Source organism: Streptomyces deccanensis (assembly GCF_022385335.1).
In the GTDB taxonomy this organism is placed as follows: Bacteria; Actinomycetota; Actinomycetes; order Streptomycetales; family Streptomycetaceae; genus Streptomyces; species Streptomyces deccanensis.
The window spans coordinates 7,673,007-7,729,972 of record NZ_CP092431.1 but is presented as its reverse complement, the minus strand read 5'-3'; the positions used below and the strand labels follow the sequence as shown (position 1 = coordinate 7,729,972).

The 56,966-nt window shown below is 70.6% G+C and carries 69 protein-coding genes (1 of these 69 only partly in view); 47 read left to right on the top strand and 22 right to left on the bottom strand.

From position 1 onward, the window contains the following. The first annotated feature begins 390 nt into the window (after positions 1-390). The 3 genes from L3078_RS34250 (at position 391) to L3078_RS34240 (ending at position 4,243) form a co-directional block, all read left to right on the top strand. Positions 391-1,173 (top strand): hypothetical protein, encoded by a 783-nt coding sequence (locus L3078_RS34250; protein WP_239757798.1) that lies wholly within the window; start codon positions 391-393, stop codon positions 1,171-1,173. Positions 1,174-1,579: 406 nt separating this feature from the next. After that, positions 1,580-2,908 carry a hypothetical protein gene (locus tag L3078_RS34245; RefSeq protein ID WP_239757797.1) on the top strand — a complete coding sequence of 443 codons (1,329 nt, stop codon included), beginning with the start codon at positions 1,580-1,582 and terminating at the stop codon, positions 2,906-2,908. Positions 2,909-3,070: 162 nt separating this feature from the next. Then, positions 3,071-4,243 carry a hypothetical protein gene (locus L3078_RS34240; RefSeq protein WP_239757796.1) on the top strand — a complete coding sequence of 391 codons (1,173 nt, stop codon included), beginning with the start codon at positions 3,071-3,073 and terminating at the stop codon, positions 4,241-4,243. Between the two features lie 251 nt (positions 4,244-4,494). Here L3078_RS34240 and L3078_RS34235 read toward each other — a convergent pair whose 3' ends face one another. The 22 genes from L3078_RS34235 to L3078_RS34130 form a co-directional block, all read right to left on the bottom strand. Beyond that, entirely contained in the window at positions 4,495-5,472 is a 978-nt protein-coding gene (locus L3078_RS34235) for an MSCRAMM family protein (protein ID WP_239757795.1), read from the bottom strand. Positions 5,473-5,591: 119 nt separating this feature from the next. After that, complete coding sequence (locus L3078_RS34230) at positions 5,592-6,101, bottom strand: hypothetical protein (protein WP_239757794.1); 510 nt, start codon at positions 6,099-6,101, stop codon at positions 5,592-5,594. A gap of 24 nt (positions 6,102-6,125) precedes the next feature. Then, on the bottom strand, positions 6,126-6,620 hold the full coding sequence (locus L3078_RS34225) for a hypothetical protein (protein WP_239757793.1): 495 nt from the start codon (positions 6,618-6,620) through the stop codon (positions 6,126-6,128). 40 nt (positions 6,621-6,660) lie between these two features. After that, the gene (locus L3078_RS34220; RefSeq protein WP_239757792.1) at positions 6,661-7,533 is read right to left on the bottom strand and encodes an SPDY domain-containing protein; all 873 of its coding nucleotides are present in this window, start codon (positions 7,531-7,533) and stop codon (positions 6,661-6,663) included. A 45-nt stretch (positions 7,534-7,578) separates the two neighbouring features. Beyond that, complete coding sequence (locus L3078_RS34215; RefSeq protein WP_239757791.1) at positions 7,579-8,259, bottom strand: HAD family hydrolase; 681 nt, start codon at positions 8,257-8,259, stop codon at positions 7,579-7,581. Next, entirely contained in the window at positions 8,256-9,344 is a 1,089-nt protein-coding gene (locus tag L3078_RS34210) for an MFS transporter (RefSeq protein WP_239760572.1), read from the bottom strand. The genes L3078_RS34215 and L3078_RS34210 overlap by 4 nt, the downstream gene beginning before the upstream one ends. 74 nt (positions 9,345-9,418) lie before the next feature. Continuing rightward, a complete protein-coding gene (locus L3078_RS34205; RefSeq protein ID WP_239760571.1) occupies positions 9,419-10,642 on the bottom strand; it encodes an ATP-grasp domain-containing protein in 1,224 nt (407 codons plus the stop codon). Between the two features lie 103 nt (positions 10,643-10,745). Further along, positions 10,746-11,075: a hypothetical protein gene (locus L3078_RS34200; protein WP_420864133.1), complete on the bottom strand. Its 330-nt coding sequence runs from the start codon at positions 11,073-11,075 to the stop codon at positions 10,746-10,748. A 60-nt stretch (positions 11,076-11,135) separates the two neighbouring features. Then, positions 11,136-12,377 (bottom strand): MFS transporter, encoded by a 1,242-nt coding sequence (locus tag L3078_RS34195; protein WP_420864132.1) that lies wholly within the window; start codon positions 12,375-12,377, stop codon positions 11,136-11,138. Then, positions 12,374-12,895, bottom strand: a complete 522-nt coding sequence (locus L3078_RS34190; protein ID WP_239757790.1) for a hypothetical protein — start codon at positions 12,893-12,895, stop codon at positions 12,374-12,376. Before L3078_RS34190 ends, L3078_RS34195 begins: the two co-directional genes overlap by 4 nt. Next, on the bottom strand, positions 12,892-13,779 hold the full coding sequence (locus tag L3078_RS34185; RefSeq protein WP_239757789.1) for a winged helix-turn-helix transcriptional regulator: 888 nt from the start codon (positions 13,777-13,779) through the stop codon (positions 12,892-12,894). The genes L3078_RS34190 and L3078_RS34185 overlap by 4 nt, the downstream gene beginning before the upstream one ends. 29 nt (positions 13,780-13,808) lie before the next feature. Continuing rightward, positions 13,809-14,237, bottom strand: coding sequence for a hypothetical protein (locus L3078_RS34180; protein WP_220645619.1), 429 nt, complete (start codon positions 14,235-14,237; stop codon positions 13,809-13,811). Between the two features lie 9 nt (positions 14,238-14,246). Next, complete coding sequence (locus L3078_RS34175; RefSeq protein ID WP_239757788.1) at positions 14,247-14,690, bottom strand: hypothetical protein; 444 nt, start codon at positions 14,688-14,690, stop codon at positions 14,247-14,249. Continuing rightward, a complete protein-coding gene (locus L3078_RS34170; RefSeq protein WP_220645621.1) occupies positions 14,687-15,163 on the bottom strand; it encodes a hypothetical protein in 477 nt (158 codons plus the stop codon). Before L3078_RS34170 ends, L3078_RS34175 begins: the two co-directional genes overlap by 4 nt. A 112-nt stretch (positions 15,164-15,275) precedes the next feature. Beyond that, entirely contained in the window at positions 15,276-15,635 is a 360-nt protein-coding gene (locus tag L3078_RS34165) for an SH3 domain-containing protein (protein ID WP_239757787.1), read from the bottom strand. Positions 15,636-15,822: 187 nt separating this feature from the next. Beyond that, positions 15,823-16,569: a hypothetical protein gene (locus L3078_RS34160; protein ID WP_239757786.1), complete on the bottom strand. Its 747-nt coding sequence runs from the start codon at positions 16,567-16,569 to the stop codon at positions 15,823-15,825. Positions 16,570-16,597: 28 nt separating this feature from the next. Continuing rightward, complete coding sequence (locus L3078_RS34155; RefSeq protein ID WP_239757785.1) at positions 16,598-17,296, bottom strand: hypothetical protein; 699 nt, start codon at positions 17,294-17,296, stop codon at positions 16,598-16,600. A gap of 29 nt (positions 17,297-17,325) precedes the next feature. Continuing rightward, positions 17,326-17,790 (bottom strand): GNAT family N-acetyltransferase, encoded by a 465-nt coding sequence (locus tag L3078_RS34150; RefSeq protein WP_338059576.1) that lies wholly within the window; start codon positions 17,788-17,790, stop codon positions 17,326-17,328. 23 nt (positions 17,791-17,813) lie between these two features. Further along, positions 17,814-18,401: a hypothetical protein gene (locus tag L3078_RS34145; RefSeq protein ID WP_239757784.1), complete on the bottom strand. Its 588-nt coding sequence runs from the start codon at positions 18,399-18,401 to the stop codon at positions 17,814-17,816. Further along, positions 18,398-18,892: a type II toxin-antitoxin system RelE family toxin gene (locus tag L3078_RS34140; RefSeq protein WP_239757783.1), complete on the bottom strand. Its 495-nt coding sequence runs from the start codon at positions 18,890-18,892 to the stop codon at positions 18,398-18,400. Before L3078_RS34140 ends, L3078_RS34145 begins: the two co-directional genes overlap by 4 nt. Then, positions 18,889-19,500: a DUF4913 domain-containing protein gene (locus L3078_RS34135; RefSeq protein WP_239760567.1), complete on the bottom strand. Its 612-nt coding sequence runs from the start codon at positions 19,498-19,500 to the stop codon at positions 18,889-18,891. Before L3078_RS34135 ends, L3078_RS34140 begins: the two co-directional genes overlap by 4 nt. Before the next feature lie 204 nt (positions 19,501-19,704). After that, positions 19,705-20,460: a DNA-methyltransferase gene (locus tag L3078_RS34130; RefSeq protein ID WP_239757782.1), complete on the bottom strand. Its 756-nt coding sequence runs from the start codon at positions 20,458-20,460 to the stop codon at positions 19,705-19,707. Positions 20,461-20,999: 539 nt separating this feature from the next. On the opposite strand from L3078_RS34130, the gene L3078_RS34125 reads away from it, so the two are divergent. From L3078_RS34125 to L3078_RS33905, 44 genes are all read left to right on the top strand, one after another. Then, positions 21,000-22,115, top strand: a complete 1,116-nt coding sequence (locus L3078_RS34125) for a C40 family peptidase (RefSeq protein WP_239757781.1) — start codon at positions 21,000-21,002, stop codon at positions 22,113-22,115. Positions 22,116-22,311: 196 nt separating this feature from the next. Further along, complete coding sequence (locus L3078_RS34120; protein ID WP_239757780.1) at positions 22,312-22,677, top strand: hypothetical protein; 366 nt, start codon at positions 22,312-22,314, stop codon at positions 22,675-22,677. 254 nt (positions 22,678-22,931) lie between these two features. Then, positions 22,932-23,240 (top strand): DUF6112 family protein, encoded by a 309-nt coding sequence (locus L3078_RS34115; RefSeq protein WP_217570564.1) that lies wholly within the window; start codon positions 22,932-22,934, stop codon positions 23,238-23,240. Further along, positions 23,240-23,923 carry a hypothetical protein gene (locus L3078_RS34110; RefSeq protein WP_239757779.1) on the top strand — a complete coding sequence of 228 codons (684 nt, stop codon included), beginning with the start codon at positions 23,240-23,242 and terminating at the stop codon, positions 23,921-23,923. Before L3078_RS34115 ends, L3078_RS34110 begins: the two co-directional genes overlap by 1 nt. Positions 23,924-23,965: 42 nt before the next feature. Then, a complete protein-coding gene (locus tag L3078_RS34105; RefSeq protein ID WP_239757778.1) occupies positions 23,966-25,330 on the top strand; it encodes an SCO6881 family protein in 1,365 nt (454 codons plus the stop codon). Between the two features lie 87 nt (positions 25,331-25,417). Next, positions 25,418-26,890, top strand: coding sequence for an SCO6880 family protein (locus L3078_RS34100; RefSeq protein WP_239757777.1), 1,473 nt, complete (start codon positions 25,418-25,420; stop codon positions 26,888-26,890). A 255-nt stretch (positions 26,891-27,145) separates the two neighbouring features. Continuing rightward, a complete protein-coding gene (locus L3078_RS34095; protein WP_239757776.1) occupies positions 27,146-27,601 on the top strand; it encodes a DUF6238 family protein in 456 nt (151 codons plus the stop codon). A gap of 29 nt (positions 27,602-27,630) precedes the next feature. After that, positions 27,631-29,145 (top strand): ATP-binding protein, encoded by a 1,515-nt coding sequence (locus L3078_RS34090; protein ID WP_239757775.1) that lies wholly within the window; start codon positions 27,631-27,633, stop codon positions 29,143-29,145. Positions 29,146-29,604: 459 nt separating this feature from the next. Next, the gene (locus tag L3078_RS34085; protein WP_239757774.1) at positions 29,605-29,754 is read left to right on the top strand and encodes a hypothetical protein; all 150 of its coding nucleotides are present in this window, start codon (positions 29,605-29,607) and stop codon (positions 29,752-29,754) included. Positions 29,755-29,796: 42 nt separating this feature from the next. Then, positions 29,797-30,582 carry a hypothetical protein gene (locus L3078_RS34080; protein WP_239757773.1) on the top strand — a complete coding sequence of 262 codons (786 nt, stop codon included), beginning with the start codon at positions 29,797-29,799 and terminating at the stop codon, positions 30,580-30,582. 22 nt (positions 30,583-30,604) lie between these two features. Beyond that, positions 30,605-31,144 (top strand): hypothetical protein, encoded by a 540-nt coding sequence (locus L3078_RS34075; RefSeq protein ID WP_239757772.1) that lies wholly within the window; start codon positions 30,605-30,607, stop codon positions 31,142-31,144. Further along, positions 31,056-32,228, top strand: a complete 1,173-nt coding sequence (locus L3078_RS34070; protein WP_239757771.1) for a DUF8094 domain-containing protein — start codon at positions 31,056-31,058, stop codon at positions 32,226-32,228. The genes L3078_RS34075 and L3078_RS34070 overlap by 89 nt, the downstream gene beginning before the upstream one ends. 40 nt (positions 32,229-32,268) lie before the next feature. Beyond that, positions 32,269-32,964, top strand: a complete 696-nt coding sequence (locus tag L3078_RS34065; RefSeq protein WP_239757770.1) for a hypothetical protein — start codon at positions 32,269-32,271, stop codon at positions 32,962-32,964. Next, positions 32,961-33,506 (top strand): hypothetical protein, encoded by a 546-nt coding sequence (locus L3078_RS34060; protein ID WP_239757769.1) that lies wholly within the window; start codon positions 32,961-32,963, stop codon positions 33,504-33,506. The genes L3078_RS34065 and L3078_RS34060 overlap by 4 nt, the downstream gene beginning before the upstream one ends. A 5-nt stretch (positions 33,507-33,511) precedes the next feature. Further along, on the top strand, positions 33,512-34,138 hold the full coding sequence (locus L3078_RS34055) for a hypothetical protein (RefSeq protein WP_239757768.1): 627 nt from the start codon (positions 33,512-33,514) through the stop codon (positions 34,136-34,138). 54 nt (positions 34,139-34,192) lie between these two features. Next, entirely contained in the window at positions 34,193-34,942 is a 750-nt protein-coding gene (locus tag L3078_RS34050; RefSeq protein WP_275593231.1) for a glycosyltransferase family 2 protein, read from the top strand. Beyond that, a complete protein-coding gene (locus tag L3078_RS34045) occupies positions 34,942-35,469 on the top strand; it encodes a hypothetical protein (protein ID WP_239757766.1) in 528 nt (175 codons plus the stop codon). The genes L3078_RS34050 and L3078_RS34045 overlap by 1 nt, the downstream gene beginning before the upstream one ends. 21 nt (positions 35,470-35,490) lie before the next feature. Further along, positions 35,491-36,135 (top strand): hypothetical protein, encoded by a 645-nt coding sequence (locus L3078_RS34040; RefSeq protein WP_239757765.1) that lies wholly within the window; start codon positions 35,491-35,493, stop codon positions 36,133-36,135. Positions 36,136-36,761: 626 nt separating this feature from the next. Beyond that, positions 36,762-37,100 carry a hypothetical protein gene (locus tag L3078_RS34035; RefSeq protein WP_220645643.1) on the top strand — a complete coding sequence of 113 codons (339 nt, stop codon included), beginning with the start codon at positions 36,762-36,764 and terminating at the stop codon, positions 37,098-37,100. Continuing rightward, positions 37,097-37,453 carry a hypothetical protein gene (locus L3078_RS34030; protein WP_239757764.1) on the top strand — a complete coding sequence of 119 codons (357 nt, stop codon included), beginning with the start codon at positions 37,097-37,099 and terminating at the stop codon, positions 37,451-37,453. Before L3078_RS34035 ends, L3078_RS34030 begins: the two co-directional genes overlap by 4 nt. 28 nt (positions 37,454-37,481) lie before the next feature. Next, positions 37,482-38,696, top strand: coding sequence for an MFS transporter (locus L3078_RS34025; RefSeq protein WP_239757763.1), 1,215 nt, complete (start codon positions 37,482-37,484; stop codon positions 38,694-38,696). 170 nt (positions 38,697-38,866) lie between these two features. After that, complete coding sequence (locus L3078_RS34020) at positions 38,867-39,310, top strand: hypothetical protein (RefSeq protein ID WP_239757762.1); 444 nt, start codon at positions 38,867-38,869, stop codon at positions 39,308-39,310. 286 nt (positions 39,311-39,596) lie between these two features. Further along, positions 39,597-39,818, top strand: a complete 222-nt coding sequence (locus tag L3078_RS34015) for a hypothetical protein (protein ID WP_239760566.1) — start codon at positions 39,597-39,599, stop codon at positions 39,816-39,818. A gap of 193 nt (positions 39,819-40,011) precedes the next feature. Beyond that, positions 40,012-41,154 carry an AAA family ATPase gene (locus L3078_RS34010; protein ID WP_239760565.1) on the top strand — a complete coding sequence of 381 codons (1,143 nt, stop codon included), beginning with the start codon at positions 40,012-40,014 and terminating at the stop codon, positions 41,152-41,154. After that, positions 41,151-42,950: a hypothetical protein gene (locus tag L3078_RS34005; RefSeq protein WP_239757761.1), complete on the top strand. Its 1,800-nt coding sequence runs from the start codon at positions 41,151-41,153 to the stop codon at positions 42,948-42,950. The genes L3078_RS34010 and L3078_RS34005 overlap by 4 nt, the downstream gene beginning before the upstream one ends. A gap of 250 nt (positions 42,951-43,200) precedes the next feature. Further along, positions 43,201-43,650: a hypothetical protein gene (locus L3078_RS34000; protein ID WP_239760564.1), complete on the top strand. Its 450-nt coding sequence runs from the start codon at positions 43,201-43,203 to the stop codon at positions 43,648-43,650. Between the two features lie 106 nt (positions 43,651-43,756). Then, a complete protein-coding gene (locus L3078_RS33995) occupies positions 43,757-44,194 on the top strand; it encodes a hypothetical protein (protein ID WP_239757760.1) in 438 nt (145 codons plus the stop codon). Then, positions 44,191-44,973, top strand: coding sequence for a T9SS type B sorting domain-containing protein (locus L3078_RS33990; RefSeq protein WP_239757759.1), 783 nt, complete (start codon positions 44,191-44,193; stop codon positions 44,971-44,973). The genes L3078_RS33995 and L3078_RS33990 overlap by 4 nt, the downstream gene beginning before the upstream one ends. Before the next feature lie 8 nt (positions 44,974-44,981). Next, on the top strand, positions 44,982-45,851 hold the full coding sequence (locus L3078_RS33985) for a hypothetical protein (RefSeq protein WP_239757758.1): 870 nt from the start codon (positions 44,982-44,984) through the stop codon (positions 45,849-45,851). 36 nt (positions 45,852-45,887) lie between these two features. Next, on the top strand, positions 45,888-46,571 hold the full coding sequence (locus tag L3078_RS33980; RefSeq protein ID WP_420864131.1) for a hypothetical protein: 684 nt from the start codon (positions 45,888-45,890) through the stop codon (positions 46,569-46,571). Positions 46,572-46,598: 27 nt separating this feature from the next. Beyond that, positions 46,599-47,348 (top strand): hypothetical protein, encoded by a 750-nt coding sequence (locus tag L3078_RS33970; protein WP_275593189.1) that lies wholly within the window; start codon positions 46,599-46,601, stop codon positions 47,346-47,348. Next, positions 47,345-48,004: a hypothetical protein gene (locus L3078_RS33965; RefSeq protein ID WP_239757756.1), complete on the top strand. Its 660-nt coding sequence runs from the start codon at positions 47,345-47,347 to the stop codon at positions 48,002-48,004. The genes L3078_RS33970 and L3078_RS33965 overlap by 4 nt, the downstream gene beginning before the upstream one ends. A gap of 33 nt (positions 48,005-48,037) precedes the next feature. Further along, positions 48,038-48,439: a hypothetical protein gene (locus tag L3078_RS33960; RefSeq protein ID WP_239757755.1), complete on the top strand. Its 402-nt coding sequence runs from the start codon at positions 48,038-48,040 to the stop codon at positions 48,437-48,439. 43 nt (positions 48,440-48,482) lie between these two features. Further along, positions 48,483-49,259, top strand: coding sequence for an SPDY domain-containing protein (locus tag L3078_RS33955; protein WP_239757754.1), 777 nt, complete (start codon positions 48,483-48,485; stop codon positions 49,257-49,259). Positions 49,260-49,531: 272 nt separating this feature from the next. Beyond that, positions 49,532-49,921: a hypothetical protein gene (locus L3078_RS33950; protein WP_239757753.1), complete on the top strand. Its 390-nt coding sequence runs from the start codon at positions 49,532-49,534 to the stop codon at positions 49,919-49,921. Continuing rightward, complete coding sequence (locus L3078_RS33945) at positions 49,918-50,733, top strand: SPDY domain-containing protein (protein ID WP_239757752.1); 816 nt, start codon at positions 49,918-49,920, stop codon at positions 50,731-50,733. The genes L3078_RS33950 and L3078_RS33945 overlap by 4 nt, the downstream gene beginning before the upstream one ends. 58 nt (positions 50,734-50,791) lie before the next feature. Further along, positions 50,792-51,172, top strand: coding sequence for a hypothetical protein (locus L3078_RS33940; RefSeq protein WP_239757751.1), 381 nt, complete (start codon positions 50,792-50,794; stop codon positions 51,170-51,172). Continuing rightward, complete coding sequence (locus L3078_RS33935) at positions 51,163-52,029, top strand: SPDY domain-containing protein (RefSeq protein ID WP_239757749.1); 867 nt, start codon at positions 51,163-51,165, stop codon at positions 52,027-52,029. The genes L3078_RS33940 and L3078_RS33935 overlap by 10 nt, the downstream gene beginning before the upstream one ends. 17 nt (positions 52,030-52,046) lie before the next feature. Continuing rightward, positions 52,047-52,640, top strand: coding sequence for a hypothetical protein (locus L3078_RS33930; RefSeq protein ID WP_239757747.1), 594 nt, complete (start codon positions 52,047-52,049; stop codon positions 52,638-52,640). A 5-nt stretch (positions 52,641-52,645) separates the two neighbouring features. Further along, positions 52,646-53,416, top strand: a complete 771-nt coding sequence (locus L3078_RS33925) for an SPDY domain-containing protein (protein WP_239757745.1) — start codon at positions 52,646-52,648, stop codon at positions 53,414-53,416. A gap of 32 nt (positions 53,417-53,448) precedes the next feature. Beyond that, positions 53,449-55,248, top strand: coding sequence for a type IV secretory system conjugative DNA transfer family protein (locus L3078_RS33920; protein ID WP_239757743.1), 1,800 nt, complete (start codon positions 53,449-53,451; stop codon positions 55,246-55,248). 289 nt (positions 55,249-55,537) lie between these two features. Next, on the top strand, positions 55,538-55,909 hold the full coding sequence (locus L3078_RS33915) for a hypothetical protein (protein ID WP_239757742.1): 372 nt from the start codon (positions 55,538-55,540) through the stop codon (positions 55,907-55,909). Between the two features lie 102 nt (positions 55,910-56,011). After that, the gene (locus L3078_RS33910) at positions 56,012-56,782 is read left to right on the top strand and encodes a hypothetical protein (RefSeq protein WP_239757740.1); all 771 of its coding nucleotides are present in this window, start codon (positions 56,012-56,014) and stop codon (positions 56,780-56,782) included. Further along, positions 56,779-56,966, top strand: the 5' portion of a protein-coding gene (locus L3078_RS33905; protein WP_239757738.1) for a hypothetical protein. The gene runs 58 nt beyond the window's last position; the window shows 188 of its 246 coding nt (coding positions 1-188); it begins with the start codon at positions 56,779-56,781; its stop codon lies off the right edge, out of view. Before L3078_RS33910 ends, L3078_RS33905 begins: the two co-directional genes overlap by 4 nt.

Here is a 56,966-nt window from a genome sequence, read left to right as displayed (position 1 = left end):
CGGTCGAACATCCGGCGGCAGAACGACCTCCGCATTTCCCGCCGTACGGCACCCCCACACAGCCGACCGCACAGCCGTCCCGGGTGATAGCGGGCCGTGAGACACCGCAGGTCAGCGATCTGCCCGTCCGGAGCGGCCTCAGCAAACCTGGCGGGGATGCGCCGCGAGCCGAGACAACCGCAGATGGAGCAGCGTGAGACACCGCGAGAAGTCGCAGGTCACAGCCTCTGCGTATGCAGCGAAGCGCGAGACCCTACAGCTGTCACTGTGGGATCTCCGACTACGTGGCCAAATCTCCTAACTCATGGCCACTCGGTGGCCGGTGGGCCACAGATCTGAGCCTGACCGGCCCACCCTTCGGCGTGATCCTCGGCATGAAACGATGTCGGAATGGATCAGGGGGTAGCTGCCGTACTCGCGGCGCTGATCGCGGTGGCAGGTGTGGCGCTTGGTCTGTTCGGCGCCCGCTGGCAAGCACGCAGTATGCAAGAGCAGGCGAACGCAGCCATCGAGGCGGTCAGGGCACAAGGCCGAGACCAGAACGCACAGTGGCGACGAACCGTAAGGCGCGACGTGTGGGTCGAATATCTCGGCGCCGTGGATGAGTTCAGGCTTTCTGCCGGAGTCGTGGCCGAGCATCTCGCCGATGAGAATCTGCCGGAGGCCGAGCTGGCGCTCGAAGCGACTTATCCTCGCTCCGCGAGCGCTGCAGACGCATATCGCAAGATCGAGCTTGAAGGGCCCGAGCAGATCGTCTCTAAGGGCTATGCCCTACAGAGCGCCATAGTCAACACCATCTTCGAGTTGGAACAGGCACTCACTGCTGCGCGCTCAATGGGCGTGCTCGAAGAAGCCGGGGAGCGTGAGGAGCGTGAGGTTCCCTCTGATCAGGATCGGCCGATCGCGGCGATTCTCAGTTCCCTACGCGAGCTGCGGGCAATGGATTCCCGCGATCCAGGCCGCACGGAGTACGGGCAGCAGCTCGGCCTCCAGATCATCACCTTGGGCCTGCTATCCGCCTCTGATACCGGGGCCCTCCTGTTCACCTACAGTCAACAGCTGTCGCTGAGCGAGGCCCTGGAGCGCTTCCCGCACGGGCGGTGGCTCCATTTCCACGAAGTGCGCACAGGCTTCGTTCAAGCGGCTCGCTCTCATCTCGATGGCAGCCCTTGAGCCTGCCCCGGCGCGGGGAATGTCAACGCTCGGGCCGGGCACCGGTCCGCGGATTCGGAGACGTCCGTGAGACTGGTTGGCCGGTCACGGCGGGAGACTCGGACGGAGCCACTAGGTCACAATGTCGCTGCGGGACACGAGTCGCGAGACCCTACAGTTCACCCAATCGAGGCGTTTGACAAGGAACCTAGTTGCTCGGGCTTCCTTGCCAGCGAACCTAGGGCGAACGCGCTAGGAGCGTCATTTCGCGGGGCTGGTACTGGTTCGCGGCGACCAGTCATCAAGCAGGACCGTCCGGTCGCTCGGAGAGTTGCTCATGCACTGCAGGACTCCGGATGAGTTGGCGCGATCACGACAGTGATCTCACAAGCCGGAGTGGACACAAGCCAGACCGGAGACGCTATCCATGAGCCAGCAGCAGTACCAGCTCATCGCCACCGGCATGACCGGCGACGCTGACGACCTTGTGCGGCGTGTACGAGGCGAGAATCCCAGCGCGCGAGAACTGGACAAGATCGCTGCGGCGCATGCATCACATAGCGGAGTCTGGCATCGACTCTGGCTGAATGAGCAGGCGGGGGTGCTGTTGTTTCTGGAACGTGCGGCTTCCGGCAACGGCGCGACTGGCGGGCTGAAGTTGCATCAAATCCCACTGCACTCAACATCCTGCACCCGGGTGCTGACCCGCCTGACGGCTGCGGTGCTGGCTCGGCTGGCTAGCCCTGCCGACAGCTACCAGGGCCGCCCGGAGGCCCGACCCGACGTCGATCGAGACATCGGCGCGCTCGTACAGCTGTTCCGCGTACAGCTTGCACGGATGCGGACCGACTATTCCCATCCCAACAAGCTGTGGGAGGCGGTCCACGCCCAGATCGAGCGAGCAGGCGACGAGCAGCGGGCCACTCTACTCACGGCGTTTCTTGGCTGGTACCTGGAAAATATCTACCCCGATGACGTGGACGGTTACAATCAGGCAGAACGGGATCTGGGATACGACGGCGAAGAAGGCCCAGCCTGCGGCTACATTGACCCTCGCTTTGAAGCCAAAGCAATCCGGGACTGGAGGCGGTACCGGCACAAAGTCCGCTATAAGGCTCCCCAGCCCAAACTGGAATCGGTCCCGAGCGAAAGACACCGCCGTCGGCGAGGAAACAAGCACTGGTACTACGAGTTCCGAGCCCTCGGCCGCCACCTCACCGAGCATCAGATGCTCAAACTCCGTGCGAAGCTGCCTGGGGCGGACGTCAGCTCCGACTCCCTCGTGCTCGACCAGTGGACCGACTGGAACGAACACCCAATCTTCGGGACTGAGGACGAGCTCATTCCCCAGTACTTCGACGCCGGTCTCCGCTTCAGCCAGGAAGGATCACGCACTCTGTGGCTGCGGCTCCCGGCCACTCTCGCCCACCAGATAGCCCCCTACGAAGACAGACTTGCTGTTACGACCACGATCGTCGGTGACGATCTCTTGGTGAAACTCCACCGCCTCGAAGAAGACGGCGAGCTCTCCTACCTGTACCACGACCCGCGTCCGTGGCTGGAGGAACTGCTGCCCCTGCGCGACGACTTGGCCGGAGGCGACGTCCGCGCGCCGGCCATCGCCTGGCGCGCCTCCAATGTGACCCGCGCGTACACCGAGGCACCGGAGTGGCCACCTATGCCAGACGGGCTGGACGAGGACGAACGCAGCCCTCAACTGCAGGCACTTGTCCGGCTACTGGAAGAGACCCCTTGAACGCACGCCCCAGATATCACTGGGGCCGCGGACTTGCCCACACAGCAGCGGCTGCGGCTATCGCTTACATCACCAAACGATCGCGACTCAACGCATACCGCAAGGTAGTTCGGGCAACCGGCGATCTCCCGTCGCGCTGGCCGATGATCGTAGAATCACCGCATGTCGGTCGTCTCGCACCTGTACCACGGTGAGTTGAGTGACTGGTGCGAGGCGCGGCTGTCCGGATCGTCCGAGGCGGCCCGGGACATGGCGGCTCAGGTCCGTGACCGCTTCGTCACGCGCCCGGAGGGAGCGGTCGACAGACATCACTGGAGCCAGGCCGGCCGTGCCTTCACGCTGCGCCTGGCCGCACTGATCCAGCCCGCCCCACCCTATGCGGCACTGTTGGGACTGGCTGGCGCCGGGCTTGTCTCGCGCTCCTGGGCAGACGCCCAGGCGGCGCGCTATCCCACCCACGCTGGTCTGCCTGAGGATCGCCGCGAGCGGGCACTGGATATGCGTCCGACGCCGGGCGGCTGGATCGACCTCAAGACGGCACGAGACGCGGGGGCGACAGTCGGCATGGTGTTCACCTCCGCGGAGCGGGGACACCGCGGTTTCTCGCGTCCCGGCCTGCCGGACGAACCGGTGCTCGGCGAGTTGTTCAACCGGATGCGCGACTACTTCGCCGCGCACGCCCCGCTCGGCCGGCTCGGCGGGCCAGGGCCGGAACGGGGCCTGGCCCGGCTGTGCTGGATCCTCGCCGCGTTCCAGTACGCCTATCGCAACAAAAGCATCGAACACCCGCTGTTCCGAGTGTTCCGAGAGGACGTTCCGAGCGTCGAGGAACTGCACCGTAGCGCGCACGACGAGGCGATCGCCGATCCCCTGGCCCTTACGCGGCGGCTGATCACCTCGGGTGCCCTGGAGCAGATGCGCCGCCTGGCCGGTGATCCGCCCATCGGCACGCCCTGGGGCATCACCTGCCCGGTGATCTTCGACCACTGGGACGATCACACCTTCGTCCTCGACGGCCCGGAGGGCGCGACCCTGCTGGAGATCGCGAGCGTGGTCACCGCCGACGTCGCCACCGGCCGGGCGCGCCGCCGCATCTGGAAGCTGCTCGCCGGCGCGTGGCTCGACACTGCCGACACCTTCCGCATTCGCACCCTCGCCGTGTACTTCGCGCGACACGGCGTACTGGTCGTCTGGCCGGTGGCATCCCTGGCCGAGCTCCTGCTCGAGGGCCGCGACCCACAGGAGGCCAGGAACGAGTTCGTTGGTCTGGCGACATGCCTGCGCGACAAGGATCGCGCCCGCCGGTCCGCGTGGCGCGCAGGCCGTGACCTGTAGCAGACCAGCAGGGCCAGCCCGGCAGTCGCTCGTGGGAGAGGGAGCCCACTCCCCATAGGAATCCGCGTCACTGCACCCGCCTCGGCCGTCCGGCATAGGCACCGGTGCGGGCAAGATATTCTTCGGGCTCGCTCGATCGAGTGTGATGGGTCCTGGCGAGGTCGCAGGGTACGAAATCCGGGCATGCGTGAGGCCCCAAGAATCCGCCGCGGCTTGGATCCCTGGGGCCTCATGTCGTGGGTCAGGTTCGGTCAGTCCTCGGACACGTCGCCGTCGGGACGACGTCGGCGTGCTGCCAGGACCGCGCCGCCACCGGCGGCGATCAGGAGGCCGGTACTGCCGAGCAGCCATGGGGTGGCGTCGGCGCCGGTGTGGGCGAGCGTGCCCTCGGGAGCTGGCACCGAGGCACTCGACGCGGCCTGGCGCGCGACCGGGAAGTCGGACGCCGAGGCGGACGGCGAGGCGGACGGCGAGGAGGCTCTGCCGTCCTTACCAGGCTTGCCCTGAGTCGGATTGTCCGACGTCGGCTCGTCCTGGTTCGGCTTGTCGGACGGCTTCTCCGAGGGATCGGGCCTCGGCCTCGTGCTGGCGGTCTTGGCGTTGGTGATGGTCACGGTGACCGAGTCGCCGGGCTTCGCGGTGAAGGTGCGCGAGGGCTTGTAGAGGTCGTACCCGGCAGGTGCCTTGATCTGCTTGCCCCAGAAGCTGGTGCCGGTACGGCTGTTGACGGGCAGCTGTGCAGTGGCCGTGCCGTTGGGGCCCGTGGTGAGCGTGAGGACGGTCTTGTCGCCGATTCCGATGTTGACGGTGGATCCGGCCAGCGGCTTGCCGCTCTTGTCGTCCCTGGCCTTCAGCAGGAGGGAGGCGGGCTTGAAGGGGTCGATGATCGTCAGCGGTGCGTCGGCGCCCGGAGTGACGATGACGTCCTGGTCGTCGACCACGTCATGCAGCGGGCTGCCGCTGGAGACCTCCCCAAGCCGGTAGACACCCGGGGCCAGGTCCTTGAAGGCCAGCTGGCCGTCTGTATCGGTCTTGCCGCTGGCGGCCTGCTGGCCTGTGGAGTCGAGCAGGGTGAACGTGGCGCCAGCGAGAACGTCTCCTCCGGGATCCTTCTTCAGGATGGTGATGCCGCCGGTCGCCGCCACATTCAGCGGGGTGATGCTGGTGGTCGGTGTCGGCTCGAGGGTCTGCGCCGAGGCAGCGGGGGCCAAGGCCATCGTGCCAGTCACGGCTGCGACGGTGATGGTCGCGGCGGGAAGGCTGCGGGCAGAGCGGGTGCGCAAGTAGGAACTCTCCTGGGTGAGACGCGGGCAGGGCTGCCCGTCGGTAGCGAGCGGGGTGAGGCCGGTCAACGGGTACTTCGGGACGGCTGGCCCGTCGGGGAGGGCGGTGCCGGACGGGCTCGCGCTGGACGGTGTGTGGGGGCGTTGATCGCGTAGCGGCGGGCGGCAGCCCGTACGAGGTTCTGCTGGTCCTCGATGGACAGCGCCTGGATGCAGGCCAGGCCCTGGGCAATGGAGAGGCCGAAGGGTGAGCCCGCGGGTAGGCCGGCGGCTTCGACGATCTGGGCGGCGGCCTCGGCTTCAACGAGGACGCCGTACTCGGCGGGAATGTTGAGCAACTCGGCGGCGTGGTAGCGGAAGCCGTCGATGGACTCGGTCAGGGTGAAGTCGTCTTCCATGACGTTCTCGACCAGGTCGAGCATGGTCAGCGTGGCGGAACGCAGCCGGGCTCGGAAGTCCGGGTCCGTGAGCCAGGGGCCCTGCGGTCCCGGCAGGGAATGGGCCTCGGGCTCGGCGGTGCGAGTGACCTCGGGCTGCGGTCGGCGCCGGAGGGCCAGCCAGCGGGGCAGGGTCATGTATCTCCGTGGTCGGGAAGCGGGTCAGCGTTTTCGTGTTGCTGAGGCGCCGGCCGGGGCAGTGGGGACGTTGCGCGCCGTACGGCTCCGGCTGCGTACGGGCGGAGTGGTCTTCCAAGTACCGGGAAACCAGACCGCCGTGTACTGCTCGATCGCCGCACGCAGATTGGCGACGTGCGCGCCCTGCCACGGCACCCAGTCCGGCCGGTCTTTGAAGACCCGGATGATGCCGTAGCCGATCTGCCCCGGTTGCGTGTTGCGGGCTGCGTCACGGTGGGCGAAGGTGCCGTGTTCGGTGAACGACAAGGCAACGGCATCGAGTTCACCCTTGTCCGGGTGGATGACGGCTAGGCGCAGGCCCCCGTATTCGTCGGCGACGATCGTCCGTGAGAAGTCGATGCGCAGCCGGAGTGGGCTGCTGGGCAGCGGAGTGGCGTAGTACGTGCCGCCGACGACCGAGCTATCGGCGAACGGGAGCGCGAGGTGCTCGGTGAAGAACTGCTGGGCGTGCAGGGACACTTACGGAATGCCTTCTGGCGTGCGGTGGGGGAGGGATCGTTCAGCGGCGCGGGCCGGTACCGGCTGCGGTGGGAGCCGCGGCAACGGTGGTGGTGCTCCAGCGAGGGACGCTGCGGGTGCCGAGGGTCGGCGGGCGGCGGGCGGCGGCGCGCTGGACGTCGAGCGGAGTGGGTACCGGGGGTGCGGATGGTGTGACGGGGGTGAGCTGTGCGGATTCGCGCAGCCAGGGAAGCAGCGAGTCCTTCCAGCGCGGCAGTGGCGCCGGGTCGGCCACACTCTGGGTGATGGCCTTGACCAGGGCAGTCGGGGTGTGGGTGGAGGCGGTGGCATACCAGCGGGCGTGACCGCTCTTCGGGCCGCCCCACAGATGCCAGCGGGCCTGAAGGGTGGTGAGTTCCTTCTCCGGGTCGAGGCGGCCGGTGGTGTATTCCAGGGTGGCCATCCCGTCGGGGGGCTGGAGTTCCATTACGCCCCAGCGCGGGTGCTGGAACTGCCAGCCACCCTTGATCAGCGGGACCACGGCGTCGAAGGCGCCTAGCTCGGGATCCTTGAGGTCGGGCGGGGCGAGGTAAGTGTCGGGGCCGGCGGTGTATGCCTGGGCCAGAGCAGTGGTGAAAGCGGTGACAAACTCTGTGGGCGCCATGTCGTTGAAGCTGACGCCCCACGCAGGCGGGCCGAAGCGGTCGCGGTAGGCGTTGATCCGCCACAGTCCGTCGTCGTCTCCCTCAGGCAGGAACCCGAGGCGGATGCGGTGGTCGGGCGCCGTGACGTAAGCGTTGCCGAGGTCGTCGTGACGCAAGTCGAAGCCGAGCGCGAGAAGAGGCTCCAGCGCGGGGTCTCCGATGGCGGTGCTGCCGGCGAGGTAGCGCGGGGATACGTAGACGTCGCCGTAGATTTCTTCGGTGTCGGGCACGAAAGTTCTGAGCGTCGGGGTGGTGTCGAGCGAGGGCAGGCGAGATCAGTGGCTGGCGCCGCGAGGGGCTGCTGGTGAGCGCACGGCGACCGGGCCGGAAGGGAGCAACTGCTCCTCCAGATCAGCGGGTTGGCCGGTGTAGTGCAGGGTGCGCAGGCCCAACTCGGCGGCGGCCTGGCAGTTGTCTTCGCGGTCGTCGATGAACAGGACGCGTCCGGGGTCGGCAATGCCGGTGGCCACAAGCGCGTGTCGGTAGGCGGCCGGGTCGGGCTTGCACAGGCCCAGGCGTGCCGAGTACAGGGCGTCGGTCATCAGCTCGCGCCGCCAGTCGGTGGCATCAAGGATGTCGCTCAGGAAGTGCGGGGCATTGGAGAGCAGCACCATGGGCAGCCCCGTGGCGTGAGCGCGGCGCAGGATGTCGAGGATGCGGTCGTCGGTGCGGATCCACATGGCGGCGTCGGCTGTGCGCAAGGTGCGCAGCCAGCGTGCGCCGGGGTGGTGGCCGAGGACCTTGGCCCAGTAGGCGAGGTCGCTGAGTTCTCCGGCGTCGTACGCCTCTCTAGGAGCCCAGAAGGCGTCCTGGAAGGCGGCGATGTGCCCGCTGGGCCATTCGGCGAGGTCGGCGAGGCGGGTCCACATTGCAGGGGTGGGCTGTCGGCCCAGAACACCGTTGTAGTCGATGATCACGGCGTCCGCACGGGTCGGCGTAAGGGAAGTGCTGGTCAAGGGGTGGGGTTCTCCAGGGCTTTGCGGGACAGGGCGGCGACGGCGGCTGCGAGGAGGGCGGGCAGCAGCAGCGCGTGGGGCAGGGCGGTGAGGGTGGCGAGGGCGCCGATGAGGGCGGGGCCGGCGAGCAGTCCGGCGTAGCCGGTGACCGAGACGGTGGCGACGGCGCCGGGGCCGCCGCGTCCGGCGGCGGTGATCAGGCTGGGGATGGTGACGGACAGGCCCAGGCCCAGTGCCGCCCAGCCGGCCAGGGCCGCCGGGACGGTGGCCAGGGCCAGGCCAGCTGTGAGCCCGGCCGCGGCAAGGACGGCCCCGATGCGTACGACCATCGGGGCGCCGAAGTGGGCGATGAGGCGGTCCCCGGCGAGCCTTCCGGCGACCATAGACGCGCTGTAGAGGGCGAACGCGGAGGCGCTGACCGCCGTCGAGGCATCCAGGCTGTGCAGGTGCACGGCCGCCCAGTCGGCTGCGGCCCCCTCCCCCAGCAGACACGCTGCGGCCAGTGCCCCCAGCAGCCACAAGCGCGCCCGGGGCAAGCCCGGCGAGTCCTTCGGGTCCGGCGTACGCCGGGATATGGCGGGGGTAGTGGGCTCGAGCATGCCGAGGGTGCGGGCCACTGGAGCCATGGCCACAGCAGCCGAGGCGACGGCGAGACCGGTGACGGCGAACAGCCAGGTGTGGGAGGTGTGGGCGCTGAGAGCGGCGAGTCCGGCCCCACCGAGCGCGCCCAGGCTGTAGGCGGCGTGCAAGGACGACATGATGAAACGTCCGAGTCGGTCCTGGCAGCGGACCGCCGCGGCGTTCAGAGCCACGTCCAGCACACCGTGCGCGATACCGAACACGAACGCCCCCAGAGCGAGGGTGAGCGGCGTGCGACAGACGCCGATCACCGCCAGGGCGGCGGCGAGGCCGACTGCGCCGCTGGTCAGCAGCAGCGGCTCCCGGGCAGGAGCGGCAAGACGCCCGCCGACGTGAAGGCCGATGACCATGCCGACGGCGGCGGCGAGCAGGACCAGGGCGAGACCTGCGGTGCTCAGGTCGGCCGCCTGCTGGACGGCTGGCATCCGTGCGCCCCAGACGGCCATCACGACCCCGAGCGCGGCGAAGTACCCCGTCAGCAGACGGCGGCCGTGGACCGGGGCGTGAGCAGTCGTCGTGCTCACGTGGCCGAGTCCGCGGGGACGGCGGTCGGATGCGGGGCGACCTGGACAGTGAGGTGGCGGTATGCCTCCTGGGAACGGTCCTGGGCCACGTCGGCGGTCGGGCCGGTGGTGATCAGGAACCCGATGCGGGCGGTGAACAGGTCGCCGTCCGGCGGCAGCATCAACTGGTCGCCGACGTCGCGGTGGAAGTGGGCCCGCTCCAGCCACGGCGCCTGCTCGGCGAAGCCGTCGGTGAGGTGGCGTGCGGTGAGGGTGCCCGGGTGGGCGGGGTAGATCATGCGGATCGCCGCTGCCCGGCTGTGCGTCCGGGTGAGGTCCGGGGCACGTCCGCAGGCGATGTCCGCCGCCACCCGGGCGAGGTCGACGCCGGTGGCGAGGTGCACGAGGTGGCCGATCATGTCCCCGCCGAGGCGGGCGTTGACCTCGATCAACCGGGGGCGGCCGTCGACGAGGCGGAGTTCGACGTGGCTGACGCCGTCGGTGACGCCGAGGGCCTGCACGGCGGCCTGGGCAGTTGGGGCAACAGTGGCCAGCAGCGGGTCGGCGGCGTCGACGGCGTGCGTGATCTCCTCGAAGTACGGCGGGAGTCCTACCGTCTTGCGGGTGACGGCGACCACGGTGGTGGTGCCGTGGTAGGTGACGCATTCGACGCTCACCTCCGGACCGTCGAGGTATTCCTCGACCAGCACCTCGGTGCCCTCGGCCCCGAGGCGGGCGGCCTGGGCGGCGAAGGCGTAGGCGTCCGGCAGTTCTTCGGGGGTGTCGACGCGGATCACGCCGGCGCTCGCGGCACGCGCAGCGGGCTTGAGGACGATTGGGTAGCCGATGTGCTGTGCGGCGCGGGCCGCCTCGTCACCGGTGCGGACGCCGTTCGAGGTTGCCGAGGGCACCGCGTGCCGGGCGAACAGGGCACGGGAGGCGGCCTTGTTGCGGCAGCCCTGCATCACCTCCGGGCCGGGGGTGGGCAGGCCGAGGCGGCGGGCGAGGCGGGCCACGGGCACGAGGTACCACTCGGTCCACGTCATCACCCCGGCCACCGGATGCCGCTCGGCCAGGGCCAGTGCGGCGGCGCTCAGGGCCGCCTGGTCCGTCGGGTCGGCGACCTCCCAGTCCAAAAGGTAGGGGCGTTCCCACGTCGGTTCGGCATCGGTGATCAGGACGACGTCGTAGTGGGCGGCGACGTTCTCAAGGCAGTACGCGCGGTATGCCTCGGACTCCATGTCAGCGGCGGCGACGATCAGGACGACGGGGCGAAACGGCAACAGAGTGCTCCAAATTTGCGTTGTGGTGAGGGGAGTTGGTCTGGTCTGGTTCGCCGTCGGGTCAGGGGATACGTCGGCGGCGCAGTTCGAACGCGCCAGCCCAGTCGGGGTGATCGGCGATCAGCTTGCGTGCGTACAAGGCCGTGAAGTTGTTGTTCAGCCCTCGCAAACCCTGCGGGAGTCGCCAACGCAGCGCTTCGAAGAGGGCCTTCAGTCCGATGCGGGTAGCTCCCGCCGCTATCCGGTCTGCGGTGAGCCGCTCCAACGCGCGGTAGACGTATGGGTGTTCGGTGTCGAAGTCGTGGAACTGCTCCGTGATCGTTCGCCTGTCGATACGAAGGCCAACAGGTTCGGCAAGCGGCAGGACGTCCTGCTTGACGGCGTGGGGCATAGGAATCGGGCAGCCCTCCAGGAAGGCGGACGGGTGGGCGAGGCGGGTGCGAGGTGGAGGTCAGGCGGCTGACGGGCGCAGGTCCGGGAGGGTGCGCAGCCGGGTGAAGGCGGTGGCGAGGCCGATTGCCTGCAGGACGGCGCAGGCGGTGATCGCATGGCCGAGCTGGCTGGGCGGGATGGCGGCAACGAGCAGGCCGGCGGCTGGGAAGGGCGTAAGGAGCAGCAGGATCGTAACCGCGAGGGTGTTGCCGAAGACGTCGGCGGGGATCAGGTGGGAGCGCAGGGTGCGCAGCACGACGGTCATGCCGCTTTCGCCGGCCATGAAGAGCGCGATCAGCGCCAGATAGGCGGGGTAGGTGTGCGTGAGGGCGAGGGTGAGGCAGGCCGAGGCCGTGATCGTCGCGCAGACGGCCCCGGCGGGCCACAGACCGCAGCGGTCGATGGCGTGGCGGCACAGGGAGATCGCGATCAGGGAGGCTGCGGCGGCTGCCGACCAGAGCAGGCCGACATCGGCGCTGGAGTGGCCGAACTGCTGGAGGACGATCACCGGGGCGGCGGCCTGCAGGAGGCCGACGGCGAGGTTGGACAGCGTCAGCCCCGCGACGAGCCAGCCGAGTGCCGGCAGCGCGCGCAGGGTCTGCCAGCCCGTCTTCCATCCCTGCCGTACGGCCGCCGGGGTAGTGGCGTGCTGGTCGGTGTGCTGCTTGGGGGCGAGGGCGGCGGCGAGCAGGGAGAAGGCGGCGGTCGCGGCGAGCATGCCGGTGGCGCCGGTGTGGGCGAGGAGCAGTCCGGCGAGCGCGGGTCCGGCCAGGGTCGCCGTCTGATCGATGCCGAGGAGCACCGACTGCACACGGTGAGCACGCGCACCGGCGGTACGGCTTGCCAGCCCGCCCGCGGTTTCGGCCGCGACGTAGCTGAACTCGGTGAGCACACCGGTGCCGGCGGCGAGCGCCATCACCGTGATTGTCTTCCCCAGCCCGCCCGTCTGGGCCTCAAGGAGCAGCGCGGCGGTCAGGACGAGGGTGGCCCGGGCGGTGGCCGCGAGGCGGAAGACGCGGGTGGTGCCGTGGCGGTCGACCAGGGCACCAGCCACGGCGAAGGCCATCAGCCTCGGCGCCCATTCCAGGGCGAAGGCCAGGCCCGTGAGGGCCGCGGATCCGGTGGTGGCGAGGACCAGCAGGGGGATGCCGTACGTCGTCATGGCGAACGCGGCGGCGTCCATGCTGCGCGGGAGATAGACACTGCGCAGCAGGGGGGAAACCTGTCGGTGGGAGGGCCGGTTTCCGGTACGGGCTCTCACGCAGCGTGCTCCGTCTCATCCGCCGCGTGGGAGGAGCGGGATGCCGCGGCGTTAAGGACCTGCGGATGCGTCTGGAGCCAGTCGGCCAGAGTGGTCCGCAGCTGACCAAGCGCGAAGGCCGCCTCGGTGGGGAGGACGGCGCCGTTGTCCCCGAGCAGTTTCAGGGTGTGTTGGACGCGGGTGACGAAGTCCCTCGCCGTGTTGGGGTATTGGTGAGTGCGGGACCAGCGGGCGACGGTGTCGTACACCGAGGCGAGGTCCTCGCCTGCTTCGGTGAGCCGGTAGCGGGCCGGTGCGTGGTCGGTGAAGTGCACCAGGCCCAGTGCGCGGGCGACGTCGATGGCGTAGCGCAGCTGGTGGCGGGTGAGGTCGCCGAAGGCGCCCTGGAGGCTGCCGCGTCGGTGGCTGATGGGGCCGTTGTCGTCGATCTCGCTGACCAGCCGGATCAGGGATGGCAGGGACAGGGTGTTGATGACCTGGCCGGTGTGCGGGTGGTTGAGGATCGCGGTGCTGGTCACCGGCGCGGGCCTCCTGCCGGAGAGATCGCCAGGGGGCGGGCGGGTATCGGGTGGGAGAAGAGGTCGCCGGGCTGCCACGGTGTGGTCGGGGCCTTGGCCATCTGGCCCGGGGCGGGCGCGGCCGGTGGCGCGGGCAGTCGGGACTGGGTGGTCAGCCATGGTCCCGAGCGGGCTGAGGAAGACGGTGTCAGGGCCTGGCCCCACAGGGAGTGGGTAGCTTCGGCGAGGGGGTATCCGGCCGCCCACGCGGAGAGGGCCTGGTAGACCGGGGCGAGGGCCCGCCCGCTGGCGGAGAGCTGGTAGTCGCCGGCCGGTGTGGTCTCGGCCAGCCCGTCGTCGATCACCCGGCGCAGCGGCGGGTAGACGCGGCTGAGGCTGTAGTGGGGCATGACCTCGGCGGCCAGTGCCTTGGCGCTCGCCGGCCCGCGGGCTTTCAGCGCCCACACCAGCGGCGTGGAATGCCGCGGGCTGATCAGAGCGATCGTGTCCTCGATGTTCTGTGCCACCGCGACCGGCTGCGGCTGAAGCTCGCCGGTGGCCTTGTCCCGTACGAGAGGCTTCTCCAGATGCGTGTCCCCCCAGGCGGCGAGCACAGGCAGGACGGGCATCAGGTCGGCGCCGCGACGGGTCAGTCCGTAGGTGACGTGCCGGGGGGTGTGCTCGGTGCGTTCGACGAGACCGGCGTCGACGAGCTTGCCCAGCTTCGGGTGGAGCTGGCCGTCCGCGAGCAGAGCGAGCTTTGCCTTGACCTCGCTGTAGCGCAGCGGCTGGGCGGCGAGGGTCATCAGCACCCACACGCTCCAGCTCGGGGCGAGCATCTGAAGGCTCTCGGTGACGCGGGACAGGTCGTTCAGGGTGGTGCGGGACAGACCGGTGGCGGCCAAGGGGGAATCTCCTCAGGCGGGGCGATGGGTCAACGGGTGCGGGCGACGGCACGCGCGGGAGCGGGAACCGGTGCGGCAGTGGGGGCGGCCGGCGCGGGCTCGGGCTTCGCGTCCGGGGCGGGGACGCGGTGCAGGCTGGCCAAGACGCCGCTCAGGGTCTTGGCGTGGGCGTCGCGGGTGGCGACGGCGTCGGAGATCCGGCGCGCGCAGTCGAGGATGTGACCTGCCTCGAAGGTGCCGATCTCTCGTTCCGGATCGGCCAGTTGAAGCAGCCGCTGGCGTTGGAAGTCGATGTTGCGCTCGGCGAACTGCAGGTCGGTGAGGCCGGCGATCAGGGCGGCGAGCATGCTGCCGTCGGGGTTGAGGCCAGCCAAGGTTCCGAGGTCGGCCAGCGGCTGGGCGTACAGGTCCTCGATGCGCTCGGCGATCGTCTGGGCCGTGGCGTCAGGTGCGGGCAATCGGGGCTTTCACGGTCGGGGCCCTCGCACTGCCCCGGCTCGGATGTCGGCCGGGGCAGGCGGAAGGGCGGTGGTGGTCGTCGGCTGCGTGAGCCGTACGGGTCGGCGTGGCACCGGCCCGGGTGGAGGCATGGTGCGCAGCAGCTGGCCGAGGGCGGCGACGTATCCGTTGCGCCCGGCCAGGGCCGCTTCCATCCACTGGGCGTCGAAGCGCAGGTCGTCGGCGGACAGTTCGCTCATGTCGCGATCGGCGGCGGTGGCCTCGTGGACGCGGTCCCGTACCCAGGCCACCTGCTCCTCAGCCACCACGAGGAAGGAGCGCAGCTCCAGCGCCCGCCGCAGCGCCGCGGACGCATGGCGGCTGGACGCCTGCGTGTACAGCTCACGCACGGGGGCGCCGAACGTCTGCTCCAGCAGGCTGTCCTGGCTGGAGGTCTTGTCGGTCACGCTCACCGGGCCGCCCCGCGTACGGGTGCCTGCGCGGTGTCCGGCACAGACGGTGCGGTGGTGGGCAGGGCCGGGCCCCGGCGGGCGGTGGGCGCCGTCCCGCGCCACGCCCCCGGGCTGCGGTTCCCGATCGCCTGAGGGTCGAGGAGGTGGCGCACCGTCATGGCGCGTCCCTCCCGCACGGTGTGCGCGCTGTTCACCGAGTCCGCGAGCCGCATGACGTGTTCGGGCAGCTCGACGAATTCGCCGTCGGGCACGGTGTCGACGTGGTGGGCGAGGGCTTGGGCAAGGGCGTCTTCGGCCCTGTTCAGCACCTGCTGGGCCTCGGTAAGCAGCCCGTGCCAGCGCACGATCGTGGTGGCTTCCGGGTGGGCCTGCGGGGCGGCGACTACCGCGCGTCGCAGCTCGGCAATCGGCATCTGGAAGCGGGACTGGATCTGCTCGGTCAGGACGCCCAGCACGTCGTCGGCGTCAGGCACAGCGCAATTCCTTTCCGTTGGATTCGAGGAGACAGGGCGTGGCATTTCCACGGCCCAACCGCCTTACAGACGAGTGCGATTCAGGGACATTCGGCAGAGAGGGGCAGACTGGTTAGTCCAGGCACATGCGGACATCGCGATAGACGTAGGTCCCGGAAACCCAGCCCTTGACGCCGGTGGTCTTGTCGGTGATGTACACCCACTTCGCACCCTTGGTGGTCTTGTGCACCGTGAACTTGTGCGACTTGTAGAGGATGCCGACGGCGGTGGACTTGGTCGTCGCCTTCTTGCGGATGGTCACGGCGTTGGTGCCGTGGACCGCCCACGGGAGGTATGGCTTGCTGGTGCAGGATGACGCGGGCATCGCAGTGGCGACGGACGTCGGCGCTGCGGTGGCCGCAGAAGCCGACGCGAGGGGCAGGGCGAGCTCGCCGAGCAGTGCAGCGGATATCGCAATTCGGGTTGAGTGCATGGGAAATTGAGCTCCATGTCAGGAAGAAGGAACAGAGAATGCAGGCCGGACAGTTGCCTGTGCGGGCCGGATTCAAGAGTCCGGAGAATCCCCGGTTTCGCTAACCGGGGATGGAGTGCTATGTTTCGCCGCCATCAGACGACGCGGCGTGAAGTCGCCCTAAAATCACCGGGTGTTGCTGCTGCCATCAGCGGCCGGGACGGCGCGGTGGTGTCGGCGGCACGGGGCGCGCCTGGGCCACAGGCTGGGTGTTCTGGCGGGCGGGAGGGGCAGGTGCGGGCAGCGAGGCGGGTTCGCCGCTCCAGTGTGCTTCCCACCAGGTCGTGGCGGCCTCGAAGGTGGCGAAGCCGCCCTCGCGCAGGGTGTGCGTGAAGGTCTCGGTGTCGGTCTGTTCCAGCAGCACCCGGAAGGGCATGGGCGCCCGTTCGTCGAGGGCCCGCAAAAGCACGGTGGTCTCGACGGGCCCCATGTCGTGGGTGTAGCTGTGCAGGAGGGAGAAGTGGTCTCCGTCCCGGCGCAGCCGTTCCTCCAGTGCACGGGTGGCGGCGTCGGCGGGCGTGGTGCCCAGCTCCTCGGTCAGGAGGATCTCCTCCTCGGGGCACCCGCGGGCGATCAGCCAGGACTGGGCCATGGCCGACAGGGGCAGTTCAGCGCGGTCGAAGCGGAACGTCCGCGCGGTCGTGTCGCGCTTGAGGTGCAGGGCGACGATCTGGGGGTCGCCCGGCATGCCCCAGGTGGCACTCCCGTCGTGCATGACGTAGTAGCTGTGCTGGCCGTCGTTGGTGTGGTGCTCGGCCAACACAGTCGAGCAGTGCTCCACGAAGGTGATCTGCAGCCGGAAGCGATCGGCGACGCGGTCATTGGCGGCTTCGTAGCCTTCGAGGCGGAAGTCCGGAGTGGTGTCAGGGCGGAGTTCGGGGATGTACTGGGGCATCGGTGGTTTCGGGTGGGCTGGTGCGGGGTCAGCGCCGACGGGCGGAGGGAGCTGGCCAGGCTCCGGGCCGCCGCTCGGGCGACGCTGCCGGTGGCCTGGGTAGTCGGGGTGAGGCGAGAAGCGCACGGCCGTCGTCGGTGAGGGTGACGGGCTGCCCGGCGTGCAGCGGATGGGCGTCGTCGCGCACGACGAGACCGGCCGCCTCAAGTCGCTGAAACTGGCTGTAGGCGAGGCGGGTACCGGATGCGGTCACGACCGACAGGTGCTGGGTGAGCAGGTGTTCGTGCAGCTTGGCGCCCTGGGCGATGGCCAGCAGGGCCGCGTGATCCGGCGCTGGCAGCTCCGCTGGCGGACCTGTTCCACTCGAACGAACGGCAGCCTCGATGGGTTCGAGCGCCGCCACGACCTGTTGCTCGCGCTCGTCGCGGGTGGCGGCGGCCTCTTCCAGCGTGGCGACGGTGCGGTTGATGCGCGAGAACAGGGCCTGGTCGACCGCGAACTCCCCGGAGGCCAGCCGCTGGAGCTGGACTCGGTAGAAGGTCACGCCGTGTTCGGCCTGGACCAAGGTGCGGTGGGCGTCGACCAGGCGGCTGCGTGGCTCGTCGAGGAGGTCGCGGTCGCGGTGCTGCCACAGTTGGTCGATGCTGTGGCCGACGGCCAGCTCGATGCGGTGATCGAGCGCCGTGAGCGCCTTCTTCGCCGGCGCAGGGGCAGGGGTGGCAGGCATGAATAGGACTGGTTTCTCGGTGGGGGCGATCACGACGGCGCATGGTCGGCGGGGGTGTCGCCGAGGGGAATGCGGACACCGAGGTGAGAGCCGTCGCGGGTGTGTACGGCGGGGCCGAGCCGGGCGAGGAGGCGCAGCATCGGCGTGTTAGCGGCGTGGAGGTACGCAGTCAGGGTGTGGGCGCCACTGCGGCGGGCCTGGTCGGCGGCGTGCCGGGCCAGCAGGGTGCCGATGCCGCGGCGCTGGTGGGCGTCGGCGACCTGCAGTCCGAGATCGACGACGCCCGCTTCGTGGCTGACGAGCCCTGCCGAGACCATCGCGAGCGGACGGCCCTCGGCGTCGAGGCCGATCCAGACATCGCAGTGGTCCAGCAGCCGGGTGAAGTCGCGATGGGTGATTCGGGTCCGGCCCCAGCGCAGGAGCAGGTTCGCCTCGGAGCAGTCCTGGTGGAGGGAATCGGCCAGGGGCCGGTCCGCCTCGGTCGCTGGGTGGATCGTGGCGAGGACCGGCTGGTGGATCAGGGGGCGAAGCCCTGCAGAGCGATCAGCACGGCACCGCGCCGGTAGCCCTTGACTTCCCGGTCTTGATCCATGGCGCAGGCGTACACGTTGTTCAGGGCCAGGAGCTTGGCCAGGCGGGCCTCGGTCAGTCCGGCGTACGGGCCGCGCCCGTCGGAGCCTCCGGCGAGGTCGCTGAGCAAGGCGATGAGGTCCGCTGCCGTCAGGGCGGGCGGATCGCCGGCGGCGGCGAAGGCGTCACGGCAGGCATGCAGGATCGTTTCGGGCTCGCTCCCGCAGTGCAGCGCGAAGTCCTCCTGGGCTTCGGTGGCCTCGGAGACCGGCGCGCAGCAGCAGGGCTGGGACACCAGCCGGGTCAACTCCCCTTCGAGCCGCAGGCGTTCGGCGAGCCGGTGGGCGAAGGTGTCGGGTCGTTCGATGGCGAGGACACCATCTGCGTGGTCGCCGACGAGGGCGTCGAGTGCCTCGTCGAGGTCGTAGCAGTCCCGGGCGATCTCCAAGATGGCCAGGTGATGCTGGTTGGCGGACGGGGGCTCGACAGCCAGCGCCTCGGCGACACGGTCGAGGATGAAGGACAGGCGGGTCAACGGACAGGGCCTTTCAGGGGAGTGTGCGTGGGTGCGGCTGAGGGAAGGCCGGGCACCGCGTAGGGCGGCGGGCCGGGCTTGGGGATCGGCGGCCGTTGCGTGTCCAGCTGCGGGGAGCGGGCGCGGGCGGCGTGGGTGCGCGCGCCTGTCGGGCGCCGGGCGATACCGAGGCGGGCGCGGGCCGTTTCGTACACGTCGTGCCGGGCGCGCGGGCGTACGGCGACGACGTGGATCTCGGTGCGGTGCGTCGCGCCGGGTGGGGCCGGGCGCTGGGCGTAGACGATGCGCCAGGCGTTGCGGTGATCGACGTAGAGCTTGCGGCACCCGGTCAGCTCCTCGGTCAGCTTGCCGCCGAACAACTGGGCGTTGACGACCTTCTGGAGCTGGTCGAGGGCCAAGTCGCGTATGTCGCCCGGGGCCTGGAGAAGGTCGGTCAGAGCCCTCGGGTCGAAGGACAGGCCGAAGGCCGGCTGGGGTTCGGGATCGCTCATGCGGCGGCCTGGCCCGGCTCGCCGACCGTGGGTGGCTCGTCGGCGGGGGAACTCGCCGCCCGGGTGGAGGGTTTGGGCCCGGGCAGCAGGCGGTGGGCGGGCCGGTCCGGGTCGGTCATGCACGCGGACAGCGGCCCGCCGGGGGCGCGAACGGTGGTCATGGCATGGGTGAGGAAGTCACGGTGCCACACGAACAAGCCGCTGGGTCCGGCTTCGGGGTCCTTGTGCTGCTGGTAGGCCAGCCACAGGGCATGCAGCCAGGCGACGACACAGTCGTGTTCCTGCCACTGCTGGCACCAGGGCGTGGCTGTGGTGACCTCCGCGCCGTAGATGGGCATGAGGAAGTCGTCCACCCAGTCGCTGAGGCTGTCGAGTTCGTCCTCGTACTCCTCGCCGTCCAGTTCCAGGATCGGGCGCGGCTCCGGTGGGGCGGGCGGTACCGGCAGGCCGGCGAATCCCGGGAGGCCGAAGCTGTCGAACGCGCGTGGTCCGGTCTCCGTGGACAGGCTGTCGAGCTGCTGGGCCTGCTGGGCCGACTGCTTGAGCAGCTTGCGCACGCTGGCCTCGATGCTTTCCAGATCCGTGTCCGGCAAGCGGACCGGTTCCATTTCCCCGTCGTCGTTGGGGTTTATGGGTTCAGGCACGAAAGTGTCCTCCTTGAAGCCGCTTCCCATGGGCTGGGATGGCGGCTCCAACCATCCGGAAGATCCCCGGTTTCGATAACCGGGGATCCGGTGCTATAACGCTTGCACTCATGACCGGGAAGGAATCCGGTGATTCAGATTCCGCCCAGGTCGGACAGCCCCTGCGGGTCAGGAGGACAGGACGAAGTCGTCCTGATTCAGGGTCTGTTGCAGGGTTCCGGTCAGCCGGTCGGCGGCGATCGTCGCGTAGTGCTCGGTCTTCTCGACCCCGATGAAGTCACGGCCTTCCAGAAGGGCGGCGACGCCGGTCGAGCCGGAGCCGGCGCAGAAGTCGAGCACCGTGCCCTGCTCGGGGCAGATCTTGACGAGCTCGCGCATCACCTCGACCGGCTTCTGGGTGATGTGCTGCCGGTTCTTGCCCGACGGCTGCGAGGCGCTGTAGAGGCCGGGCAGGTAGACCGGGTTGCGGGAGGCGTCGATGGCACCCTTGGAGGCCCAGACGATGAACTCGCAGTTCTGCGTGAAGCGGCCCTTCTGGGGTCTGGCCTGCGGCTTGTGCCAGGCCAGCACACCACGCCACAGCCATCCGGCCGCCTGGATCGCGTCCGTCGTGGTGGGGAGCTGACGCCAGTCGGTGAACAGAAGCGCGGTGCCGCCAGTACGGGTGAGCCGGTGCGCTTCGGTCATGATCTGCGTCAGCCAAAACCCGTACGAGCGCTGGTCCATGTTCTCGCCGGTGAAGTCCGGCAGGTTATGGCCGGCGTCGGCGGAGGTGTACTTCTGCTTCGCGCTGCGGGAGGTGCGCTCCTTCGCCGTCCGGCCACCGGAGTTGTACGGCGGGTCGGTGATGACGGAGTCGACACAGCCTTCCGGCAGTTCGGCGAGGACGCTGAGCGCGTCGCCCTGGTGCAGGGAAAAAGGCAAAGAGATACCCCAATTTCGGGTCGGGTGAGATGAGGGGGGAAGACCTCCGGCTCACGCATGTAACCCCGGGCAGGCCGAATGCGGGCATGACGGCACCGCTGACCTACGAAAGTGGGGTGGCGAGGGGAGGAGCCAAAACTGTAAGGCACGATCCCCGGTTGAGACGCATCGCCGCCTTCCAGCCCAGGAAGTCAGGGCTTGATCGCCCGCGATTTCGGCAACCGGGGATCCGCCCTTACTGTTTTGGAACTGCCCCGGCGAACACCGCCGATGGCGCAATCCCTGCCCCCTGCCTTCATGGAGATTTCCCCGTGCCCCGGCACACGTGACCTGACACCCCCGCGCCTCGTGAGCTGAAACCAGCGCTCACGAGGTACATCCCCGCCTCACCTAACTCCCGTGCCGCAGCGCCCTTTCCGCCTCTGCTGCCGCGCGGCCGGGACCGTGCCTTCGAAGGACCCCCTTGTGACAGCTCCCTACCCTCCCCTGCCCGAACACCGGCCCCCGGACCGTGACTGCCGCTCGGGAGGCGTCCCCGGTTGAAGGGCGTAGCCGCCGGTATCGGTGTCTTCGTCCTCTCCCCTCTCCTCCTCGCCGGCACGGCCATGCTGATGGCCTCCTCCAGCGAGGCCGCCCAGAGCACCTACTCGTCCCTCACCTGCGTGGGCGACGTCGACACCGACGCCGTCGTCGAGCAGGTCACCAAGATCCTCAACGGCGCGTCCGCCAAGGACGTCCACGTCGAGGGCCTGAGCCTGCCCGAGGAGCAGATCCCCAGTGCTCAGACCATCGTGGCCACCGGGATCAGCCTCCACGTGCCGAAGAAGGGCCAGATCATCGCGCTCGCCACCGCGATGCAGGAATCACGGCTGCGCAACCTCAGCTCCGGCGACCGCGACTCGCTCGGGCTGTTCCAGCAGCGCCCGAGCCAGGGCTGGGGTACTGCCGAGGAGATCCACGATCCCGTCTACGCCTCCACCCAGTTCTACGAGCACCTGCTCGCGGTGGACGGATGGCAGCAACTGACCGTCGCCCAGGCCGCGCAGAAGGTCCAGCGCTCCGCCTACCCTGACGCCTACGCGAAGTGGGAGGAGCTGGCCACCGCCCTGCAGAAGGCGATCGCCGCCACCTTCCCCGACGCCGACCAGGACGCCACGGAGACGGACACCCCCTCCAACGCCGCGTCCTGCACGGCGACCGAGGACGGCTCCGGATACGGCACCATCCCCGAAGGGTCCGTACCGAAGGGCTACTCGATCCCCAAGGACGCCGACCCGAAGGCCCGCAAGGCGATCGTCTGGGCGATGGCGCAGCTCGGCACGATGTACCAGTGGGGCGGCACCTGCACCGCGCCGCACGGCCCGGACCCGATGGGCCGCTGCGACTGCAGTTCGCTGACCCAGCAGGCGTACGCCCATGCTGGCATCCAGCTCACCCGCACCACGTACACCCAGATCAACGAGGGCAACGCCGTCTCCCCCAAGGCGCTCAAGCCCGGTGACCTGATCTTCTCCCGCGGCAGCGCCGCCCGCCCCGAACACGTCGGTATATACATCGGCTCGGGCCTCGCGATCGAGGCACCCCGGACTGGCAAGCCTGTTCGGATCACTCCGCTGGCGGACTGGGACATCCTCGCCGCCCGCCGTGTCATCTGACCCTCGGTCGGGGCGCAGACCCCACATGTCGCCTGCATCACCAGTGCAGCGCGGGAACGGCCACGCACGGCACGTGAGCCGGATCGCCGCTCCCAATACCCCTGGGCCTCTTCCCTGCCCGCCTGCATGCGGCCCATCGGCAGGATGACCTGCCCGTTTCTCTCCCTCCTCTCTCTCGACATCACGGAGCATCTGAGTGATACCTCACCACCGCGTCCGGCGCGCTCTTGCGGCCGCCTCGGCGGGCCTGGCCGTCGCAGTCGGCGGCCTGGCCACCGCCTCCACGGCGCAGGCGTACGACACCGGCCATACGACGATCTCGTGCAGCGCGGTCAAGGTACGCAAGTCCCCGGCGAAGAACGCCACTGCGCTGGGCGTCGCCTACCGGCACGACAAGATCGCCTACAACCAGTTCGCGTACAAGCGCTCCGAGAAGACCTGGTACACCCGGGGCACGGTGACCCGGAAGTCCGACGGCAAGAAGATCCGCGGCTACGTGATCTACCAGTGCGCGAACCCGTACGGCAGCAACGGCGCGCCCACACCGCCGATCCCGAAGTAGTACGCCAGGCAGCCGGATCAGAGGCTGAGCCGTAGCGCCGTCGAAGCGGCACCGGCCCGCGTTGTGGCCTCTCCCCAGCCTCGGCACGAGCGCTGCTGTGCCCTCGCGCGCGACGACGCTTCGCATGCGTCGACGGGCTCGGCCAAATCCCGTACGGCTGCCGTCCGCCTCCCCGAGGCCGCCGCCTCGCACCTCCTCCTCTTCTCTTCATTGATTCCCGCGCGTCGGCTTCGGCGCGCGCAAGGAGCCTCCCTTTGCACCTGCTCGACACCGTGCAGTACCTGGCCTACGACCCCGGCATCACACCCTCGGGTGGCGGCCTGCCTGGCCTCGCCGTGCTGAAGAACGTCGTCAACTCAATCAACCTGTTCGCGATCGTCGCCGTGGTCGGCGCGCTCGCCGTCTCCCTCGGCGTGTGGGCCTGGGGCCACCACACCGGCGGACACCAGGCCGAGGCCAACGGCAAGAAAGGCGCGGTCGTTTCGGCTGGCGCCGCCCTCGGCCTCGGCGCCGCGAACGGCGTGGTCGCGTTCTTCTCCGCCCTCGGGTCGCAAGTCCACTGATGCCGAAACGACTCCCCTCCCTGTCCGGCTACGGCATCGGCTGGTCGACCCGGCAGCGCATCACGGTCAGCGCGATCGGCCTCGCCATCCTCCTCGCCCTCGCCGCCACCGTCGCTGTGTTCACCGGCCGCACCGGAACCAGCGACAGCCAGACCGCCACTCCGCCCAGCACGAGCAGCACCGCCTCCGCGTCCGCCGACCCGACGGCGTCGGCTGGGACCGGTTCGGTGGCGAAACCGCCGCCGGTGGCCGACCCGGTCAACTTCGCCAAGGCCGCCGCGGCGATGCTGTGGTCGTACGACACCCGGACCACCAGCCGTGATCAGCAGCTCGCCGGGATGAAGGCGTGGCTGACTGCGGAGACGAAGTACGCCGACTGGTCCTCCCTCACTGCCCAGGTACCGGATCCGGTGCTGTGGTCGCGGATGGCCGACCAGGACCAGTACGCCACTGCCGCCGTGGACGAGGCCCACTACCCGTCTGCGTTCAAGCAGGCCCTGGCGGACGATCCTTCGGCGATTACCGAGGCGTACATCTACGCCGTCACCGTCACCGGCAAGCAGCAGATCGCCTGGAAGAAGGGCGGCGCCGGCGCCGAGGACCGCTCGATCACCCTCGCCGTGCAGTGCCGTCCCAACGCCGACTGCTCCCTGATCTCCATCTCCCCCCGCGTCGTGCCCTGACACGCGCCCCGAGCCCACTAAAGAAAGGAGGGGTGACTCCCCTTGGGCTTCTGCGACCTCCCCCTCGCGGACAAACTGTGCGCGGTCGGCGACGCGGTCTCCTTCGCCTCCGACCCGGGCGCGGCCATCGGCAACTGGATGGCCAAATCAGCGGGCGAACTCGCCGCCGCCGGAGCCGACTTGGCCGCCGAGGCGGTCAACACCACCACCAAGGTCGACCTGAACGCCGGATGGTTCCGCGACAACTACGAGATGATCCTGCCGATCGGCCTGATCGTCCTTGTAGCCACCTTCTGCGCCCAGCTTGTCCGCGCCGCGATCCGCCGCGACGGCCAGGCCCTCACGCAGGCATTCACCGGCACCGCCGCCGGCGTCCTGTTCGCCTTCACCGCGATCGCCTTCACTACTGTCGCCATCGAAGTGGTCGACGCCCTCTCCGACGGCCTACTCAAAGCGGCGAACCTGTCCATCGATTCCGCCGTACGCCGCATCGTCAAGGTCGCCGCGATACCTGGCCTGTCGGCGATGGGCTGGCTGGTCGCCGTCTTCGCCGGCGTCGGCGCCGCCCTGGGCGCGTTCCTCTACTGGTGCGTGATGATGGTCCGCAAGGTCGGCATCCTCGTCATGGTCACCCTCGCCGTCTTCGCGGGAGCGGGCGGCGGCTGGGAGGTCGCCCGGCGCTGGCGCAAGGGCTGGATCGAGGCCACCGCCACCCTCGTCGTCTCCAAGCTCCTGATGACCGTGATCTTCGTGCTCGGTATCGCGGCGATGGGCAAAACGGAGGCCAAGGACGGCGTCGCCGCCCTCGCCGACGTCATGGCCGGCATCGTCATCATGGCGCTCGTCCTGCTCTGCCCCTACGCCACGTTCAAGTTCGTCCACTGGGCCGCCTCCGAAGGCTCCGACGCCGAGACGCTGCACCGCTCCGGCGGAGCTGGCGCGCAGATGGCCCGCCAGCACGCTGAACGCGCCGGCCGCAAAGCCGCCGCCGCGGTCGCCACCGCAGGAACTGGCGGTGCCGCGGCCGGAGCGGGCGCCGCTCCCCAGGGCCCGGACGCCGTGCCGGGCGGTTTCCCCGGCGACATCGCCACCAACCCCACGCCGGACACCGGCAAGGAAGGCGGCGGTTCGGACGCTCCGCCATCCGGGGGCGAGGGGATCAAGAGCGGTCTGGAGAAGGCCGTGCAGCCAGCGCCGACCAGTCCGCGCGAGGACACCAGCGGCCACCTCGGCGACAGCCCTGGGCCGACCTCCGGCGGAGGATCTCCCACCGGCAGCGGCTTCATGTCCGCGTCCGCGTCTCCGGCCGACGCTTCCACCCCGCCGCCGCAGGGCGCCCCGCCAGCCCCGACCTCCACACCCGCGGCCGGAACCGGCACTCCACCCCCTCCGCCCACCGGCCTCTGACCCTGCCCCCACGCCGGGACGGCACACCCGCACTCCCGTTCAGGTGTGCCGTCCTGGCCCCGCCCCGCGCCTTCCCGGAAACCGGCCTTGTCTGAACTATCCGTCTCCCCGATCACGGTCAAATTCCCGCACCGCTCACGGCGCGGAATCCTCCTCGGCCTCTCCCTCCCCCAACTCACCCTCGTCTCTACTGCGTTGGCGCTGCTGCTGATCACAGTGGTGACCACGGGGCTGCTCGGCGCCATCGCTCTGACCCCCCTATGGGCAGTCGTCGCTGCCCTGGTCGCCGCCCGCCGCGACGGCAGGTCCCTGATCGACTGGGCTCCGATCGTCTCCCGCTACGCCCACCGCCGCCGCACCGGCCAGACGCTGTGGCTGGCCCGGCCGGTCTCCCGGCCCCGCCAGGACGGCGTGCTGCACCTGCCCGGCACCGCCGCCTCGCTGAAGGTCGTCACCCCCGGCGACTCCGCCAACCAGGCTGCCGCCGTCCACGACCCGCACCACCAACGGCTCACCGCGATTGCCCGGGTCAGCAGCCGCGCGTACGCCCTGCTCGATCCGGCCACGCAGAATGCGAACGTGGCGGGCTGGGGCCGGGCTCTGGCTGGCATCGCCCGCACCGGCCACGTCGCCACCGTGCAGGTGCTGGAACGCACCGTCCCCGACTCCGGCGACACCCTCGCCCGTCACTGGGCCCAGCACGGCCGCCCCGACACTCCCGTCGCCGGGCAGGTGTACTCCGAACTGGTCGCCTCCGCCGGCCCAGCCGCCGCCCCGCACGAGGCGTACCTGGCCATCAGCCTGGACCTCAAGGCCGCCAAGCGCCTCATCAGCCAGGCCGGCGGCGGGCTCCCCGGCGCCTTCACGGTGCTGGAGCAGACAACTTCGGCCATCGCGCTCGCGGCGCGCAGCGCGGGGCTGATGGTGACGGGCTGGCTGACTGCGCGGGAGATCGCCGCGGTCATCCGCACCGCCTACGACCCTCACGCCCTGTCCGCCCTCCAGCAGTGGTCGCCGAACGGGCGGGCCGAGGCCGACCCTGCTGCTGCCGGGCCGGTTGTCCAGGTCGAGGAGTACGACCGCCTCGGCACCGACACCGCCCGCCACGCCACGTACTGGATCGAGAACTGGCCCCGCACCGAGACCACTCCCGGCTTCCTGCACGGGCTGATGTTCACCGCCGGGGTCCGCCGCAGCCTGTCCCTTATATACGTGCCGCAGGGGCTTGAGTCCGCGCTGCGCGACGTCCAGCGCAAGAAGGCGGCGATCATCGCCGACGCCAACGAGCGTGCCCGCCGCGGACAGGTGGATTCCGAGGCCGACTCGGTCGAGTACGCGGACGTCAAGGTCCGTGAGCGGCAGCTGATCGCCGGCCATGCCGACGTCGCCCTGACCGGGCTGCTCACCGTCAGCGCCGCAACAGACGCCGCTCTCGACGCCGCGTGCGCGCAGATCGAGACCGCCGCGGTCACCGCCCAGGTCGACCTGCGAAGGCTCTTCTTCCAGCAGCCCGACGCGTTCGCCCTCGCCGCCCTGCCGCTCGCCCGCACGGCGCTGTGACAGTGGTGCCGGGATGACGCTCCCGCCGCGCCAGACGGCATGGCCCGGACATCGTCTTCCTGCCCCGGCAGAGCCGCCCCGGACTGAGCGCTCCCGGTGAGTACGTCGTTTTTCGCCCCGCCCAGACCCTCTCCGCCCGGGCCTCCACCAGCCGATCCGCGCTCGCCGGTATATGCCACTGCCGACCACCACTTCGCTCTCCGGACCCGTTCCCGCCCTCGCCGACATCGCCGTTCTGCGGCACCAAGGACTCCCTTGAACGCACCCCCCACCACCGACGCGCATCCCTACCTCCGCGCAGCCACCGCCGGCCTGCGCCACCACACCCGTAGCCACGCCACCTCCTGCGCGCCGGCCGACCGCCTCCACCTGGACACGCTGCACGCCCACCTCACCGCAGCCCACCAGCTGCTCGACCAGCTCACCGACACCACCCGGCCCCCGCATCCGGCCGCCGGGCGTCATCTGGCCGCCGCTCACCTGCGGTTGTGGCAGGCCACCGCTGCCGTCCACGACGCCTTCCACACTGTGCCCACCGGCACCGAAGGCTCAGCAACCGAGGAGTGCCGACCCGAGCGGCTCCCCGACGGCCCGCTGGTGCTCACGATCTGCCAGCGGCACCTGGCCGCCTCCCACGCGATCCGCCGCAAGACCACCCCCACCGACCTGGCCACGCCATTGCACGGCCACACCACCAGCTGCACCATCTAGAACCCGCGCCGAATCGAGCCCGTCCCGCCATGACCCACCGGCCCGCCCGACGCGCCCGCCGCGCCTCGGCATCCCCCCTGTTCACCCCCCACGGCACCGACCGGGCCAGCCGCAAGACCGCTCGCCGTCAGCTCGCCGAAGCCGCCGCCAAGGCCCGCGCCGAAGCCACCGCCCTCCCGGACGGCAGCGAGCCGGTCGAGCCCGAGATGCCGCCTCCGCTGTACCCGGCCCGTGGCCGTCCAGGCCCCGGCTCCGCCCGCGGCAGCCGGCTGAAGCTGCCTCAGCACCGCATGACCACCGCCACCGCCAGCGGGGCGTACCCCTTCCTCGCCGAAGGCGGTCTCGGCGCCGAGGGCATCTACATCGGCCGCGACGTCCACGCCGAAGCGTCCTTCACCTTCGACCCCTTCTCCCTGTACGGGCGCCTCGAAGGGTTCACCAACCCCAACATCCTGCTCGCCGGTGTAATCGGCCAGGGCAAGAGCGCGCTGGCCAAGTCCTTCGCCCTGCGCTCCATCGCCCACGGCTACCGCGTCTACGTGCCCTGCGACCCCAAAGGCGAATGGACCCCCGTCGCCTCCGCACTCGGCGGCACCTCCATCGCCCTCGGCCCCGGCCTGCCCGGCAAACTCAACCCGCTGGACGCCGCCCCACGGCCGGACAACGTGCCGGAGGCCGACTGGGCGGGGGAGATCCGCAAGCGCCGTCTGCTCCTGCTCGGCTCCCTCGCGCGCACCGTTCTCGGCCGCGACCTGCTGCCGATGGAGCACACCGCGCTCGATGTCGCCCTCGACGCGGTCGTCGCCCAGGCCGCCACCGTCCACCGCACTCCGCTGTTGGGCGACATCGCGGCCACCCTCAACCATCCCGACCAGCTCGATGCCGCCGCTGGGCTCATGTCCGGACGGCTCGGCGAGGCCGCTCGTGACCTCGCCCACGCTATGCGGAGATTGGTCCACGGCGACCTGGCCGGCATGTTCGACGCCCCCTCCACCGTGCGATTCGATGCCACCTCGCCGATGCTGACCATCGACCTGTCCCGGCTCGGCGGCTCCGGCGACGACACCGCCCTCGTCCTCGCCATGACCTGCGCATCCGCCTGGATGGAATCCGCCCTCACCGACCCGCACGGAGGTCGGCGCTGGATCGTCTACGACGAAGCCTGGCGCCTGATGCGGCACCCCGGACTCCTCCAGCGCATGCAGTCCCAGTGGAAACTCTCCCGCGGCCTGGGCATCGCCAACCTCATGGTCATCCACCGGCTGTCCGACCTGCTCACCGCCGGCGACGCCGGATCACAAGGCCGCGCCCTCGCCGAGGGCCTCCTGGCTGACTGCTCCACCCGCATCATCTACCGCCAGGAAACAGACCAACTCCACGCCGCCGCAGCCCTGCTGGGGCTCACCTCGGTCGAGACCGGCGCCATTGCCCACCTCAACCGCGGACGCGGGCTGTGGCGCGTCGCCGGACGATCTTTCATCGTTCAACATCAACTCCACCCTCACGAGCTGGCCCTGTTCGACACCGACGCCCGCATGCACTAGAACTCCCGCGAGTTCCCTCCCACTGCGCGACAGAAACGACTCTGACCCACCTGACCTGGAGTACCCCTGCAGCACCCCGACTTCGAGCTGTACGACAACGTCGGCCGCACCGCCGACCAGATCAGCGCCTACCACACTCGCTCCGCCACAAGGGACGACCTCTACCGCTGGGCGGAGCGCGATGCCGAAGCCTTCCGCACTCGGCACACCCTGCCGCCCAAGCCCTTCCCCGCCCCGGACCTGAGTCCCTACCGCGAGGCTCTGGACGCGGCCGAGACTCCGGCCGAGTTCAGCACCGTCCTCAACGCCCTGCTGGACGCAGTCGCGCCGTTCCTCAACGAGGTCATCGAGCACCTGGCCGCCACTGCCCAGTGGAAGAGCCGAAATCGCGGAGCCGAACCCGAGTCACCGCCCTGGCTGCTGCGCGGCTCCGCCAGCAGCATCGCTTCAGCGCTGGCCATGGCAACCGCAGCGGATCTCAAGATCCTCCGCGCGCACTACGACCCGCCGCCGGACCTCGACGCGCTCCTGAAGCAGACCCGCATGACGCCCGGCACGCCCCCGGCCCCGCCCCAACCGCAGCCCGGCTCCGGAGGCCCACGGCGCTGAGCGCCGACGGATCAACCACCCGCCGCCGCACCTCAGGAATCCATGCCCCCGTCTCGCACCGATCTGTCCGCCTTCGCCTCCGCCCTCGCCGAACGACTGCCTGGCACGTGGACGAGCGAGTATCACCGCCACACCGCCTACGAGAACCAGTTCCCCACCGTCGAAGGGCTCTGGGACGCCGGCCACGTCGACTACATCGTCAGCCAGTACGTCCTCGGCCATGACGCCGTCCTCCACGGCCCCCACGGACAGCAGCTCTACGTCACCGACCGGCCCCTGTACCGCCACCAGTTCGTGGTGGCCCCGCTGGAGCCCGAGGGCTTCAAAACCCACCAGATCTCCCCGGTGCGTGAGCCGGACGGCATTGCTGTCCCCAACGATCCGGTCCGAGCCGCCGCCGCAGTCATCCGACGCTTGCTGCCCCGCTACCAGGTGGCCCTGGACGCTGTCCGTCACAACGCCCTCGTCCAGCCCGTGCCGCCACACCGCCAGCCCGCCCCCGAGGTCGCACAGACCCTCACGCTGGTCTGGTACCCGGACGGCGTGGTGGGCGCCCCGTACGACTCGGTGCCCGAGGAGGCGCGCATGACGCTGTTCGGCTGCAACTTCCAGTACAGCCCGCACGAGTCCGCCTTCGTACTGCCAGCCTCCTACAGTTCCAAAGAGCGCGCCTTGCTGGTCCAGCTCGTCGCTCTGCGGCTCACGCTCCGGGGCATCGGGGTCAACTTCCGCCGCGCCGCTCCCCTCCCTTCCCCTCCGGCATCAGCTGCCGCGAGCAAGGCACTGACGACGGTGTCCGCAGCCCCGACGTCCGCCAACCGGCGGTAGAACCAGTTCCTGTATCAAGGAGTTGCCGCTGTCCGATCCCGACCAGCGGATGCTGCTGCACGACGTGGCCGACCGGCTCAACACCGTGGCCGATCAGCTTCCGCTCCCCGACCAGATCCGCGCGGATCCCGCGCTGAGCGAGATCCTGGACGATGAAGTCCGCCATCTGGCCCGCCTGCTGGGATTCCTGGCCGGGGAGAGCGCCTTCCGTCACCGAGCCGCCGCCCGCTACCCGACCCGGACCACGGCCACGGTGCGCCGCACGACCCTCGCGCTCGCGAGCGCCGCCGAACCCACCGGGCTCGCGCTCGCCGCCCTCGGCGCCGCCGTCCACCACCTCGGCCAGCTCGCCGACCTCACCCGCCAGGCCCCCGGCCCCGCCCGCGACCGGGCGGTCACCGCCGCGCACCAAGGGCTCGTGGACCGCCTCGGCGACAGCCGCATCCACCTCGCCCGCGCCGCGAAGCACCTGCGTGCGGCAGCCGACACTCGCACGGCACCGGCCGCGACCACCGTGCCCTCCGCGCCGTCGGCCACCACAACCCCATCCCGTTCCCGCTGATCCCCTCCCCCGGAGCACCATCATTTCCCCGCACAACTCCGCCCGCCGCGCCGCCCTCCTGCTCACCACGCTCGTAGCGGTCACGCTGACCGCGTCCGCCTGCACCACCTCCCACACCAGCAGTCCTGACGCCGCAGCCAAGGCCACCCGCGCCGCCTCCCCCACGCCGACCGCATCCCCGGCGCTGACGAAGCAGGAGGCCCTCGCCCAGATCACCCGCTACTCCAAGATCAACAACGCGGCCAACGACGACAACAACCGCGCGCTCCTCGGCACCATCGAGGACGGCCCGCTGTACGCGATGTCGGTCGCGGACTACAAGGAGAACGAGGGCCTGCCCCAGGCCGACCGCGAGAAGTACAAGCCGTGGTCGTACAACCTCGCCTCCACGAACCTCTACATCCCGCGCTTCACCGCCGGCCAGAAGAAGTGGTTCGCCGCCGTCACGTACAACGGCAAGAAGGACAAGTACGCCCGCGTCCTGATCATGGCCGAGCAGACCAGGACGAAGCGGTGGGAGATGGTCGCGGCCGTCGACCTCGACGACAAGAAGCAGGCTCCGAAGATCGCTCTCGACGCCGACGGCTACGCCACCGCCCTCGACGCCACCTCAACGAAGAACGTCGCCGCCCCGCTCGACGTCCTGCGCGCGGCCGTCACGGACAACTTCACCAGCGGCGGCGACACCACCGGCAAGAAGGTGTTCACCTCCTCGAAGGCGTCCGCCCGGCAGATCAAGGCCCACGACTCGACCTTCCACAAGTTCGGCAGCCGCGGCACCACCGCGTTCTCCGCCGCCACCCCGGAGTTCACCGACAGCTACGCCCTCAAGACCGCCAACGGCCAAGCCCTCGTCGTCTTCGCGCACACGCACACCCAGCGCGACGCCGTCGCCTACTCCGGGCTCGAGATCGTGCCGGAGAAGAAGGACCGCGCATGGCTCGGCACGGCCAACAGCCCGTCCTTCACGTACACGTTCACCTGCTCCGATGTCGCCACCGTCCCCACCACGCCGGGCAAGTCGACGCTGATCGGCTACACCTGCCGCCGCACCGATGCCCACGGCATGACCACCTCCTCGTGACCACGGCCCCCTCGACACCTCACCGCACGAAGAACCGCCCTTGCACATAACCGAGTTCACCCACGCGCTCGCCGACCGCCTGCCCGGCTGGCAGCCCTCCCCCACCGTGGTACCCATCGCCGACGACCCGGCCAGCAACCGGATCTGGGACAGCGGCCCCTTGCCCTACGCCGCGTTCCAAACAGACGACGTCCAGCGCAGCGTCCTGACGCACCACTGGGGCCTGCAGCTGTACGTCATGCCCCGCCCCCACCGGCCGGACCAGTACCTCGTCCTGCCGATGCTGCCCGCCAACACCAGCCACCAGCACGTCCAGGGTCTCAAAGCTCCGCGCGGCATCGCCGTCCCCTCCGATCCCATGCGGGCCGCAGCCAGGATGCACCGCCGCCTGCTGGCCGACTACCGCTTCGCGTCCCCCACCCCGATCCGGCGCAGCAGCCCCGGCCACCTCCAGGTCCACGTCACCCTCGACGCCCAGCGGCGTCCACGGATCCGCACCGGCTACATCACCGTCTTCATCGAACTGCTCGCGCACGGCGGCTTTCTGCTCGACCCCGCCACCGGCGAATGCCACCTGCCGGACACCCTCACCCCCGAGCAGACCCGACGTCAGCTGATCAAGAGCCTCCAGCGCCTGCGGCACCGCGACTTCCACATCACCGTGCACTCCATCGAGGGCCCGCGCTCCCACCCGCCCCTTCCACGGGGCAACCCGCGCAAGGGAAACCGCCGATGAGCCAGAGCCACGACGCCTTCGTCCACGCCCGCCTGACCACCTGGCGGCGCCGCATCAACGAGACCGCCGTCGGCCTGCTCCCGCCGCAGACCGGCAGCGCACAGGCTGCACTCGTACCCGTACTGGACCAGCTGGTCGCCGTGTACAACCTGTCCTCCGGCCTCGTCGCCGATCTGCGGCAGTCCACCGACAGCTCCCTCGCAGAGACCGACGCGGGACGTGAGTACCTGACCCAGCTGGCCACCGCCCTCGCGCACAGCAACCGCGCGGCCACCCACCTAAGCACGACGGTGATCGGTCTCGCCGACACCCACCGGCTCACTCGTCGCCCCGGTACCGCCACCCCGGTCGAGAGCCAGCTGAGCATCACTCTCGGCCATGCCGCCGCGCTGCGCAGCCTCCAGCGTGCTCTCGAAGCCGTCACAAACGCGCTCGCTGAGGCTCAACCCGGTTCGGCGTCTTCCTTGATGCCGACTGTCAGCGAGCAGCACCGCCGGGCAGCCGACGCCGGTGGCGCCAATCCCGCACGCCGCCGCCCTTGAAGCGCATGCGTCAACCACCCATCATCCGCACGTTCTTGGAGAACTCCCTGGCCACCCGTTCCTTCATCGCCCGCACCACCGACACCGGATATGCCGGCGTCTACGTCCACTGGGACGGCTACCCCAGCCACCACCTCCCGCTGCTGCTCGGCGCCCACCAGTACCGTTTCGACGGTGACCTCGACGCCCTGTGCCGGCACCTGATCGACGGGGCACCCGAGGGCTGGTCCCAGCTGGGCACCGACCTCCTCGACGGCGCCCCCGAACCCCTGCGCGCCGAACTCGTCGGCAGCGACGAACACCCCAGCAGGAAGCACGACAACGTCCGTGTCATCACCGTCGGCGCAGCCGAGCCTGAGCCGTGGACCGTCACCGAGAAGTCCCACGGGGGCCTGGACTGGGGGTACGTCCTGCACCCGCATGGCATCGAGGTCATCTCCCTCCACGCGGAAGACCACGGCCCCCTCGTGGCCTGGGCCACCGACCCCCGGGCCCGGTTCAGCAACGGCACCTACCGCTGGCGCCCGGGCCACCCGATCCCGGCCACCCTGCCACCTCGGGCGACCGTCCCCAGCACACCAGCCACAGCTCCAGCGCCGACCGCCACACCTCGTACCGCGCCCCGCCGCTGACCCCTTCCCGTCCCCTCTGCCGCGGAGAACCTCCTGCACTCCCCCACCGCCAAGATCACAGTCGTCATCGCCACCCAGCTACGCCCCGACCGGCTCGACCACCTGACGGCCATGTACGAGAGCCTCACCCGGCAGAGCGTGCCCTGGGAGGCTGTGATCGCGCTCGACGGCGCCGACCGCACACGCCTGCCGACGCCCCTCGCTGAAGACTCGCGCCTGTGCATCCTCGCGCTGCCCCGGCAGGTCGGCGCGGCCTGCGCCCGTAACCTCGCCCTGGGCTGCGTGCGCACCGAGTTCGTCAACTGGGCGGACGACGATGACGAGTTCACCGACGATGCCATGGCCGTACGGTTGCGCACCCTGGAGATGACCGGCTTGGGCTGGTGCGCGGGATACAGCGAGGACTTGCACCCGGACGGCACGACCTCGCTGTGGCGATGCCCGACACCGCCCGGCCGGCACGCGGCCGGAGACGTGTGGACCTACTGGACGAGGCCCGAGGACACCATCCCGATCGGGCCGACCACGATCCTGGCGCGTACCGATCTCGTACACGCAGCCCCGATGGGCGGACTCGTCCAGGGCGAGGACTACATGGCGGCGATCGGCGTCACCTGTCTCGCGCCGGGCATCCTGCTGCCCGTCCCGGTCTACCGCTACCGCAAACACCCAGGTCAGATGACCCGCCAGGACGTCTATGACGTCTTGGAGCCGGGGGCTCGGCGGCATGCGTGGAACTACGGACGCAGCCTGCGAGCCACCCTCTCTGGCCGGGAAACGAGCGATGCAGCCGGGGTGGTCTGATGTCTTCCGCCGTGACCCCGGCCACGCTCGATTACCTGGCCCAGCGTGTGGACGAGCTGGCAGCCCAATTCCCCACCAGCCCGGACGCTGTCGACCTGGTCACGCTTACCGATGACATCGGCACACTGGGCCACCACCTGCAGCACGCCATCGAACGCGCGCAGGAACGGTTCACCGCGTCGGAGACGGTCTATCCGCCCGAACGCGTCGCCCTGGTCCGGCTCGCCAGGGCCGCCGCCGGTATCGCGCGAGCTCTGGACACACTCGCCGAGGCCCTGACCTATGCCACGACCGGCTTCCAGCGCGAGGCCGTGGAGGACCTCGCCCACTCGCCTCTGCGCAACGACCCCGAGGTCCTGCGGATCATGACGGCCGAGAAGTACGTCGCGGCCCGCGCCCGCCTGCGCCACACCGCCGCTGCCCTGCGCACGGCATCCACACCGGCTGGGTCATCCATGCCTCGAACGACCGGGCTACAGACCCAGCCTGCTGCTGGCCCGCAGCCACGGCAGCCGAACCGCCACTGAGCCTGTCGAAGGACCCCCGAGATGCCCCCGAACCCTCCTGCCGAGATCCGGCTTGCCTACAGCCGTGCCGCCGGTCTGGTCGCCATCGCCCACGGCGAGCAGTTCCGGTGGGCCAACACCGCCTTGGAACAGGCCGGATTCACCAAACGGGACGACGGAAGCTACAGCACGCCCGGCCCCGACGTCCGCGCTGCCGCCGCGAAGCTGCTGCCCCTCGCCCAGCGCCACCACGCCACCGTGGGCGTCAGCCCCCGTCCGTTCCTCGGCGACATCGCCGACCGGATCACCGCGCAGCTGCCCGGGACGTGGACCGCGCAGGTCGAGATCTACGCCCATCCCGTCTGGCAGGGCGATCTGCTGCCCTGGCTGTGGGACCGCGGTGAACTCGTTCGGACGGTGGAGGACCAGCGGGTGCCATATGCGGCGACGCTCACCAGCGACACCGGCGTCGAACTGCTGCTCGCGGAACGGGGCGAGGATCCCCAGCGCGGCTATCTGATCGGGGCGCTCACCTCCCCCAGGAGTTCAACGACAGCTACGACAACCCCTACGCGCCGTCCAGCATCGTGCTTCCCTCCCAGCCGGACCTGGCGGCCGAGGCCATCACGGATGCGTTCCTGCCCGCCTACCACCGGGCCCTGCACGAACGGCGTCTGGACGCCGTGATCACGGCACTTGACGAACTGCGCGCCGAGTACGACGAGGTGACGGCGATCTGGGTATCCGGCCGCTCCAGCGACGGCACCCTCCTCGACGGCCACGGACGAAGGGAGGCGAACAGGACCTTCGCCGAGCGCGCCTGGCGCACCTTCCAGCCTGTCCTCACCCACGCCCCCGGCCTGCGGTGTCACGGTCACCGGACGTTCCGCCGACGCCGACATCGTGGCCCAGCTGAGCGAGACCCTTGCCGCCAGCCAGGCAGCACTCGACGCCTGGCGGCTTTGACACCACCCCGGCTCGGCCCAGCCCTGGCGCCTGGTGCCGCCGGCCGAAGTACGCACCCGGCTCGGCCTGCAGGCGGTGCCCGCCATCGAGACCTGGCTCGCCGGGCGCGGCGCGTTCGTGCGCATCGCGCGCTCGGCCGGACCCAGCGGCCCCACCCGGCCGCCCGTCGGCGGGAGCGTTCCCTGCGCCCAGCCCGCCGTACCACGCCCCTCACATCCACCAGCCCCTCGCCGCTGACCAGCAGAAAGGATCCCCCTCTGTCCGACCACTTCCGCTTCCGCCACCATCCCGAACACGGCTTCGTCGCCACCGCCGCTCCGAGCTTCACGCCCCACCTGGCCGAATGGTTGCTCGTCCGCGAGCAGTTCGAGCCCGTCCCCTTCTCGCCGGGCCTGTACCGGCTCACCGAGCCCAACCGCGACGGGCTGCGCCGCACCCGCCAAGCCGTCCACGACCTGCGCAACCTCGGCTACCGCGTGCGGGACGACAGCGCGCTCGATCCCGCCCACGCATCAGCTCCACCCCGGCCGACGGCCAGCAACGACCTGGCCGAACGGCGCTCCCGCATCGCACGGGCCGCCGCCGTACGCCCCTCCCGGATCACAGCCCTGGCCAACGCCGCACCGTCGGCGCCGCCGGCCGCCGCAGGTAAAGCCCCGGCTGCCGGTCAAGGACGGAGCCGGTGAACCTGACCAGCGAGCCGATCCGCATCACCCGCGGCGAAGGCGGCGAGGTCGAAGTCGAAGGACTGTACGACGAGTTCGCCGCACGCATCCTGGCCCGCGCCGGATTCATGACCTTTCCAACGCTGCGCGGGCAGTGGGTCCGGCTGCCCTTCGACCTCGGCCGCGCCTGGGAGAACGAACACGCCAGCTGGGCGGCCGACATGCTCACCGCCGCCCGCTACCACGTCGACCTCGACCCGGACCTGCGACCCGGCCCGCCCGACGGATCCGCGCCGCCGACGACCCGCCGTACGAAGGCCGCGATGACCGCCCAGCCCGCACCGCCCGGTAGTACCCGGCGCCCTCGCCGCTGATCCCTTGAATGGAAACACGTCTCCTCAATTGACCACGACTGATGATGCGGCGGGCCAGGCCCCGGCCGCCGCCTCGACTTCCTATCGCGCTGTGCTGGGCAGCCGGCATGTCGCCCGGCTGCTCGGCGGCACTCTCATCGGACGCATGCCCAACAGCATGGCGCCCGTGGCCATCGTGCTCCTGATCACCTCCCAAGGTGCCTCCCTTGCCTCAGCCGGACTGCTGAGCGCCCTGTACGGGCTGGCTGGCGCACTCTCCCAGCCGGTCAAAGGCCGCCTGATGGACCGCCATGGCCAGATGCCGGTGTCCGCACCCGGCGCAGTCATCAACTCCGGCTGTCTGCTGCTCCTGCTGGTCGGAGACGATCCGACTCTCGCGCTAGCCGCGGTCGTGCTCGCGGGCCTGTCTTCCCCTTCCCTGGAGGCAGGAATGCGGGCCCTGTGGCCCACCGTCCTGCCCGACCCTGGCCGGCGCCGGGTCGCCCTCGCGCTCGACACCGGCTCCCAGGGCCTGCTCTACATCGCCGGCCCGCTCCTGGTCGCCGCGCTCGCCACCGCCTACGGTCCCCGCGCCGCGATCCTCGCGACCGTCGTGCTCGGCCTTGTGGGCACGACCGTGGTGCTCACCGCGCCCCCGTCCCGCACCTGGCGCCCGCAGCACACCGCTGGCTCCGCCGCGGCTGGGCTGCACAGCACGCCCCTGTCGCTGGTCTTCCTGGCCCATGCCAGCTTCGGAATCGCCCTCGGCGCCAGGAACGTCTGGGCGGTGGCCATGGCCGAACTGCACGACATGGATCTGCTGTCCGGACTGATCCCAGCCGCCTTCGCCACCGGCAGCTTCCTCGGCGGACTCCTCTACGCCCGCCGAGCCTGGCCGGGCTCACCCATCGTCCAGCTGCTGTCGGCCGCGGCCGGATTCTGCGCCGGGTGGCTGCCACTGCTCGCCCTTCCCGGCCCTCACATGGCCACCGTCGTGGTCACCGTGCCGGGCATGTTCCTCACTGTGGTGATCGCCTGCGGCTTCACGACCGCGGACGCCCTCGTGCCAACTCAGCGGAGAACCGAAGCGTACGCATGGCTGATCGCCTCGGTCGGCGTCGGCCAGGCCGCCGGCACCGCCCTGGCCGGGGCCCTCGCCACCCACCGCCTCACAGCCGCGGCCCTGCCCGCGGCCGGAGCCGCCCTCGCCCTGACGGTCCTCGCCGCCGCCCGCCACCGCATCACCGCCCGTGGTGGCCACTGAACCCACCGCCGTCGTCCCACCCCTCTGTTTTCCACCCCAGCGACAGCGACACGACCCGCGGGCCCCCGAATGGGACGACCGCCGCTGGTCCGAGTCCGACACGCCCACCTCCCCGTGGATGTCGCCGCCGCCCCGCTTCCCATCCCTCACCTCTGAAAGGCCCTTCCGCCTTGCCCCACCCGTCTTCTTCCGTCTGGGACCACCACATCGAGGACTGTGCGGTCTGTACCTCGCCCGACCGCGACGAGCCGGCCCTGCTGCGCTGCGCCGTCCTCACGGTCTTGCAACACGGCGTCTTCATGGTCGAGGACGACATCCCGTTGGCCGAGATTCTCAGCGACGGCGGCCACTACCTGCGCGGCCTGGCTTCGTCCCTGGGCGGCGACGAGACCACCCCGGTGCCCAGGACCGAGCACTGGCCCTGGGGCGACGCCGAACTGCGCCTGGCCGTCGCCCGCGCCGCAGGTCTGGACGCCGTCAGCACCCTCGATGCCCGTATCGACGGCGTCCTGGCCACCGCTGCCCGCAGGACCCCGCGGCGCCAGGCGGACCTCCTCGAACGCGCCGCCGAGCAGTTCGCCCAGCAGCACGCACCCGCCTCCCGCACCCCCTGACCCCGCCGACGCCCACGCCGATCCCAACGCAAGGAGAATCCCCGCCCATGGCCGTTGTTGGTACACCCGGCTATCAGAACGTGCGGAAAGGCGAGTCAGGTAGCTGCGGGGCGGTGAGGCCCGCCCTGGAGCAGGTCGGCAGTCATTGCCCATCGTTCGTGGTCCAGCGACGCACCGTTGATGTGCTGGAAGCCCGGGCCCGCCTCGCCTTCGACCAACACCCCACCGCTTTCCCGCCACCACCGATAGGAGATCCGCCTTGCCCGAAGCACCAGCAGAGCCGTTCATGACGATCCGGCACACCATCACCGGCGAGATCACCACCACCGGCTACAACGCCGCCGCCCGGCGGATCCTGCTCCAGGACGGCTTCGAAGAGACGCCAGGCTGCGCCTGCCGAGCGACGGAACCCGGTACGCAGCGGACGCACGGGCATGCTCGGCAGCCGGCGAGCTGCTCGTCGCCGGCCATCCCCTGCACCTGGACCGAGCCCTCGGCCGGCCGGTGAGCGCCGACGGTACGCCCCGGTTGGCCCGGTCACCGATGCCGGCACAGTCCGTGGTCCCCTCCGAGAGCGGCCAGCCTCTCCAGCGCATCGCCAACCCGCCCGCACCCGCACCTGTTGAAGGACCCTCGTTTTGACCACACCCGGAACGCCTACCAGTCCAGCGCGCACCAAGGGCGGCGAACTACGGGCCAAGGTGGCCCGACTGCTGGCCGACCGGCCGGCGGACACGCTCACCATCGGGGACATGGCCAGGCAGCTGGGCCACTCCCACGGCGCCGTCCGCAACGCCGCCCTCACCCTGGTGCGACGCGGCGAGGCCGACCAAGGCGGAAGTGGACAACCGGAGTTCCGCGCGAACGCGAAAACCGCCGCAGCCGCGCGGACCGCTGTGATCAGCCCACCGGGCACCCACGCTCCCCGCGCCCAGACGGCCACCGCCCGCACGACCATTCCCGCCACAGCCACTCCCAGGCAGACCGGACCGATCCGCCGCGCGGGGGGCCAGCTCTACCACCCCCGGGAGCTGGCCGATCTGCCCGACGTCGAGGCGCTGAATCGCTTGCGCGACGCCGACGTGCCGGTGCTGCTCTACGGCCCTCCGGGCACCGGCAAGACGAGCCTGGTCGAGGCGGCGTTCGAGGACCTGCTCACCGTCGCCGGTGACGGCGACACCACGGTCGGCGACTTGATCGGCGAGTACACACAGGACGACGCGGGAGCCTACGTCTTCCAGTACGGTCCGCTGGTCACCGCGATGACCGAGGGCCGCGCCCTGCTGATCGACGATGCCACCCTGATCTCACCGAAGGTCCTGGCGGCGCTGTATCCCGCGATGGACGGGCGCAGGCAGATCCAGGTCAAGGCCCACAAGGGCGAGACCATCAAGGCCGAGCCGGGCTTCTACGTGGTGGCGGGCCACAATCCCGGCGTCCACGGCGCGGTGTTGACGGAGGCGCTCGCGAGCCGGTTCAGCGTGCAGATCCAGATCGGCACGGACTATGACCTCGCCCTGGCCTTGAGGATCGATGCACGGGTGGTCCGGGTCGCCCGGCACCTCGCCCACCAGGTCGAACTCGGCGAGCTGGGCTGGGCCCCCCAACTGCGGGAACTGCTCAGCTACCAGAAGACCGAGGCCGTCCTCGGCACCAAAGCCGCGCTGGCGAACCTGGTCGGCATCGCTCCTGTGGAGGATCGCGACGCCGTCGCCGACGCCGTCATGAAGGCAGTCGGCGTCAAGAAGATCGCTCCTCTCACCCTCGGCAAGCAGCTCCCCGCCTCGGCTGCCCGGCAGCCCCCGGGCAGCACCGGCTCCGCACACCGGGGCCGCTCGCGATGAGCGCCCACCACCACGTCCAGTCCCCCGCCACCACCCGGGACGACGACGCCGACCTCGCGCGATGGGACGACGACGGCGCCCCGCCCGCAAAGCCCCGTTCCTCCCCGGCCGCGTGGCTGCGCGTGGGAGCCGAACTCGGCGACCGGCTGGTCGACCTCTCCGGCCGCCAGGACCTCCTCGTCACCTGCCGCCCCGGCACGCGCAGCGGCGCACCGGCCGCGTTCTTCCCCACTCTGGGCGAGGTCGAGTTCGACGCCGGCCTGTTCGCCCCGCTGAAGCCCCACGAGATCCATCCGCGGATCGTGGGCGACGAGGAGCGGTATCCCGCCGCCTGGGGAGTGTTCGTCCACGAGGCCGCGCACGCGGCCCACTCCGTCTGGACACAGCCTGCCGGAGCGGACCCCCGTGTCGTCGAGGCCGCGCTCCTGCTGGAGGAGAGCCGTGTCGAAGGCGCACACCTGATCACGCGGCCCACGGACCGCACGTACCTGCGCACCAGTGCCCGAACCCTGGTCATGCCCGACATCGCCCACCCCACCCTGAAGGGCATCGAGCACGCCGCCGCCGTGGCCGCCCTGATCCTCGGCCGCCGTGACGTCGGCATCCTGGACGCCGGCGAGACCCGGGCCGTCGCCGATCTGTGCGAAAAGGTGCTCGGCGCAAACCTGCTGGCCACCCTCACCCGCATCTGGACCGCAGCCCACCAGTGCGCCGACCACGACGCCACGACCATGCTCGCGCACGCTCAAGAATGGTGCGACGCTCTGGACACCGCGGCCCCCGCCCTGCCCGTGCCGGACAACCTCACCGATCTGCTGTCCGGCGCCGTGGGGGTCGTCATGGACAGCACGGCCGCCACCGACGCCGCCGACCTCGCGGCACAGGCCGCAGCGACCAACGCCATCGCCGCGCAGTCCAAGGCGCAGGCTCAGGACCGCGCCCAGCGGGCCAGCCAGCGACGCAAAGCCGCCGCCACCGCCAAGTCGGTCTTCAACGCCCGGGGCACCACCGTCACCCCCGACGGCACACCGGCGCCCCACGGCAACCCGGTCACCGGCACCCGCAGGCCCACCGCCGCCGAGCAGAGCGCCGCCGCGCGCCTGAGCCGCGCCCTGCGTGCCGCCGCCTACCGCGAGCGGACCGAGGAGCGGACCACCAGCCCCACCCCGCCCGGCCGCCTCAACATGCGCGCGGCCCTCGCCCGCGACGCCCAGCGCGCGGCCGGGTCGGTCCCCACCGCACAACCGTTCACCCACACCCGCCGCCGCAACACCCCCACCCCACCGCTGCGTGTGGGTATCGCCGTCGACGTCTCCGGCTCCATGCGTGCCGCCTGCGCGCCCGTCGCGTCCGCTGCCTGGATCGTGGCACGCGCAGCAGCCCTGACCGACCCCGACTCCCTCACCGCCACCATCGCCTATGACAGGCACCTGACCGCATTGACCCGACCCACCCACCGAGCACCAGAGCGCGTGACGACGTTCGATGCCAACGGCGGCCACCACAACCTCGGCGACGCCATCGACGCACTCGACCACGGCCTCGAACTCAGCCGCCCCGGCGCCGGCCGCCTCCTCGTGATCGTCACCGACGCCCACTACGGCAGCGACGAAACCGCTTCTGCCGTCACCCGCGTCCAGCAGCTCACGACCGCCGGCTGCGCCGTACTCCAACTCACCCTCACCGCAAAGTCCCACCACTTGCCGGGGACCACCTTGCTGCACCTGCCCCAGCCCTCCAGCGCTCCCGTCGCCATCGCCAAGGCGGCCACAGACGCCATCCGCAGGACACGCTGAGACGACGCAGAAGGCGGAAGCGTCCCCGAGACCACCGCCAAGCACTCCAGACCACCTCCGGCCGCCGCACGAATCGTGCATCTGACGCACGGCCCTCCGCAACGACGCAGGCCACCACCCCAACCGCCAACGAAAGACACTCGATTTGAAGCCCCAGACCAGCAGCCCGACCTCGAACGCAACGCCCACCAAACGGAATTCCCCGGGGGTCCAGAAGACCTGGACCGTCGTCCACGCCTGTGGACACGAAATCACGCATGACCTGTCTGACCGTCCCGCCGACCGACGCGCCGGATTCGCCCGCTGGCTCACCGAACGCGACTGCACCGAATGCTGGAAGGCCGCCCGCGACGGCGACAGCGCCGGTAAGGAGGAGTGGCTGGCCGCCAAGCGAATCGAAGAACAGCAGGCCGCTACCGTGTGGGCCGAGCAGTTCGAGATGCCGCCGCTGGAGGGGACCGAACGCGCCCAAGGCTGGGGCGAGCGCTCCCGCCATCAGCTGGTCACCCGCGCATACGCCGCCCTGGTCACCGAGGGCACCTGGGACGAGACCGACTGGACCGTCCTGGAGGAGAAGGTCCGCACCGTCACCCGGGCCGGATGGTGGATCGACCAGCGCGATGCCGAGGGCACCGATCTGCCCGAACTCCTCGACGCCAGAACCGAGAACGACCGCGGCACCGAGAACCCGTACCGGTAGCCGACCAGCGGTTATACCCGACGATCCCCGGTTATCGAAACCGGGGATCCTCCGGAGCATTGACCTTCCACCGCCACCCCGTGCCGCTCGTGGAAGGACCCCTGCTGTGCCCGACGCTCCCGGCCCCTCGCACATACCAGCCGCTTGGAGACCGTCCCTGGAGCCGCTGACCGCCCAACGGGACATCACCCACGCCCACTTCGCCCCTGGCGACACCGTTGTGATCCCCACCGGCGTCGCCGACGGCAGGCTGTCGGGCGACGTCATGACGATCGTCGCTCCTTCCTGGCACCTGCCGACGGACGAGGACGGCTGGCGGCTGCGCAACCCCAGGGGCGGCGAGCGCACCTTCATCACCGCCCACCCCCGCTACATGATCCACCTCTCCCGCCACTGCCCCGACTGCCTGATCTACCGACGCGCCCTGGAGGACTACGTCCTGCCCAAGGTGCCCGTCGGGAGCGGGTCCTTCGACTGCGGCTGGTACTCCCTCACCCCCCTCAACCAGCTCGTCCACCTCGCCGACGCCCGAGGTGGCCGGTGACTCTCCCCACCCGCCGCCCCGGAAGGGCCCTGACCCTGCTGCGTGCCGGTGCCGAAGCTACCTCGGCCATCCCGGCACCCCACTGGCCCGCGCAGCTGGCCGCCAATCTGAGCGAACTCGACGCGACCTGGCAGGAATCCGCGCAGCTGTGCGCCGACGCCGCGTGGACCGCACGGGCCTCCGGCCACAGCGTGCTGGGCCTCCTGCACCCCGATGACACCCTCGCGCCCGGGCCGGACCCGATCACGACTACGGCGTATCGGCATCTGTACCTGAGCGCCCTGCGCTACGACTTCCGCTGCCCTACCCTCGCCCTGCTCGTCGAGCAGCTCTCGCTTCAGGAGCGAGAGGGCCTGGACTGCTACAGCCGCGCCCTGTACGCCTTCGCCCTGCTGGGGCAGTCCCGGTCCGAGGGCCTCCCCCTCATGCAGCAGGTTCTCGACGACGCCGGCGACCACGTCAAGACGTTGCATGTGCTGCTGCACGGACTGTGGCTCGGCCACGATCTGCCTGGGCGTGAGGAGCGCATGCTGCAGATCCTCGGCCGGCCGCCGTTCGCCTCGCGCACCGACCCGATCGCCCTGTTCCGTGAGGCCGGCGCCCTGCGCGGGCTCGGCGAGTATCAGGCCGCTCTGGAGTCGATCGACCGCGCACTGGACCTGCTGCCGCCTGGCGACGTATCCGTCCACGCCGACCTCGTCCGCGAACGCTCCCTCATCGCCTCGGCCCGCGACGTCCAGCGCCTCGTCGGCCGCCACGCGGAAGCAGGCCCGGAATGATCCCTCGCGTGCACACCCGCAGCCCGTACGCCACGGAAGCGCTGACCGAGGCCCTCGGACGTCCCGTGTCCGATCAGGAGGGACTGACCGGGCACACGGTGGTCGCCCACTGGCCGGGCCTGGCCCCTGTCGCCCCTGACGACGAGCAGCAGATCTGGACATCGCAGGATTGGGCGGACCACCTGGACACGCCGTCGTGGGAGTATCCCCGCGCCACGAGTCCCCGGAAGGACCGATTCGCCATCTGGCACGCCGACGTGCGTCTCGCCCTCGACGACCGCCAGCTCACCGGCCCGGAGTGGTCCGAGATCGCGCACCGGCTCGCTCGCGCCGTCGGCATCGCCACGCCCGGCGACACGCGGAGCTGCCGCTGGATCGCGGTCCAGGCTCAGCCCCGGCGCCTCGATCTGATCGCCAACCTCATCCTTCCCGACGGCACGTGGACTTCCCAGCCCGGCCTGCTCCTCCGGCTGGCGGCGGAGTGCCGGCGCCTGGAGACGGCCCTCAGCCTCCTTGGGCCCTTGCCTGCCCGGTCCTCGCCGCACGCTGCTCTCCCGGCCGCCGTGCACTCGGCTGCCGAGACGACGGGGCAGCTTGCCGAGCTGCTGCACCAGCTCGCCGATGCCACCGGGCCGCTGGTCACCGGGCGCGGCCTCGTCGAGTACGCGGCGCACCGTCTCGGCGCCTTTCCCCACGCCTACGGTCCCGCCATGGAACACCAGCTGGGATGGATCGCCCGCCGCCTGTACGGCATCCAGCAGGACCTCGACGCCGTTGTCGCAGACCTGGCTGCCACGCCTGACCGGACAGCTCCGCCACCCGCGCTGCCTGTCCCGCGGCCTCCGACCGCATCTGCTCGTACTCGTTCAACTCCCTAGAAAGTTTCTGCCCCTTTGGCCCTGGCCGACCGTCTGTTGACTCTCCGGCGCGATGTTCATTCCGGCGAAGTCCTTGCCCGCGGAGGAGATCCCGAAGCCCACAGCATCCTGGAGCGCACCGGGTTCGTCCTCGTTGCCCGGCTCCACGAGCGCTACCACCGCCTGCCCACCGGCCTCGACGAGGCCGAGGAGCAGCGGATCGCCATCCGCGCGGTGGCCCGGCTGTGTGCGGTGAGCTACCACGTCGACTGCGACGAGGCGTTCGACACCGACCGCCGGGAACCGTACTACCGGCCCCTCGGCGCCCAGGTCGCACACCTCGCCGATCGTCTCCGCGAGGCGACCACGACCGACGAGGCTGCCGACATCCTCACCGAGTTGACCGCCACCCATGACGGCATCCTGACCGCCCTCGGCGACGTACTCGTCGCGGCAGCCGACTTCTTCGAAGGACTCGGCCAGCCTTCCGACCAGTACACCGCCCGGCGTTTGCGCTACCTCGCCGAGGAACGGTTGCGGATCGTCCGGTCCGACCTCGCGCACACCCGCACCGACCTCGTCGGCCGGCACACGCCCCACCCCGGCCGGCGGCCGTGCACGGCCGAGACCGGCCCGGGCGAGACGGAAGCCTCCGCCGTCTGCGCCTGCCCGCCACCCCGCATCCCCACCAGCCCCGGTCCCCTCCCCACCGCGCCGGTCCCCACCAGCCGCCGGAGATGACCCGCCTGTCCCTTCCCGAGGAGACCTTTGCACGCCCCCGATGACTCTCTCGCCTCCTTCGCCGCCGTCCTCGCCGGCGAACTGCCCGGCCAGTGGAGCAGCCAGTACCACCCCGACCGCGAAGACAACGACCACGACGAACTGGCCGTCGATGTCTGGGACATGGACCAGGTCGCCGATGCCATGGCCGAGTACAGTCTCGACCACTGCGCGGTCCTGACCCGGCGCGTGGACGGCACGCGGCTGTTCGTCATGGACCGCAAGGGCCACGACGACGGCTTCCTCATCGCCGCCATGGCGCCCAAGGACCTGCCCATCGAGGCGTTCCGCGACATTCGCGAGCCCGACGGCATCGCCGTCGACGCGGACCCCTTCCACGCCGCCAAGCACGTCCGGCTGCGTCTGCTGCCCCGCTATGCCCAGGCCCTCGCCCAGGTACGGGACAACGCCTCCCGCCTTGCTGCGGCCCTGGCCGACGAGCAGCGCGTCGTGATGACCTGGTCCGGCGAGGACCTCGTCGTCGCCAAGCCCGATCGCGACGACATCGCCCGGGCCCTGACCGAGTACGGCTTCACCTTCGACACAAGCCGGAACGTGTTTGTACTGTCCGACGGCGACTCAGCCCGGGTGGCCGCGTCCGTCCGCGCAGCCGGCCACCGTCTGTCCGAGCTGGGTGTCGGCGTCCTCCTGTCCCGCCCGACAGGCCGGGCCGCGCTGGACATCACACCTGCCCAGCGGCCCGCCCCGCCGACTCCGGCCCCGCACCGAACCCGGTGACAGGCCGGGCCCCTGGTGGCGCGCCGGAGTTCTTCGTCCTCAGCTACATCACCATCACCCGCGATCCGCGCACGCAGCTCGTCGTCGCCATCGGCGGCGACGAACGCGCGGCCGGCATTCTCCAGACGGCCGGAGGATTCATCGACGCCCCCGGCCCTCGCGGCCCCTACCACCGCCAGCCCCACACCATGGCTGTCGACGAGCAGCGCACCGGCGCCACCGCCGCGGCCCTGGCCCTGCTGCAGGCCGGCTACAGCGTCCACCTCGACCCCGCCCTCAACACCTTGAGCAGGCGGGACGAGGACCGGCAGGCCGCCCACCGCTACCTGGACCACCTCGCCGAACGCGCCCGCAACGCCAGCGGCGGCCACGAACGGGCCTCCATCCTCACCGAGATCGTCGCTCCCGACGACGGTGTGCTGCCCCGCCTGCGCGACATCCTGGTGTCTCTCTGGACGCGTTGGGACGACCGCCTCCACGACGCCGGACAGCCAGCGGCCCCCGCTGAGCAGCTGATCGACACGGTCAACGGCCTGTCCCGCCACACCCAGCGGCTCCAAGACATCCGCAACCAGGCCGCCCGTATCCCGGCATCTGCTCCATCCCCCGGCACCACGGCCAAGCCCGTCCCCGCGGCGCCCGGCCGGAGCCGCTGACTGCCCCTCTTCCGCCATAGGAGCATCCACCCGATGGGTAACCGTGCCGACGACGAAGGCACCGACGTCGAGATCTACCGCAAGCCCCTGACCGACACCGTCCACGCCGACACCCCCACCGGCGCCCCCGAACAACTCCTTGCCCTGCTCGACCGGCTCGGCTTCGAACGCAAGACCGTCTCGCCCGCAGGCACTGCGGGCCCGACCTACGCCTGGCACGAGGCCCCGAGCCACCTCAGCGAGGACGAGAAGAAGCGACTGGCCACCCGCGCCGTCCCCCCACTGCTCGCGGCCGGATACGTCGTCCACATCCCCGACTACCTCTTTGACCAAGCCGCCTACCTCAGCGCCGCGGACGAACTCCGCACCCAGCGAGCGGCACCGGCCACCGCCTCGCCCGCGACGACCGCCCGGCCCCGCCGTACGCGTGGCTGAATCACCCCGGCCCTCGGCCCGTCCCACAGGAGTCCACGCCCCGGTGCCCCAACGTCCGCCGCAGGCCGTCCCGTATGTCCTGGCCTCGCCCGGCTACCTCGCCGGCGGCGGCGACTGGGAACACCTGACCGAGCTGCTGCTGCACGGCCACGGCTGGCGCAACGTGTCCACAATCGACCAGCACACCGCCCTGGCCAGCCCCGACGGACGCCTCCACGTCATCCTCAACCGACGCGCGGACTGGGCCTGGACCCTGCACGCCACCACCCCTGACGGGCAGCACTGGGCAGTGCTCCTCGGCGCGCACATGCCCGTCGAGTACATCACCGCCATGGTCAACGCCCTGCTCCAGCCGCCGCCCACCGGCGACCGGGCAGTCCTCGACCCGTTGCGTGCAGCGGGCTGGACCGAGCAGGCCACCAGTCCCGGGGCCTCGGCCGTGTCACCGGACGGCCTGGTCCACTTCACCGAGGAACCCGCTCACCCCAGCGCACCGAGACCCTGGCGCGCCGCCTGCACCGTCAACGGGTACCGGTGGTGGACAGCCACCTTCAGCACCCGCACCCCGCCCGGCATCGTCACCGCGTTCACCCGCAGCCTCGCCAGCGACGATCCGCTGCCGCGGATGGCCATCGGAACACCGCTGTACGGCTGCGGGCCCTACACCCGTCTCACCCCGACACCACACACGCATGAAGACGAGCAGGCGCTACTCAAGGCCCGGATCGCCGACGTCCGCAGCCGCCGCGTCACCGGACCAGGCCCCGCCACACCGCCGCCGAACCCAATCGGACGCACGCCGGCCACCCGCACGCGGTGAGCCTCACCCCTCTCGTCGACGTGCACCGCACCACCCCGTTCAGGAGATTTCCGTACCCCGCACCTCCCCTCGCCCCACGCCACCGCCGATCACCGCCAAGCGCCGGCCTCGTCTGGCCGTCTTCCTCTTCCGCCGCTACCTGCGCGCCTGCATCGTGCGCGCCCCCGCCCAGGCCCATCAGCTTGCCGGAGGGCGGCCCGAGGCCGCGCTGGATGAATCCCGGCGCCTCGGCCACCACACCTGACCCCCACCCGTCTGCCTCCAGGAGGCCCGTGACCGACCCGCCCCTCCACTCCGTCCCCCACGCCCGCGCGATCGCCGAACAGCTCGGCCAGCTCACCAGTCAGCTCGCGCTCGCCCCACCTCGCGAGGCCGCCCACATCCTCGCCACCGTCCTCGACCGCGACGTCGGCATCCTCGGCCACTTCACCCAACTGATGGCCACCGGCTCCCAGTTCGCCAAACGCACCTCCGAGCAAGGCATCCTCCCGCCCGAAGTCTGGCTCGCTGTCGGCCGCGTCGCCAACGAACTCCACGACATCGGCCTCGACCTCGACGAACACACCGAAGCCCTCGACGCCCTCGCCAGCGCCGTGGCACCAGCTCCCACGACAGCGCCGAAACCGGTGCCGACCGCCATGGTCGTGAGGAGACGCCGGTGAGCAGGAAACAGTGGACCGGCTGGCGCACACCACGCGCCGGAGGCGAACAGGCCGAGCAGCACTACCTCATCGAACCCCGTCATCTCGCCGGCGGCGGCAACCTCGGCCACGTCACCGAGTTCCTGCGCGCCTCCGGCTGGAAGGACTCCTCCCGCCAAGGCGGCCCGTTCGTCTTCGACAGCCCCGACCGCACGATCCGTATCGGCTACGACCCGCACACCCAGCCTGGCGGCTGGACCATCTCCGGCAAGGCCGCCGGTGCTCAGCCGGCGTGGCATGCCACCTTCGGCCGGCAGACCCCGGTGGAGATCGTGGCCGGCGTCACCGACGCCCTCACCCGCCCCCGCTCCGCACACGCGCCCAACGTCTGGGCTCCGCTGGAGCAACAGGGCTGGACCAGTGAGCGCGGCGAGGACCAGTCGTTCACCGCCGTCCATCCCGGCCGCGACACCTGGCTGCAGTACCGTCCCGGCGAGCGCGGCCAGGACCTGTGGTGGGCCGGGGCCCGCACGGAACACGGGCAGACCTGGGACGCGGTGTTCACCCCCACCACCCCGCTGCATCTCATCGAGGCATTCGCCACGGCGCTGGCCGACCCGCAGCCGGTGATGCGACCGCGCGGACATGTCCCGCCCACGAGCCGGGTCCGCACCACGTCCGTCTCGGTGCTGCCCTCCCAGCTCTCCGCCTGGCAGCAGGCCCGTATCACCGCCGCCCGCGCCGCTACCTGGGCCCGCTTCGCCACCACCGGCGCCCGCAAGCCGTCCCGCACCGCGGGCGCGTACGCCACCGCCGGTGGCCGACGCCGCTGACCCGCCTCGGGCAGCCCTCGCCAGGCGCCCGTTTCCCACCCCCACGCACGAGGAAGTTATGACCGACCTGACCTTTGACGACGCCCTCACCGCCGAAGATATCCACAGGGCTGTCCACAGCCTGGCCCGGCTCACCGCCCATCTGCGCACCGGCCCGGAGAACACCGAAGCCGCCGCTCTGCTCGCCCCGCTCGTCCACGCCGCCCCCGCCCTCATCGACACCGTCGCCCAGGTCCTGCGTGAGGTCTCCCGGCTCCTGGCCCAGCACGCCGACGTCCCGTGGGACGCGACCGTGACCGACCTGGTGCGCGAGTATCTCGACGCCGCCACGGCCGTCGATCAGCTGCGCAACCCGCTCAGCAAGACACTGAGCCTGCTGGAACAGGCCCCGATCCGTACCGTGCACGGCGATGGCGGGGGGAGCGGTACATGCCGGTGACCGAGCGACAGTTGGCCGGCTTCCGACGCGACCACGAGTCGACGATCCTGCATTCCACCAGTCCCCGGCACCTCGCGGGCCCCGGTGACGCCCGCCACGTCACCCACGCCCTGCTCGCCGCCGGCTGGACCATCACCTCCGACCCGGCTTCCCCCGAGACTGAGGTCACCAGCCCCGACCTGCAGGCACGGCTGCAAGCCGCACCCCAGTTCAACCCGTCCGGCAGCTGGTGGCGCCTCACGGTCGAGCCGCCCAACTCCCGTAGTTGGTATGCCTCGTTCACCCACCAGGTCCCGGCCGAGATCCTGGCCGGACTCACCGACACGCTCCTCACCCCTGCCCCTGCGGACCCGCCCGATCCGTGGGACCACTTCCGCACAGCGGGCTGGAGCGTCACCCAGAGCGAGAACGGAACCGGCTTCGAGGCCCGCTCGCTCGACCGACGGGCGGTCGTTGAATACAGCCGCCCCTACGACGACGAGATCTCCTCCTCGTTCTCCTGGCGGATCCGCACCCGGGAGTACCCCGCCGACGCCGCCGAGTCCGCTTTCGACGGTCGCCCGGTCTGGAGCGGCTGGCTCGACGGACACGCCCCCGCGCAGGCCATCGCCGGCTTCATCGCCGCCTTGACCAGCGCCGAACCGCTGCTGCGCGGCTGGGGCCGGCACAACTGGCACCACGACGTCCAGCACGAGCGAACCAGTCGGACCGGCACGGATGTCGCCGACGCTCACCAGCAGCGCCTCAAGCACATCCAGGCCCAGGTCCGCGCCGCGCGACGCCGTCAGCGGCTGGACACCACCCCCTCCTCGGCTCACGTCGGCGCCTCCAACTCCTCGGCGGCTCACACCCGATGACTGATGAAAGACCCCCTGTGGCCTCCCCACCCTCCCCTCCGAGCGTCATCCACCAGCAGCGCCTCGACCAGCTCGCCGCGTTCCTCCACACCGGCGAACAGATCCTGGCCGCGTGGGACGCCTACTCCGACCAGCACACCGACCCCGACAGCTGGCCGTACGACGACGAGTCCTACGGGCGGCGCGCAGCCCGCCGCGACGCCGACACCTGGATCGCCGCCGCCCAGATCCGCCCCTTCGCCCGCGAGCTGATCTCCACCGCCGAAGTCCAGCTCCAGCAGCTCCCCGCCCGGGCCGTCCAGTCCCACTGGCCGTGGCACCTGACGGGCGCCGAAGACGCCCTCGACCAGCTCGACGCCTTCGAAGAGGACTATCGCGCCCGCCTCGACGACCTGCCGCCCTCCGCCCGGCCGGGGACAGAGGCATACGACGACCTCATCGACGCCCGCAACGCCGAGGCATGGCACGCACTCAACGAGCTGGCCCTGCACGCCCCCGTGATCCTCGCCATTCACACGACGACCCAACGCACCCCGCCTCGTCTGGAGACCGTCGCGCCTCGACCCGCTCCAACGGCTCCCGCTGCCGCGGCGCCCGTGGCACGGAGGTGAGCCGCATGCGTTTCCTTCCTCACGAGGCGGCCGACGAACTCCTCGTCACCCCGCCCTGCCTGGCCGGGGGCGGGGACCCGCGCTGGGTCACCGTGCCCCTCCACCAGGCCGGCGGATGGCGCTACGACCACACTCCGCTCTCCCCGATCGTCCATCTGGTCCGGCCCGACCAGCAGGCCGAGCTGAGCCTGTACCCGGACCCGGACGAACCGTGGTGGACGATCCTCCACGCACCCACCGACGAACACCCCGCCTGGTACGCCCGGTTCGGGGCGCGCATCCCGGTGGAGATCCTCGCCGCGTTCACCGACGCCCTCACCGAGCCCGCCCCCGAAGCGGCGGCGGCGAGTGATCCCTTCGAGACCCTGTACGCGGCCGGCTGGCTGGAACACTCCGACGTCTCGGCCTCGTCCCCCGACAGCCCCGTCCGTGTCGAGCGCGCCGGCCAGGGGCAAGGCCTCTGGTTCGTCACCACCTCCCTGCCCGGCGACCCCGACACGGTGATCTGGCGCGCCCACCTCGGCGCCGACACTCCGCTCCACCTTGTCGCCGCCTTCACCAGCGCCCTCACCGACCCCGCACCGCTGCGCCGCGACCCGCTCGCCCTCCCCTTCCAGGCCCGTCCCCACCTCCAGACGGCCCCCGCGCCGACGGGCCCGCCGGGCGTGCTGGATCCGCTGGAGCAGCGCGTCCAGGACCTCGCCGCCCGCCGCCGGCGTGGCACGCCCTCGCTGCCGCCGCGTCGGCCGCAGCCGCCACTGCGCCGTACGCGCTGACCCGGCCACACCCCTCACTCCGGAATCCCCCCTTGCCCCACACCTCCCCCGCCTCCTCCAGCAGCGACGGCTACGACATCGCCTTCAACGTGCTCCTCGGCGCCCTCGCGATCGCCGTCCCCCTGTCCAACCTCGCCTGGCTGTGCGGCAACCTCGCCGCCTGGGCCACCCACTCCGGCCCCTGGGCGCCGTACCAGCCCATCAACGCACTCCTGCACCCCGACCAGCTCTGGCCCACCGCCGGAGAAACGACCCTGCTCATCGGTGCCCGCATCATCCCCGTCACCGTGATGATCGCCCTCGCCCTCACCGCCGCAGTCGTCTGGTCACAACACAAGAACTCCGGCACTGGCCGGAAGAAGAAGACCGCCGGCATGGCCAAGGCGAAGGACATCGAGCCGCTGATGGCCCGGGCGATCACCGCCAAGGCCCGCTCCCTGCGCCCCAGCCTGAAGAACGCCAAGCACATCCATGCCGCCGACACCGGCATCCTCCTCGGCAACCTCCAGGGCAGCAAGCACGAGGTCCGCATGGGGTACGAGGACGTCGCCGTCGCCATCATGGCGCCCCGCTCCGGCAAGACCACCTCGCTCGCGATCCCCTCGATCCTCGCCGCGCCCGGCCCCGTCCTGCTGACCTCCAACAAGGCCGCCGGCGACGCCTACACCGCCACCCTCGACGCACGGCAGAGGACCGGCCGGACGTGGTCGATGGACCCGCAGCAGATCGCCCACGCCGAACGGGAGATGTGGTGGAACCCGCTCGCCGACGCCAGGACCCTCGACGGCGCAGGCCGTCTGGCCGGCCACTTCCTCGCGGCTTCCGTGGACGCCAGCCAGCAGGGCGACTTCTGGTCCAAGGCCGGCAGCAACATCCTGTCGCAGCTGTTCCTCGCCGCGGCTCTCGATGAACGGCCCATCACCGACGTCATGCAGTGGCTGGCCTTTCCCGCCGACCGCACCCCTCTCGATATCCTGCGCGACCACCAGTTCACCGCGGTGGCCGCCCAGCTCAAGGGCACCGTCGAAGGACCGCCCGAAACCCGGGACGGCATCTACGAAACCGCCCGGCAGTACGCCGCAGCCCTCCTCAACAGCGATATCGCGGCGTGGGTCACCCCGCAGAAGGACGTGTCCGAGTTCCGGCCGTCGGAGTTCGTCTCGTCCACGGACACTCTGTACCTGCTGTCGAAGGACGGTGGCGGCGGCGCCAGTGCCCTGATCGCGGCGTGCGCGGACTCCGTCATGCGCGCGGCGACCGCGCAGGCCGAGCGCGCCGGCGGACGGCTCGACCCGCCCATGCTCGCGATCCTCGACGAGGCCGCCAACGTCTGCAAAATCTCCGATCTGCCCGACCTGTACAGCCACTTGGGCTCGCGCGGCATCATCCCTATCACGATCCTGCAGTCCTACCGCCAGGGCCAGAAAGTCTGGGGCGACGCGGGCATGGACGCCATGTGGTCCGCGAGCACCGTCAAGGTGATCGGCTCCGGCATCGACGATCCCGACTTCGCCGACAAACTCTCCCGCCTCATCGGCGACCACGACGTGGAGACCACCTCGACCTCCATCTCCGACTCGGGCAAGTCGACCTCCGTGTCGATGCGGCAGGAACGGATCCTGCCCGCGGACGCGATCCGCGCCCTGCCCAAGGGCACCGCCCTGTGCTTCGCCACCGGCATGCGCGCCGCCATGCTCGACCTGCGCCCCTGGTACGCGGAGCCCGACGCCGACGCACTGACTGCCGCCTCCGCCCGCGCATCCAAGGCCATCACCACCCGCGCCATCGCCAAGCACGCCCCGCAGCAAAGCGACTACGGCCCCGCCGCCTGACCACCCACCACGCCCGAGCACCCCGCCGGGCTGCCCCACCTGTACCCAGCCACCGGGATGACCGATAGCCATCACCGACCACCACGACGTCTTCATCGGCTCGACCGATGACGGATGGACGTTCGCCGTCCTCAACCGCCCCATCCGCAACGCCGCCCGACACCTGACCGCAGCAGGCTTCACAGCCCGCCAGCACCAGGGCCGCACCCTCTATCTCCTGCCGCCCGGGACCGCCGAGGACGCAAATGAGCGCGCCGGCGTCGCCTTCTACGGGCTCCTGTCCCACACCATGGACCTCGTCGACCTCGCCTGGACCACGCGTTACCCCCGCACCACCGACGCCGAGCCCGAGGCGACCATGCGCTTCCGCAACGGCACGGTCACCGCCACTGCGGTCACCGACCGGGCCAGGGGTGTCCTCATCCAGCACGGCTTCACCTCGACGAAGGCAACGCGGGAGTACACACTTCCCGCCGAGTTCGGTGAATCCGACGCCGTGGGTGCGGTGGTCTGTGCCGAATCCCACCTCTACACGCTCGGCGCCAGCGTGCGCGTCGACCTCGGGATCCCGACCCTCCAGGACATCCCGCCCGCGCCCGCCCGCCGTCCAGCCACGCCCGCGTCACCCTCCCCGGACCAGGCCCACCGACGCAGCCGCTGACCACCAAGCCCCCCGGCCCTCACCCGGAGCAGCACCATTCACCAGATCGACCTGCAAGCCGAGATCGCCCAACTGAGGCAACTCGGCAGCGCTTTCGAGGACTTGCACAGCGAAGTCCGCTCACTCACCCTCTCACCCGGCACCGACGCCCGGCAGCAGCTCACGTCGAAGATCCTGTCCACGAACGAGCTGGTCCAACAGGCCATGGAACGCCTGGCCGCCCTCGACGGCAGCCAGTACGCCGCCGTACCCGGCAGCTGCCCGTCCCTGGAAGCGCTCGCCTCCGTCGTCTTCGCCGCCAGTATCGCCGCATCCGACTTGGCTGGCGCGCTGGAGGCCAACCCTCTGGAGGGCGCCGCGTTCCCCGGCCCGCCGGCCGATGAAGCCGCCGTGCGCACGGCACGGCACGCGGAGGCCGTCCCCGCCATGGCGGAACACATCGCGGACGCCGCCCACCAGCTCGACCTGGCCCACACCGGCTGCTACTACCTCGCCAGCGGCATCACCCGGGACCTGAAACAGCACGCCGAACAGCAGCAGGCGACACCCGTGCCGGAGATCACGGCCAGCCAGTACGCCGTCCTCGCCCGGCTGTCCACCGGAGGCGGCATCCGTTACGTAATCAGCCGGCACGGCGTGCTCAACGCCATCGACAAGGACCGAGCCACCGTGAACGTCGCCGCCCTCAACGCCCTGATCAAGCGAGGACTCGTCGAGGTGGACACAACGACACCCCTGCACCAGGGCCAGCGCCTCGACGTCACCGCCGACGGCCGGCGTGCCCTCGCCCAGCACAAGCCCACCACGGTTGCCGCCCGAGCAGCGGCCGTGATGCCTCCTGCCACGAAGCAGGGGGCGGGCCGCAGACGGTGAGCTTCACCCCGACGGACCGCGTCCTGGTCTCCCCGCGCCATCTGGCCGGCGGCGGACTGGACGGGATCGGCGACACGTTCGGTCCGTTGATCCACCTGTTCGGCTGGAACTACACGCACGACGCCTTCAGCGACCAGCCGCGTGCCGACGGATCTTTGCCCTCATCGGTACCGACGCAGGACCA

What these genes read in the sequence shown, in the direction of transcription:
- L3078_RS34250 (WP_239757798.1), top strand. Translation starts at nt 391, where the DNA reads ATGGATCAGGGGGTAGCTGCCGTACTCGCGGCGCTGATCGCGGTGGCA.
- L3078_RS34245 (WP_239757797.1), top strand. Translation starts at nt 1,580, where the DNA reads ATGAGCCAGCAGCAGTACCAGCTCATCGCCACCGGCATGACCGGCGAC.
- L3078_RS34240 (WP_239757796.1), top strand. Translation starts at nt 3,071, where the DNA reads ATGTCGGTCGTCTCGCACCTGTACCACGGTGAGTTGAGTGACTGGTGC.
- L3078_RS34230 (WP_239757794.1), bottom strand. Translation starts at nt 6,101, where the DNA reads ATGACCCTGCCCCGCTGGCTGGCCCTCCGGCGCCGACCGCAGCCCGAG.
- L3078_RS34210 (WP_239760572.1), bottom strand. Translation starts at nt 9,344, where the DNA reads ATGGCCGTCTGGGGCGCACGGATGCCAGCCGTCCAGCAGGCGGCCGAC.
- L3078_RS34205 (WP_239760571.1), bottom strand. Translation starts at nt 10,642, where the DNA reads ATGGAGTCCGAGGCATACCGCGCGTACTGCCTTGAGAACGTCGCCGCC.
- L3078_RS34200 (WP_420864133.1), bottom strand. Translation starts at nt 11,075, where the DNA reads ATGCCCCACGCCGTCAAGCAGGACGTCCTGCCGCTTGCCGAACCTGTT.
- L3078_RS34165 (WP_239757787.1), bottom strand. Translation starts at nt 15,635, where the DNA reads ATGCACTCAACCCGAATTGCGATATCCGCTGCACTGCTCGGCGAGCTC.
- L3078_RS34160 (WP_239757786.1), bottom strand. Translation starts at nt 16,569, where the DNA reads ATGCCCCAGTACATCCCCGAACTCCGCCCTGACACCACTCCGGACTTC.
- L3078_RS34155 (WP_239757785.1), bottom strand. Translation starts at nt 17,296, where the DNA reads ATGCCTGCCACCCCTGCCCCTGCGCCGGCGAAGAAGGCGCTCACGGCG.
- L3078_RS34140 (WP_239757783.1), bottom strand. Translation starts at nt 18,892, where the DNA reads ATGAGCGATCCCGAACCCCAGCCGGCCTTCGGCCTGTCCTTCGACCCG.
- L3078_RS34135 (WP_239760567.1), bottom strand. Translation starts at nt 19,500, where the DNA reads ATGGAACCGGTCCGCTTGCCGGACACGGATCTGGAAAGCATCGAGGCC.
- L3078_RS34110 (WP_239757779.1), top strand. Translation starts at nt 23,240, where the DNA reads ATGCCGAAACGACTCCCCTCCCTGTCCGGCTACGGCATCGGCTGGTCG.
- L3078_RS34090 (WP_239757775.1), top strand. Translation starts at nt 27,631, where the DNA reads ATGACCCACCGGCCCGCCCGACGCGCCCGCCGCGCCTCGGCATCCCCC.
- L3078_RS34085 (WP_239757774.1), top strand. Translation starts at nt 29,605, where the DNA reads ATGGCAACCGCAGCGGATCTCAAGATCCTCCGCGCGCACTACGACCCG.
- L3078_RS34080 (WP_239757773.1), top strand. Translation starts at nt 29,797, where the DNA reads ATGCCCCCGTCTCGCACCGATCTGTCCGCCTTCGCCTCCGCCCTCGCC.
- L3078_RS34060 (WP_239757769.1), top strand. Translation starts at nt 32,961, where the DNA reads ATGAGCCAGAGCCACGACGCCTTCGTCCACGCCCGCCTGACCACCTGG.
- L3078_RS34055 (WP_239757768.1), top strand. Translation starts at nt 33,512, where the DNA reads ATGCGTCAACCACCCATCATCCGCACGTTCTTGGAGAACTCCCTGGCC.
- L3078_RS34045 (WP_239757766.1), top strand. Translation starts at nt 34,942, where the DNA reads ATGTCTTCCGCCGTGACCCCGGCCACGCTCGATTACCTGGCCCAGCGT.
- L3078_RS34040 (WP_239757765.1), top strand. Translation starts at nt 35,491, where the DNA reads ATGCCCCCGAACCCTCCTGCCGAGATCCGGCTTGCCTACAGCCGTGCC.
- L3078_RS34015 (WP_239760566.1), top strand. Translation starts at nt 39,597, where the DNA reads ATGACGATCCGGCACACCATCACCGGCGAGATCACCACCACCGGCTAC.
- L3078_RS34005 (WP_239757761.1), top strand. Translation starts at nt 41,151, where the DNA reads ATGAGCGCCCACCACCACGTCCAGTCCCCCGCCACCACCCGGGACGAC.
- L3078_RS33960 (WP_239757755.1), top strand. Translation starts at nt 48,038, where the DNA reads ATGGGTAACCGTGCCGACGACGAAGGCACCGACGTCGAGATCTACCGC.
- L3078_RS33940 (WP_239757751.1), top strand. Translation starts at nt 50,792, where the DNA reads ATGACCGACCTGACCTTTGACGACGCCCTCACCGCCGAAGATATCCAC.
- L3078_RS33935 (WP_239757749.1), top strand. Translation starts at nt 51,163, where the DNA reads ATGCCGGTGACCGAGCGACAGTTGGCCGGCTTCCGACGCGACCACGAG.
- L3078_RS33925 (WP_239757745.1), top strand. Translation starts at nt 52,646, where the DNA reads ATGCGTTTCCTTCCTCACGAGGCGGCCGACGAACTCCTCGTCACCCCG.
- L3078_RS33915 (WP_239757742.1), top strand. Translation starts at nt 55,538, where the DNA reads ATGGACCTCGTCGACCTCGCCTGGACCACGCGTTACCCCCGCACCACC.